Raw genomic sequence first — 57,671 nt, forward strand, 5'->3', positions numbered from 1 at the left:
GGCAGTGGCCTTCAATCGTGCAAGCGTTGCGCTGAAATATTCCTGCCGCTCGCGGTTGAAGCGCTCCTGATGGGCACGGAAACGGGCGACACGGGCGCGAATCTCCGCCTGCATGTCGCGCTGCAGATCAAGCTGCGATGCTATGCTGGTGAAGCGCCCGGGACCAGAACCGGTTTGGGCGGCTGGCGACTGCAGAGCAGGGGACTCCTGTCCCCGCACCTTGGCCAACTCATAGCTCTCTGCCGGCGCTGGATCCGCCACACCGTTCAAATCCCCGACCGGGAACTCTTGATCCCCAGGCTTTGCAGCCGTCGGTTGGGCCGCAATCGACGCCGCGCGGGAGGTCGGTGCCTGCTGGGAGGCGACGGGCGGCGCGACCGGAATGGCGGGGACTTCGAACTTGGAGAAGTCGGCCGGCTTGCCGGTGACCGATTGCACGAAGGCCATGGTCTGCGCGATCAGCGCATCACGCTCTTCCTTCCACGTCATGACGATGTCCCCCAGAAGGCCGCAATTGCAACAAATGGCTGTCGCTAAATCAAGTTGATGGACCAGTGACTTCTGGGGATAAGCGCGAGTCCTGGTTGAGATGTGGCAATATTGTTGCCACAGTTTGAACCCGTTTCGTCCCCGCCCGCCGAAGCCGGTAGCCTCAATGCGATTCCGTGCAGATGGTTCCTAGGAGTGAGCGTGGCTCGACAGCAGGCGTGAGAGACCGAGTCATCCGGCAGAACGCCAGCCGGTGCGGAGCGAGTCGTGGTTGTCACTGGTGCCGGCTGAGGGGATTGAACCCCCGACCTTCGGTTTACAAAACCGCTGCTCTACCGCTGAGCTAAGCCGGCGAATGCATGCTGACGCGGACGATGCAGAAATGATCGTAACCCGCTGATGTCAGATACCCGGTGCGGGCCGTTCCTAGCAGAGTTGGCGCGGCGAGGCTACACCCGCCGCGGCCGCAGGGAGCGGGACAATCGGAGGCTGGGCGAGCGAGGATGCTGGCGACTGCCTCCAAAAAGTAAAGGGGGCGGCCGTTTGGCCACCCCCGGACGATCAAGCAAGCGAGGCTTACTGGCAGATGTGCATCAGCCCGTCGCCGCCCTTGAACATCGTGCCCGGACGGCAGACCAGGCCGTTGCGCGTGGCGTAGCTGTCCCAATTTCCGTAGTAACCGTTCTGGCCGCGATCATAGGTCGGCTGGCCGAAGCGGTACGGGCCGGGATCATAGGCGTAGGCGTCGGCCGTGCGGAATGGGGCTGTGGCGATGGCGCCGGCCGTGCCGATGGCAGCTCCAGCCACCCCGGCGGCGGCGCCGACCGCGCCGGCAGCGATGTCGGCCGGCCAGAAGCCGGTGCCGCGGCGATTCCAATCGTTATTCCAACCATTATTATTCCAGCCATTGTTCCAGCCGCCGTCGGCGCGCTGCTGCTGCATCATCGCGGCGTCCTGGCGGGCCATGTGGTGGCGGTGGTGCATGTCGCGCGCCATGGCCGGTGCGGCCAGCGCCGTCGCGAGCACGGCAGCCCCGAGAATTGCAGATCTGATCATGGAATGACTCCGTCGTTGCGCCCCGACTGCTAAGTACAAGCGGGCTTTGCCGTTCCGCAGTGCTCACGATGTTTTTGCACGGCAACTGCGATGCGCTCGGAGAGATATTCGCGGGACGTGGCGCGCTCAGCTGATGAGCGGGCATTAACCTTGCCCAGTGAACCCGTCCGGCGCCTTAACCCGAACGAATCGCCCGCGCGTTAGCCTTACCGGCAGATTGATGCGCGCGCTTAACCCATGACGAGGCGCGTTGCGGTATTTGTAGCATGGCAACCGGGGCGTGAATTCATGCGTATTGCAACGGCTCTTGCGATCTTGATCGGGACGGCGTCCGCCTCGCTTGCGAGCGAGGGGTTCGAGATCGTGATTCCGCAACGGCCGGGCGTGCCGGTCGTGATCAACGGCATCGATGCGTCCTATGCCGTGGTCGAAGGTCAGTATGGGCTGGGCAGGGGCAACTACATGCAGCCGCAAATCTATGGCGGACGGCCGGTCGACCCCGAACCTTATGTCGGTCACTATTATCCGACGCTCGGCTCGAAGCCGGGCTACGGTCGAATGGAGATCGAGCCGCCGGCGAACCGCAAGCTGCCGAAGCCGGCCGAAAGCTATTCCCGCTCCTGGGGCGCGCAGTCGCAGATGCAGCCGGCCGAGCCGCCAGTGCCGATGTATCCACCCGCGGTGATCGTCGCGCCGGAAGGCGACCCGCGCGGCTACGACAATCTGCCCCGAGACTATCGTCGCTAAAATCGAACCATCGACAACGAGATCAAACAAAAATCAGATCATCAGGAGAGAGTCATGCGTCATACGATTTCAGGACTTGTTGCCATCGCCGGCCTCGCCCTTGCGGGAAGCGCGCCCGCCATGGCCTGCGGCTATTCGTCCTGCGCGCCGTGCGGCTATGCGAGCCCGTGCGCGCCGACCGTCACCTACCAGCCGACCGTGACGTACCAGCCGACGGTCACCTATCAGCCGACCTATACCTATCAGCCCGGCTACACCTATGGTGCGTATGGAGCGGCCGGCTGCGGCAGCTGCGGCGCCACCTATGAGCGCCTGCCGGAGCCGACCCGTCAGTATTATTATGTGAACCAGGGCCCGACCTATAGCGGTCCTGGCGCGTTCGCGCCGTATCCGGCCTATGAGGAGCGCGCGCTGCCGGTGTATCGCTATCATCACCGCCACCACGCCTATGAGGCGACCCGCGTCGCGCCCGAAGTGGTGTACGCCCAGCCGCATGCCGGCTATCGCTGGGGCGCCTCGTCTTACTATCACGGCCGTCGCGTGCTGCGCCGCTACTACTGATCTTCCAGGTCAATACTTGTCGCAAACGCCCGTGCGCAGCCTGCGCGCGGGCGTTTCGCTATTTGGCCATCAGTCCGAGCCGGCTTGCGCCGACATAGAGCGCGAGCACCGCGGCATTTGAGACGTTGAGGCTCTTGATCGCGCCGGGCATGTCGAGCCGCGCGACCACGCTGCAGGTCTCGCGCGTGAGCTGGCGCAGGCCCTTGCCCTCAGCACCGAGCACCAATGCCAGCGGCTGGCGCAGCGGCACCGCGGCGATGTCGGCATCGCCGGCGCTGTCGAGCCCGACGGTCTGAAAGCCCCGCTCATTGAGCCGGGTGAGGGCGCGGGCGAGGTTCTGCACCGTGATGATCGGCACCAGCTCGAGCGCGCCCGAGGCGGATTTGGCCAGCACGCCGGTTGCCTCCGGGCTATGCCGCGCGGTGGTCACGATGGCCTTGACGTCGAAGGCGGCCGCCGAGCGCAGAATGGCGCCGACGTTATGAGGATCGGTGATCTGGTCGAGCACCAGGATCAGGCCCTCGGGCGCCAGCGTGTCGATATCGGGCGAGGGCAGGGGATCGGCCTCGGCGAGCAGGCCCTGGTGCACCGCGTCGGGGCCGAGCCGCTGGTCGATCTGGCTGGGACGCACGATCTCGGGCGCGACCCGGGTCTCGATGCCTTCATCGGCGAGCCGGCGCGCGGCGTTCTCCGTCAGATAGAGCTTGCGGATGGTCCGGTTCGGATTGGCCAGCGCCAGGCTCACGGTGTGCCAGCCATAGAGAATGACGGGGCCGTCCGAGCCGGCCTCGCGCTCCCACCGGCCGTGCGGCCGCTCGAAGCCGCGGGGCTTGGCGGAGAATTTGCCGGGAGATTTGCCGCCTTGGCGGCGAAACGGGGGCTTGCGGTCGCGTTCGCTCATGGCGTGAGCTTCTGTCACGGCCGGCGGATTCTGGCAATTTGGCACCGGCGACTTGGAAAAAACCGGCTTGGGAAAATTCGTCGTCCCTTGGTTGACTTTGAGGGGCCGGTTCGATCATAAGGGCCCCGGTCGCGCGCGCCCCTTCATCCGGGCCCCCGCGGCCTTACCGTCTTCATGGCGCTGATGGTCACTCAACCGCTGTTTTCCGCGGCCGGCCTTCAACTGCCATCGATACGGGGGAGTGTCCCGAGTGGCAAAGGGAGCTGACTGTAAATCAGCCGCCTCATGGCTTCGCAGGTTCGAGTCCTGCCTCCCCCACCATTGATCCACGTTAGCCATTTCCCCCATTCTGAGGGCTTTGCGCAATTGCAGCTTCGTGATTCGATGATTTTATCGTGAGTCGGGGCGAAAATCATGGTCGAGCGCAATGTCGGACAGATGAGCCTGGCGGACAGCTTGGTTCGTAAGTCGCGAAGCAGCATCCTGGACGAAGTCGGCGCTGTGGTGGACTGGGCGCCGTTGCGGTCGCTGCTCGGCAAGCGAGGTGGCGACGGCGCTGGTAACAGCAGCTATCCGGCGGAGGTCCTGCTGCGGTGTTTGCTCGCCGGAATCTGGCACAATTTGTCCGATCCGGCGCTGGAAGCTGCCATTGCGGACCGTCTGTCGTTCCGTCGCTTTGTCGGCCTCAGCCTGCACGACCGCACGCCGGATCACACCACGCTGTGGAGGTTCAGGCAGGAACTTGCCAAGGATGGACTAATTGAGAAGATATTCGAGGAGATCAACCGTCAGTTCGAAGCCAAGCATCTGATCTTGAAGCAGGGCACCCTCGTGGATGCCTCATTGATTCCGGCTCGTGCGAGACCGCCTCGAAAGGCGTCCAAAGAGCGAGAGGAGACCCCGCCAAAGCCCTCTGTCGACCCCGATGCGAAGTGGGGAAAGAAAGGCAAAAAGAGCGTGTTCGGCTATAAGATCCACACCGGCGTGGATGCGGGTCACACGATCATTCGCCGCATTCATATGACGGATGCCTCGGTCACGGACACCAAGCCCGCGGATCGGCTCTTCTGCGGTGACGAGAAAGCGGTTTATGGCGATCAGGCTTACTACACCCATCGCCGGCATGCGCGCCTGAAGAAGGCTGGCATCAAGGACCGTTTGATGCACCGGGCGAACAAGCATCACGCACTTACAGCCCGGCAAAAGCAGCGCAATAAATTGATCGCAAAGGTGCGCGCAGAGGTTGAAAGACCCTATGCGGTTCTCAAGGAACAATATGGTCTGCGGCGCATGCGCTTCTTCGATTACACGCGCAACAAGGTGCATGTTGTTCTTGCATGCTGTGCCTACAACCTGCGTCGCGTCGCGGGTATCCTATCCTCACCACGGGAGAGGTATGCCTGCAGATGAAAAATCATGGGGATGGGCACGCAGAATGCCGCCATAGCAGCCGGTCTCGGCCAAACGACAGAGGCCGACCGCCTTCAAAAAAGCCCACGAGGCTAGATCAGCCTCAATCACCTCTTTGCGCAAAGCCCTCATTCTGACGTAGAGTCGCCAATCTGCAACATCCCGTCGCTTTTTCGTCGGAAGTGTGGCGCGGTTCCTTGCGGGTTGATCGCGGCTTTGTTACCGATCTCGTATGTTGAAGATCATACATTCACTCGGTTTCATATGTGTCGTGGGGATGGGCTTTAGCCCGGCATTTGGGGCAGAACCCTTCACGATTCAGGACGCCATCAATCAGGCGGTGAAGACAAACCCGGGCGTTGGCGAGGCGGCAGCAAACCGTCGCGCCACGGAATCGGAGCTTCGCCAACAGCAGGGAACCCTGCTCCCCCAGGTCCGGCTCGATGCGAGCGCCGGGCCTGAAATGCTCAAGCAATATGTCACGCCCGCGCCGAACAACAACGGTCGCTACCTGCGCGGCCGCGAGGCCAGCGTGGTCGTGCGCCAGCTGCTCTTCGATGGGTTTTCCTCCATCAACGAAGTGTGGCGACAGGCTGCGCGCGTGGACGCGGCTGCGTTCCGCGTGCTCGAGCGCACCGAGCTGATCGGGCTCGATGCCGCCGAGGCTTATGTGGACGTGGTGCGCTACACCACGCTGGTCGGCCTGGCCGAAAAGAATCTCAAGGTTCATCTCGAGCTGCGCAAGAACGTGCTGGCGCGCTTCCAGGGCGGCCGGGCAGGCGAGGGCGATACCCAGCAGGCCGAAGAGCGCGTCGCCGCAGCCCAGGCTGTGCTCGAGGAATTCCGTCTCAGCCTGGAAGTGGCGCGGGCGAAGTATCGCAAGGTCGTCGGTGTCGAGCCGTACAATCTGCGTTTCCCCGGCCGTCTGCCGGACCTCCCGCGGGACAAGGCTGAATCGCTCGACATCGCCTACAAGTTCAATCCGACGCTGCGCGCTGCCGCGGCGGACGTGACGGCCGCCAAGCGTGGCTTCGATGCCACCACCGGCACCTTCCTGCCGACGGTCTCGCTCGAAGGTCGTGCGACCACCGGCAAGGAGTCGGTCACCTACAACAACCGCTATGACGAGGTGAGCGGCAAGGTCGTGGCGTCCTGGGACATCTTTAACGGCGGCCAGAATTCGTGGCGCCGTGAGGAAGCTGCCCAGCGCATGATCCAGGAGCAGCAGAAGCACGCCCGTCTGCAGCGCGATGCGCTGGAGTCGATCGACAAGGCTTGGGCAGCGCGGATCATCACCGCTGATCGTGTCGGGGCCCTGGTTCGTGACGTCGAGGCTGCCCGCCGCACCTTCGTCGCCTACAACAAGGAATACGAGCTCGGCCAGCGTACGCTGATCGACCTCCTGAACTCGCAGAACCAGTATTTCAACGCCAACGTGTCGCTGGTGTCGGCGCGCGGAGTCGTCGTGTTCGCGGACTATCAGCTGCTCGCCGCGATGGGGCAGATGCTGGCCTATCTGAAGACCGGCCATCCGCCGGAGACCGAACCGCTCGACGCATCCGGTGGCTTCATCGGCTATCGCCTGCCGCCGGTGCGACTGAGCGCGCCGTCGCCGGGACCGGAGCCGCTGAACGCTGCAGGTCCGGTGCCGATGTACGGCCAGGACGGTTCGGCGAAACAGCCTACGCCGATCACCTTCGGCGATCGCTGGGCGTCGAGCGATCCTGCGGACTCGCCGCTGTTCGTGACGTCGGGCAAATACGGCGGCTACGGCGGCCCGCTACCGAAGTAGTTAGATCAACTCGAAAGGCTGGTGCAGACCGCGCCAGCCTTTCTCGCTTTCGTATTTACTGTGCTGCGACATACTCACCCCATTACCGGCGAAAACCCCGAAAAACCTGGGGCGTAGCCACAGAATTGGGCTAAACGACAATCATTAGCACAATGCGCTGGGCGCAGGCGCGCGTTGCCTGGCTGGCCCGCTGGATTTTTGAGGCGTCGTTGAATATTCGTCCGACCAGATTTGAGCTGGAAGAGGCGCCCGTGCTGCCGCTGCCCAGCGTATCCGCACCGGCTTCTGATCCTCTCAGTGACAGTCTGCTCTATCTCGCGGCCCATCACGGCCGTGCGCTGAGCCGCAGCGCGCTGCTGTCGGGTTTGCCGCTCGACACCGGCGTGCTCACCGTCGGCCTGTACGATCGTGCTGCGCGGCGCGCCGGACTCGAGGCGCAGCTCGTCGAACGGCCGCTCAGCGAAATTCCCGCTTTGGTGCTGCCGTGCGTGCTGATGTTCCACGACGGCACCACCCGTATCCTGCTGACCATCGATGAGGCGGCCGGCCGCGTCACCATCGTCGACCCCTCGCACAATGAAGCCCCTGCCATCGAGCGCTTCGAGGCGGTTGCGGCCCGCTATGTCGGCTTTGCCTATCTCGTGCGGCCTGCGGCGGTCGCCGATGCGCGCGTCGATGCCGCCGGCGAGGTGCCGAAGACGCATTGGTTCTGGTCCATCGTCAGCCGCTTCGGCGCGAATTACGGACACGTCGCGATCGCGGCCTTCATCGTCAACATCCTGGCGCTGGCCGCGCCGCTGTTCACGATGAGCGTCTACGATCGCGTGATCCCGAACGGCGCCATCCCGTCGCTGGTGGCGCTCGGCATCGGGCTGGCGCTCGCCATCGGCTTCGACTTCCTGCTCAAGGTGGTGCGCAGCCGCATCATCGACATGACCGGCAAGAAGATCGACGTGGTGCTGGCCGCCAACATCTTCGAGCACGTGATGGCGCTAAAGATGGACAAGCGGCCGCCGTCGGTCGGCATCCTCGCCAACCAGATGCGCGACTTCGACTCGGTCCGCGAATTCTTCACCTCCGGCACCGTGGTGTCGGCGACCGACATGCTGTTCGCGGTCGTATTCATCATCGTGCTGTTCGTCATCGCAGGCCCGATCGCCTGGATTCCGTTCTTGATGCTGCCGGTGATGATCGCGGTCGGCCTTCTGATCCAGCGGCCGCTCGACAAGGCGATGCGCAAGATGCAGGCGCAGTCGGCGGCGCGGCACGGCATCCTGGTGGAATCGCTGAACGGCATGGAGACCGTCCGCGCGGTGGCCGGCGAGAGCCGGGTGCAGACCGTCTGGGAGCGCTCGGTGGCGGCGCAGGCGCGCTCCAGCGAGGACGTGCAGTTCTGGGCCTCGATGGCGATGACGGCGGCGTCCGTCGCCAGTCAGCTCTGCAGCCTGCTGCTCGTGGTGGTCGGTGTGTTCCTGATCCTCGACGGCAAGCTCTCGGTCGGTGCGCTGGTCGCGGCCAACATGCTGTCCGGCCGCGTGCTCGGCCCGATCGCCGGCATCGCCGGCCTGATGACGCGCTTCACCCAGACCACGTCGGCGCTGCGCTCGATCGACCGGCTGATGTCGCTGGACCGCGAGCGCCCGCCGGAAAAGATCTACGTCGCGCGCGAGATCAAGCAGGGCCGCATCCAGTTCAAGAATGTCAGCTTCTCCTATCCGGGAAGCCAGGCCAAGGCGCTCGACAACGTCTCCTTCGACATCAAGCCCGGCGAGAAGATCGGCATCATCGGTCGCGTCGGCTCCGGCAAGACCACGGTTGGCCGTCTCGCCACCGCATTCTATCCGCCGACCGAAGGCTCGATCCTGATCGACGGCATCGACATCCAGCAATACGACCCGGCGGATCTGCGCGCCGGCATCGGTTTCGTCTTACAGGACACTGACCTGTTCTACGGCAAGCTGCGCGACAACATCACGCTCGGCCGTCCCGCGGCGACCGATGAGGAGGTGCTGGAGGCGGCGCGGCTCGCCGGCGTCGAGAGCTTCATCGCCGGCCATCCGCAGGGCTATGAGATGATGATCGCCGAGGGCGGTCGCAGCCTCTCGGGCGGGCAGAAGCAGGCCATCGGGCTCGCCCGCGTTCTCATCCGCAAGCCGCGCGTGCTGTTCCTCGACGAGCCGACTGCGCATTTCGACGTCCGCAGCGAGGGCGAATTCCTCGAGCGGCTGAGAGTTTTGGCCAAGGGCGACAAGGCCGGCGAGATGTCGATCATCGTCTCGACGCATCGGCCGTCGCTGCTGTCGCTGGTCGACCGCATCCTCGTGTTCGATTCCGGCAAGATCGTCGCCGATGGGCCGACCGCGCAGATCCTCACCATGCTGCGTCCGCAGCCGCCTGCGGCGGCGCAGAACGCGACGGCAGCGGTGAAGCCGGTGCAGGGCGCGAAGTAACATGTCGCACAGTGATTTCGCCTTCTCCAACGACATCCGCGCGGCGATCGAGCTGCGCACGCCGAAGACGGCGCGGATGCTGCTGTTCGCCTCGCTCGGCCTGTTCTTCACCTTTTTGATCTGGGCGCATTTCGCCGTGCTCGACGAGGTCAAGCGCGGCAACGGCAAGGTCGTGCCGTCGCGCCAGACCCAGGTGGTGCAGTCGCTGGAAGGCGGCATCATCGCCGACCTGCTGGTGCAGGAGGGCGCGATCGTCGAGAAGGACCAGCCGCTGGCGCGGATCGAGGACACCAATTTCGCCTCGCAGTTCGGCGAGATTCGCGAGCGCCGCGGCGCGATGGCGGCGCGCGTCATCCGGCTCGCGGCGGAGACCGAGGGCCGCAGCCCGGTCGTGTTTCCCGACGACCTCGTCGCCGACGCTCCGCGCGCGGTGCAGAGCGAGCGCGCCGTGTTCGACGCCCATGCCCGCAAGCTGGCGCAGGACATCGACGTCGTGCAGCAGCAGGAGCAGCAGAAGAGCAAGGAGATCGACGAGCTCCGGGCGACCGAGAAGCGCTTCTCGGAGACGCTCGCGCTGCTCAATCGCGAGCTCGGCCTGACCCGCAAGCTCTATGAGCAGAAGGTGGTGCCGGAGATCGAGATGCTGCGCGCCGACCGCCAGGCCACCGACATGCGCGGCCAGCTCGCGGTCGTCCAAGCCAGCATCGTCAAGACGGAAGCCGCCGTGCAGGAAGCGCGGGCCCGCCGGCTGAACATCGTCACCGCCTTCCGCGCCCAGGCCGAGGACGACCTCGCCAAGTCCCGCGGCGATCTCGCCGTGCTCGACGAGAACATCAAGTCGGCCCAGGACCGCGTGCGGCGGACCGAGCTGCGCTCGCCGGTGCGTGGCATCGTCAATCGCGTCAACGTCACCACCATCGGTGCGGTCGTCGCGCCCGGCGCCAGCCTGATGGAGATCACGCCGCTCGACGACACGCTGCTGGTGGAGGGCCGCATCCGGCCGCAGGACATCGCCTTCATCCGTCCCAACCATGAGGCGGTGGTCAAGCTCAGCGCCTATGATTCCTCGGTGTATGGCTCGCTGCACGGTCGCGTCGAGCGCATCAGCGCCGACACCATCACCGACGAGAAGGGCGACAAGAACGAGCGCGGCGAGACCTTCTATCGCGTGATGGTGCGCACGGAGAAGAACCATCTCGGCACCGCGGAGCAGCCGCTTCCGATCATTCCGGGCATGGTCGCGACTGTGGAGATCCTGACCGGCAAGAAGTCGGTGCTGGACTATCTGGTCAAGCCGGCCCGCATGCTGCGCGATGAGGCGCTGCGCGAGCGCTGAGCGTGTCGCGCAAGCCGGCTGTGGCGGCCGATGGCCGCCAGGGCGGTCGGCAAGCGGTATCTGAGGACTTACCGGCTGCGGCGGTTCTTTTGCATGTCGCTGCGCTCCCGTGGGGCAACGGCGTCCCGAAAATACCTACAATTTGATACGGTCTGGTGCGGCGCTGTTAGTCGCATCGGCAAACATGGCCGCCCCGATCAGCCCCGTTTAACCGGCCCGAAGCAGCGCCGGCTCTATCCCTGATCCCCATAACGACCGGGACAGGGACCGACACGAGATGTCGGCCGATGCCCCGGAGCATACGGGGCGTCAGTGATGTTGCGGATCGATCGGCCGCGGGGATTCCCGCGCGCGCTAGGGCTTGCGCTTGCCTTCTCGGTAGCGGCCGGCTGTGCCGGTGTCGCGTCCGCCGAGACGTCGGCTCGCAGAGACCAGCGGGGGATGGCCGAGCCAGCTCTGTCCGTGCCGCCGCCCGTCCGCTTCTTCACCATCAATTCCGTGCTCGCCAAGCATGACGGCCTGCGCCGCGCGGCCTCTGGACCGGTTGAAGTGGCGTCGACCGACGTGGCAACGCGCGCTGGGATCAGCAGCGACGCGCCGCAAGGACCCGCTCTGGCAGCGCCGAGCGACGAACCCTTCGGCTTGATGACCTTCCGCGCGCCCGAAGGCCTGTTGTGGATCAAATGGCGTGGTGTTCAGGGCGCGATGACCAGCGAGCGGCTCCCGGTCGAGCGGTGCAACGCCGATGACGCGCGCTGCTCGCCGTCGGAGCGCAGCTTCGTGGCGCTGAAGCGGCTGGCTGCTGCGGCCACCGACGCGCGCGTCCGCGCGGAGATCGTCAATCGCGGCGTCAATCAAGCCGTGCGTTATGTCAGCGACGATCAACAGCACGGCTTGCCCGACGTCTGGAGCTCACCGTTGCAGACCCTGCGCACCGGCCTCGGCGACTGCGAGGACTACGCCATCGCCAAATACGCCGTGCTGCTCGCAGCCGGAACGGCGGAAGCCGATCTCAAGCTGCTCCTGGTCCGCGACCTCGCCGTGCGCCAGGACCACGCGGTTCTCGCTGTGCGGATCGACGGCAAATGGCTGGTGCTCGACAATCGCCGTGCCGCCTTGATGGAAGGCCGCGATCTGCAGTCCTTCATGCCGCTGTTTGCGATCGATCATCGCGGCGTCAGCCTATTTGCTGCGCCCTATGCCGAGCGGCTGCACCACGAGAGCGAGAGCGATCTTGCGCCGGCTGCCGAGGCGGAGAGTGGTGGTAGTTGGGGGCAGGGTCCGCCGCTCTTGCTTTAAACTGCGCGGACATGGCGGCTTGTGGAAGAGGCGATTTGCGGTCTTAATGCGCGCGGGGAAGCTGGCGAGCAGAGGGATAGCAGTGAAGATCAAGCAACTCATGATTTCCGGGGCAGTGACCCTGTCGGCACTCGGTGGATTCGTCGGTAGCGCAAAGGCGCATGATCTCATGCTGCCTGGTGCGGCCTTCGCGATCTCCTGCGACAATGGCGGCTCCTACGTGCTGCGCTCTCGTCCCGTGCTCGCGCCGGGACAAATCGTCACAGGCGAGCTGCGCCTCAGTCCGCGTCACGCGATTCCGGTCCGCTTGATCCCGATGGGCGATGGTTACCGTTATGCCGGCCGCGGTGTGTGGCTCGACGGCATCAATGACCAGGCTTTGTTGTACCTGCACAAGTACCAGCCGATCCCCTGCGTCGTCAGCCGTATCTGACTCCGCGCGCATTTTCAGCATTTCAGAAGAATAACCTGCGCCTGCCGCAAATAATTTGCGGCGGGCGAGTTCCATTTGGTCGATTTTGAGGCGTTGCCGCCACATTCGCGCGATGCGCGTATTGCCGCGCTCAAGTATAGATCTTGCGAATACTGGTCGGGTTCGCCGCGTCTATACAGACTAGCGGCGATCTATTCTTGATGCCCGCGCCGCATCCCCCGCAGTCGTAAAGCATACTCGCTAACCGGTTTACCTTGGTAAACGCGGCTGCACTTGACTGCATTTACCCAAAGTCCCTAAAGTCGGGTTAAGAGACCTCGGTAATATTGACCCGAATTAAACTTTAATAATAGTTTAATCGCAGAAAATGGGAGCGCCACCAAAGGCGCCCCGCATTTGGAGATTGTGGCGCATGAATGCTCCTGTCCTGCTGGCCCAGTTGACCGGCACGTCCTCGCAGCCATCCAGCGTCTCAGCCAAGCATGTGAAGATCGAGAAGCCGCAGGGCAGCCAGGCTGTCACGGTTCATCTCGATGGTCAGAACCAGATCGACTTCAGCGGCATCGCCAGCGAGAAGCTGACCTTCGTCAAGATCGGCAATCGGCTGATCATCCTGTTCGACAATCAGTCGACGGTGTCGATCGACCCGGTGTTCGACAACAATGGTGCTCCGCTCAAGGACGTCAGCTTCGAAGTCGGTCCCGACCGCATCATCAATGGCGATCAGTTCGCCGAGCTGTTTCCTGTCACGACTGATCAGTCGGTGCTTCCGGCGGCCGGAACGCCGGGCGCGCCAGGCGTGCCTGCGGGCGCAAATTTCGGCGGCTTCACCATCGATCCGCTGAACGGCGGCACGCCGCTGGCGCTGCTGACGGGCGAATCGATCTCGGGCAATTTCGGCCAGACTCCGACCACGCCGAACTCCACGCCGATCCCCGGCGGCGTCCAGCCCGCGCTTCTCAATGAGGACGGCCTGTCAGAGGGACGGCCCGGCGGCCCCGGTGACGTCGGCGGTGTGGTGACGAGCTTCACCGGTTCGCTGAACGTCGATTTCGGCACCGACGTGATCGGCCGCGCCTTCGCGTTTGCGGCTTCGCAGCCCGGTCTCGCCGGGCTGACCTCGGGCGGCGAGGAGGTGCATTTCGCGATCACCACGATCAACGGCCAGCCCGAGCTGATCGGATACATCGGCACCGATCCGTCGATCTCCGCCAATCAGGTCTTCACCATCACGCTCGATGCGAATTCGACGATCGAGGGGACCTACACCGTCACTCTGCTGCGTCCGCTCGACCATCCCGTGTCCGGGACCGAGGACACGCTGAACCTCACCGTCAACGTCATCGCGATCGATGGCAGCGGCGACACTGCGCCGGTGACGATCACAATCGGCGTCAACGACGATTCGCCTGTGGCGGCGACCGTCGAGACGACCAGCCTTGCCGAGCAGACCAATGGCGAGGGCGGCTTCGTGCAGACCACCGAGACGGTGGATCTCGGCATCTCCTGGGGCGCCGACAACGGCAACAGCAAGATCAATGGCGGCTCGAACGGCACCGTGGTCGACGGCGACCGCTCGCTGGTGTTCGCGTCGTCCGAGATCGCGACGCTGCAGGCGCTCGGTCTGACCTCCAATGGCGAGACCATCTCGTACAGCCTCTCGGCCAGCGGCACCGAGATCATCGCCACGGCCGGCAGCGGCGACGGCGTGCGCACCATCTTTACGGTTACGCTGTCCGACACGGGATCCGGCAGCTACACTTTCACGCTGTCCGACAATATCGACCACAATGGCGTCCATGGCGCGTCGCAGCCGCTGACCTTCAACGTGGTGGCGACCGACGCCGACGGCGATCCGGTCAACACCGCCTTCACGGTCAATATCGGCGACGACGGTCCGAGCTTCGGCGAGCGGCCGAGCTATTCGGTGGTCGATGAGGACGGCCTCGGCAATGCCGGCGACAGCTACCATCCGGGCGGCGACGAGGGCGCTTCCGAGGGAGGGAGCGTCAAGCCTGTCGTCATGAAGGCCGGCAGCGACGCCGATGGCGAGGACCTCACGGTCACCGAGACGCTCGGCATCCGCTGGGGCTCCGACGACGCTAACATCAACGTCAATGGCGGCATCAACGGCGCGCCGATCAATGGCGACCGCGCCGTCACCTTCTCGGCCAACGTGGTGTCGACGCTCGAGGCGCAGAATCTCACCTCCGACGGCTTCGCGCTGCGCTACGAGCTGTCGTCCAACGGCACCGTGCTGACGGCCTATCGCTACGACGCCGAGCACGAAACCTATGTCGGCGCCGACGGCAAGCCGCTGAACGTCGAGGGCAGCGAAGGGCTTTCGGGCGCGGTGGTGTTCACCGTGTCGCTGTCCGACGTGGACCGCGGCTCCTACACCTTCACGCTGTCGGGCAATCTCGACCACCCGGTGCATGGCGCCGAGGACGACATCACTCTCAATCTTGGCTTCGTCGCGACCGATTCGGATGGCGACCAGATCACCGACACCTTCACCGTGAAGGTGAATGACGACGCGCCTGTCTTCGGCGAGAAGCCGAGCTATTCGGTGGTTGACGAGGACGGCCTCGGCAACGCTGGCGATAGCTACAAGGGCGGCAGCGACGCCTATGGCGAAGACCTCACGGTGACCGATACGCTCGGCATCCGCTGGGGCGCCGACAGCGCCAATAGCCACGTCGATGGCGGCATCACCGGCGCGCCGGTCAACGGCGACCGCGCCGTGACCTTCGCATCCAACGTCATTGCGACGCTCGAGGATCAGCATCTGACCTCCGACGGCTTCGCGCTGCGCTACGAATTGTCGGCCGACGGCACCACGCTGACAGCCTATCGCGCCGACGCGGTTGGCGAGGGCAGCGAAGGGGGCTCCGGCACGCTGGTGTTCACGGTGTCGCTGTCCGACGAGGGCTACGGCTCCTACACCTTCACGTTGTCGGCCAATCTCGATCACCCGGTGCATGGCGCCGAAGACAACATCACGCTCAATCTCGGCTTCGTTGCGACCGATTCCGACGGCGACGCGATCACCGACACCTTCACCGTCAAGGTCAACGACGATGCGCCCGTCATCGGCGCGGAGCAGAGCTCCGGCCAGGTCGACGAGGACGGCCTTGGCAATGTCGGCGACAGCTATGCGGAGGGCCACGACGCCGCCGGCGCCGATCTGACGGTGACGAAGACGCTCGGCATCCTCTGGGGCGCCGACAGCGCCAACAGCCATGTCGATGGCGGCATCGACGGCTCGCCTGTCAATGGCGACCGCGCCGTCACCTTCGATACCAATGCGATCCCCTCGCTCGCCGAGCTCGGGCTGACGTCGAACGGCGTTTCGCTGAACTATACGGTGAGCGAGAACGGCACGCTGCTGACCGCGTACCGATTCGACGGCGAGCACTTCATCGACGCCAATGGCCAGACGACCGAGGATCCGGCCAGCGCCGCGGTGTTCACCGTGTCGCTGTCGGACCAGAATGCCGGCTCCTACACGTTCACGCTGATCGGCAACCTCGATCATCCGGTTCACGGCAGCGAGGACAATCAGGCGCTGTACTTCAGCTACACCGCCACCGATTCCGATGGCGATGCGATCAACGGCAGCTTCGTCGTCGAGGTCAACGACGACGCGCCTGTGCTCGACGGCAAGCCGAGCCACGGGGTGGTCGACGAGGACGGCCTCGGCAATGCCGGCAACAGCTATGACGATCGTGGCGACGTCGCCGGCGCCGAGCTGACCGCGACCGGCACGCTCGGCATCCTCTGGGGCGCCGATAGCGCCAACAGCCATGTCGATGGCGGCATCAATGGCTCGCCGGTCAATGGCGACCGCGCGGTCACCTTTGCTGCGAACGTGGTGTCCTCGCTCGAGGCCCAGCATCTGACGTCGGACGGCTTCGCGCTGCATTACGAGGTGTCGTCCGATGGCACCGTGCTGACGGCTTATCGCTACGACGCTGCCAACGAATCCTTCATCGGCGCCGACGGCAAGCCGACCGAGCAGGCGGGCGCCGCGGTGTTCACCGTGTCGCTGTCCGATCAGGACGCCGGCTCCTACACCTTCGAGCTGACCGGCAATCTCGATCACCCGGTGCATGGCACCGAGGACAGCATCACGCTCGATATCGGCTTTGTCGCCACGGACTCCGACGGCGATGCCATCTCCGGCAGCTTCTCTGTCGACGTCAATGACGACGCCCCGACCTTCGGCGAGCGCGTCGCCTATTCGGTGGTCGACGAGGACGGGCTCGGCAATCCCGGCAATTCCTATGCGGACGGCAAGGATGCCGATGGCGTCAATCTGACGGTGACCGATTTCCTCGGCATCCGTTGGGGCGCCGACAGCGCCAACAGCCACGTCGAGGGCGGCATCAACGGTGCGCCGGTCAATGGCGACCGCGCCGTGACGTTCGCTTCGGACGTGGTCACCACGCTCGAGGCCAAGCATCTGACCTCGAACGGGATCGGGCTGACCTACGTCGTGTCCGAGAACGGAACGCTGCTGTCGGCCTATCGTTATGATGCCGCGCACGAGACCTATGTCGATGCAAACGGCAAGCTGACGGACGATCCGTCCGGCGCCGCGGTGTTCACGGTGTCGTTGTCCGACCAGGGGCAGGGCGCCTACACCTTCACGTTGATCGACAACATCGATCATCCCGTCCGCAACACCGAGGACGACGTCACGCTCACGCTCGGCTTCGTCGCCACCGATTCCGACGGAGACGCGCTCGCCAGCACCTTCACGGTGAAGGTCAATGACGACGCGCCGGTGCTGAACCGCGAGATCGCGACCGGCGTGGTCGACGAGGACGGCCTGCCGACCGGCATTGCCGGCGGCCCGAATGACGTCCCCGGTCAGAACACGGTCGCGACCGGCAATCTTGGCATTTCCTGGGGCGCCGATAGCGCCAACACTCTCGGCAACGTCGGCATCACCGGCGCCTCGCCGGTCACTGGCGACCGCGCGGTCACCTTCGCGTCCGACGCCACCAGCACGCTTGCAAGTCAGCATCTGACCTCGAACGGCGTGGCCCTGACCTACGCCGTCAGCGAGGGCGGCACCCTGATCACGGCCTATCGCTTCGACGGCCAGCACTACATCGACGGCAACGGCAACTCGACCAACAGCAAGGCCAATGCCGCGGTGTTCACGGTCAAGCTGTCCGACCTGGATTCCGGTTCCTACACCTTCACGCTGCTGGACAATCTCGATCACCCCGTTCCGAACAGCGAAGACAACATCGCGCTGACCCTGAAATACGTCGCGACCGATTCCGACGGCGACCAGGTCGGCGGCTCGTTCAAGGTCAACGTCAACGATGACAGCCCGGTCGCCCAGGCCGGGACGGCCAAGAGCATCAGCGAGGCCGATCTCAACGGCGGCGGCGATTGCGACTTCGGCGGCCGTGATGATGACGGATATGGCGGACATGGCGGCCATAGCGATCCGCAGGTCACTGGCGCGCTCAACATCAATTGGGGGGCCGACAACAACGACCGCGGCGCGGCCGACCGTTCGGTCCGCTTCACCAATGCGTCGAATGCGGCGGCCGATGTCCATGTGACCAACGGCAGCGATGCCGCGCTCAACGGCCTGACCTCCGACGGCCAGACCGTGAAATACGCCTTCGAGCATGGCGTGCTGGTCGGCTACACCGGCAGCAGCCTGGCCTACGGGCAGCGCGTGTTCGAGGTCTCGCTGGATGACGACGGCACCGGCACCTACACCTTCAAGCTGCTCGGCAATCTCGATCATCCGGCCGGGCAGGGCAGCAACGTCGTCAAGCTGACCTTCGACTACACCGCGACCGATTCCGACGGCGATTCGAGCAGCAACACTTTCACCGTCACCGTGGTCGACGATGTCCCGACCATCGGGCATGCCGAGAACGAGACGGTCCGGGAATCCAACCTGCCCACCGACATCGTCGATGTGGCGTTCCCCGACGCATCCTTCTCGACCGTGCAGACCGGGCGGCTCGCCATCTCCTGGGGCGCCGACGACAACGATTCCGGCGTGACCAACAACCGCTCGGTGTCGTTCTTCAACACGACCGCACCGGAAGGCCTGACCTCGAACGGCGAGGCGGTCAGCTATGTGATCTCGTCCGACGGCACCACGCTGTCCGCCGTCACCGCCGATCACCGCACCGTCTTCACCGTCACGCTGAGCGACGACGGCGACGGCAGCTACAAGTTCACGCTGCTCGACAACATCGACCATGGCGGCGCGGGCAACGACAGCCGGACGCTGAACTTCGGCTCTAAGGCGACCGATTCCGACGGCGACAGCGCCACCAGCAGCTTCACCGTTTCGATCGTCGACGATGTGCCGACGATCGGCTGCCCCGAGGACGAGACCGTCAGCGAAGCCAGCCTGCCGACGACCAGCTACGACACCAGCCATCCCGATGCGTCGAACTCGACGGTGCAGACCGGGAACCTGGACATCTCCTGGGGCGCCGACGACAACAACAGCGGCGTTGGTCACAACCGCTCGGTAGTATTCACCACCGCCGCCGGTGCCACGGGCCTCACCTCGGACGGCTCGGCGATCAGCTACACGGTCTCCAGCGACGGCACCTTGCTGACGGCCGTCAGCGCCGACAACCGCACCGTCTTCACCATCCAGCTGTCAGACAATGGCGACGGCAGCTACAAGTTCACGCTGTACGACAATCTCGACCATCCCTCGACGGGAGCCAACAAGGACAGCCTGCCGCTGACCTTCGGCTTCAAGGCGACCGATTCCGACGGCGACAGCGTCACCAGCACGTTCAAGGTGAACGTGATCGACACCGCGCCGGTCGCGGCGGCCGGTGACTCCCGGACGGTCGACGAGGACGATCTGTCGAACGGAACCGATTCCTCCAAGGAGTCGACGACCGTCAGCGGTGACCTCAACATCACCTGGGGCAGCGACGACAACAACAAGACCGCGGGCGGCGGCCTGGGCGACCGCTCGGTCTCGTTCCGCTATTCAAGCGCCAGCGCCAATGTCGACGCTGAGGACAGCTCGGGCCGCAACCTGAACCTGACGTCGGACGGCCAGACCGTCAAATACGCGTTCGAGAACGGCGTGCTGGTCGGCTACACCGGCACCGATCTCGCCCACGGCACCCGTGTGTTCGAAGTGTCGCTGAGCGACCAGAACGACGGCTCCTACAGCTTCAAGCTGCTCGGCAACATCGATCATCCCGCCGGTTCCGGCGAGAACGTCGTCAATCTCTCGTTCAGCTTCACGGCGACGGACGGTGACGGCGACACCTCGAGCAACAGCTTCACCGTCTCGGTGAAGGACGACGTGCCGGTGATCGGGACGTCCAACGGCGCGACCCTGACCGAGAACACCACGGGCGCCGCGGGCGCGGAGGTGTTCGAGATTCAGACCGCGTCGAACGTGGCGCTCAACATCAATTGGGGCGCAGACGACGGCAATTCGGGGACCGCCAATCGCAGCGTCGGGTTCGATGCATCGATCCACAGCGGCGATATCGTCAAGACTACCGGTTCCGGCAGTCCGGCGCTGACCTCCAATGGCGTGGCCGTGCAGTTCATCCGCGTCTCGGATACCGAGATCTGGGGCGTCGCCAACGACAATGGCGGCTCGCTGACGCTGAACGACCGCAAGGTCTTCCACGTCACGCTGTCCGACAACGGCTCCGGCAGCTACACCTTCGAGCTCCTCGACAATGTCGATCACTTCGGCTCCGGCCAGACCAATGCGCTCGCATTGAAGCTCGGCTTCGCCGCCACCGACGCGGACGGGGATTCTGCCACCGGCAACTTCACCGTCACCATCAATGACGACAACGGCCGGCCGGCGATCGGCACTCCCGTCGCGGGCACGGTCGACGAGGACGGCCTGTCCGGTGGCAATACGGCACCCGCGTCGGGCGACGCCCCTGGGGCCGACGTCACCGCAACGGGCTCGCTCGCGATCTCCTGGGGCGCCGACGACAACAACTCTGGCTCCGTCAATCGCGCGGTAGCCTTCTCCGGCTTCACCAACGGCGCGAACGTGTCCTCGGATGCAGGCCTGCTCAAGGTCGATGGCGCGCAGGTCAAGTACTGGGTGGTCGGCAATACCCTCTATGGCTACACCGGCTCCAATCCGGTCAATGCCAACACCGCGCCGGCAGCCTCGAACCAGGTGTTCAAGGTCAGCCTCGATGACTCCAGCGCCGGCAGCTACAGCTTCACGCTGCTGAAGCATGTCGACCATCCGGCGGGCCAGGGCGAGAACGACGTCAAGCTGACCTTCGGCTTCACCGCGACCGATGGAGATGGCGACAGCGCCAGCTCGTCCTTCGTTGTGACGATCAACGACGACAGCCCGGTGGCGACGGCGACGACGCTGGCGGCCACCGTCTACGAGACCGAGCTGCCGAATGGCATCTTCACCGTCAATAATGGCGGTGCGCATGGCAGCGACCTCAATGGCGACGGCAACAGCGACGACTCCTCCTTCACGGGCAATCTGACCTCGCTGGTGTCCTTCGGCGCCGACAAGCTCGGCACCTATACGGTCGAGAAGACCGATCTCGCGCCCGAGCTGCTCTCGCTCACCTCCGGCGGGGTGGCGCTGACCTACAGCATCGATACCGCGAACAACATGCTGGTCGGCAAGGCCGGCAACGTCACGATCTTCGAGTTCCAGGTCGACGCCAACACCGGCCAGTATTCGTTCCGCCTCAAGGGACCGCTCGACCACGTCGGTACCGGCCACGACAACACGCTGACCCTCGACCTGTCGACGGCCGTGACCGCGGTCGATTCCGACGGCGACAAGCTCGCACTGCACGACCAGATCACCATCACCGTCCGGGATGACCGTCCGTCGTCTCAGGATGTCGACACCGTCACGATCTCGGAGGCGGCGGGCAGTGTCTCGACCGGCGCCGTCAATCTGCAGGTCAAGTATGGCGCCGATGGCGACAGCGCCGGTCCGTCGCTGACCTTTGCGAATGCGACGCCGAAGGTCTTCGACGTCGACAATCACCAGATCTCCGGCCTCTCCTCGCTGGGGTTCGGCCTCACTTACGAACTGTCCGCCGACCAGACCACGTTGACCGCTTACCGCACGGCCTTCGGGATCTATATCGGCCAGGACGGCAAACAAACCACGAACCCCGCCGACGCGGCGGTGTTCACCGTGTCGCTGTCGGACGCGGGTTCCGGCTCTTACAACTTCACGCTGCTGCAGCCGCTCGATCATCCCGCGCCGTCGGGCAATGCGAACGCCGCCAGCCAGTATCTCGACCTCAATTTCAGCTTCACGGCAGAGGATCGCGATCACGACACCGCCACCAACAACTTCACGGTGCGGGTCGATGCCGCGGGCACGGCGACCACGGCGCGTTACGACGCGCCGAACTCGCCGGTCTTCGTCAATCTCAGCGACAGCAGCGTGACGCTGCTCAACGAGAGCGTCGACGCGCATCGCGTCACCGACCGCGCCGGCGTGACCGACAAGGTGGTCGGCATCGATAAGCTCGGCGCCATCACCGAGGCCCATGGCTCTGGCGGCGACGACATCCTCGTCGGCAGCAGCGGCGCGGACAAATTGTACGGCGGCGCCGGCAATGACGTCATCAAGGGCGGGGCGGGCGACGACCGCCTCTATGGCGGCGCCGGCAACGACACCTTCCTCTACACGGTCGGCGACGGCAACGACATCATCGATGGCGGCACGGAAACCGGCGCATCCTATCCGAACTACGACGTGCTGGAGATCACCGGCGACGCGACCGCCCGCAACTTCACCATCGGCAAGGCGGGTTCGGGCACCGACATCAATCCCGTCGCCAATGACGGCGGGGTCAACGCCGCCGACATCCTGGTGCGCTATGACGGTCCGAACGGCGCGACCATCCGCGCCGACGAGATCGAGCGCGTCACCATCACCGGCGGGACCGCCAGCGACACGGTGACGATCACCGACATCAGCGGCACCGCGATCGCGCCGTCGACCATCGTGTTCAACGGCGGCTCCGGCAACGACACGCTCGACCTGAGCCGGTTTGCCGGCAACACCAGCGTGGTCTCGGACGGTGGCGCTGACAGCGACACCGTGAAGTTCGGCTTCAAGCTCTCCGATGCGACCTACACCAAGGTGTTCGCGGAGGACGGCAAGACGCTGATCGGTCTGAACGTCACGCACGACGGTGTCACCAGCACCTTCACCAACTACGAGAGCTTCGCCTTCACCGACGGCACGCGCACGCTGACGGGCGTGTTCAATACCCCGCCGGTCGCGCATGACGACAAGGTGCAGACCTCGGAAGATTCCCCCCTGACGATCAATTCGCTGCTCAGCCTGCTGAACAACGACACGGACGTCGACAACAATACGCTGACCGTGACAGGCGTCGCCAACGCGACGCATGGCACCGTCTCGCTGAACAACGGCAACCCGCTGTTCACGCCGGACAAGAACTTCTCCGGCGTCGCCGGCTTCGACTACACGATCAGCGACGGTGATGGCGGCACCGCCACTGCGCACGTCACGGTCGATGTCGCGCCAAAGGCGGATGCACCGACCCTGGGCTTCTCCGGTACCACGCCGGCGACGGGCGCCGAAGACACGGCGATCGCCCTCAAGGTCATCACGGCCGCGGTCAGCGATCACGACGGCTCCGAAAGCCTGCGGATGCTGATTACGGGCTACCCGGACGGCGCGACCTTCTCGGTCGGCTATGCCGGCACCGGCGATGATGCGGGCAAGTGGGTGATCGACGACCAGGCCGCAATCGCCAACTTCAACAGCCAGCCGCTCAAGGTGACGCCGCCGCTGAACTACAATGGCTCGTTCACGCTTTCGGTGGATGTCGAGGTTACCGATCACGCCACGCTGTCGGATGGGAAGGATCACGCAGACGTCGCGACCACCCATGTGCAGAACATCGGCGTCGTCGTGGCCCCGGTCAATGACGCGCCCGAGATCCACGCCCCGACGCAGGTGACCACGAACGAGGACACGTCCTTCCAATTCACGGGCGCAAACGCGATTACATTCTCCGACGCGGACGGTGATGTCGCCGAGTTCGTGACGTTAAGTATCTCCGGCGGCACGTTCTCTCTCCCGTCGATCGGGGTCGACGCCGACCAATCGCTCCAGATTTCCGGGTTCAAGATCAGCGAACTGAACCAGCTCCTGACATCGGCCGTGTTCACGCCGAGCGCCGACAGGGACGTTCCGGGGTCGGTCACGTTCACTATCTACGACAACGGCAATACCGGCAGTGGCGGCGAGCTGAGTGCGACGAAGACAATCACGATCAACATCAACCCGATCGAGGATGCGCCCGTTGCAGCCGATGACACGGCGACCGCGACCGAGGACACGACGCTGACGGTGTCGGATCCGACGCAGGGTGTTCTGCACAACGACCGTGATCCGGACACCGGCGACAAGTTGAGCGTGGTGGCGGGCGACTTCACCACGGCGAACGGCGGCACGATCCACTTCAATGCCGACGGCACCTATGTCTACAAGCCGAAAGCGGACTTCTACGGCGCTGACACGGTCGACTACACGGTCCGGGACCTGGCTGGACGGACCGACATTGGCAAGCTGACGATCAACGTGGCGCCGGTCAACGATGCGCCGGAGATCCATGGGCCGACGCAGGTGACGGCCAATCAAGGTGTCGCCTTCGCTTTCACCGGTGCGAATGCGATCACGTTCTCCGACGCGGACGGCGATGTCGCCGAAAGCGTGACACTGAATGTCTCGGGCGGCACGTTCTCGATCCCGTCGATTGGCGTCGACGCCAGCCAGACGCTCCAGATCTACGGGTTCAAGATCAGCGAGTTGAATCAGCTCCTGACGACGGCGGTGTTCACGCCAAACAGCGAGCATCCGGGTTCGGTCACCATCACCATCGACGACAACGGCAATGTCGGCGGCGGCGACCTGAGCGCGACGCAGACGATCAGCATTCAGGTGGTCCCGGCCAACCACCCGCCGGTGGCGAATTCCGACACCAATACCGTGCTGGAAGATGGCACCGTCACGATCACGGCCGCCAATGGCGTGATCCGCGGCTCCACCGGGGGCTCGGTTGCCGACTCGGATGTCGACACGGGCGCCTCGTCGCTCGTGGTGTCCGGCGTCGTGGCCGGGAGCGGAACTGTCACGCAAGGCGCCGGCGTCGGCACCTCGATCGAGGGCGCCTATGGCCATCTGACGTTGAACGCGGACGGCTCCTACAGCTATGTCGCAGACAAGGCCGCCGCGCTGGCGGCGGGCGTGTCTGCCGTCGACACCTTCACCTACACCGACAAGGATCCGTCGGGCGCGGTGTCCAACACCGCGACCCTGAAGATCACGGTGGCCGGCGTCAACGACGCGGCGGTGATCACCGGCGATGCGACCGGCACGATTGCGGAAGAGGGCGGCATCGCCAATAGCCAGAGCAGCCCGCTCTACGCCATCGCCCGCGGCGACCTCAACTCGACGGACGTCGACGGCCACAATGACGTGTGGCAGGCGGCCGCTTCCAACACGGCCAATGGCTACGGCTGGTTCGACATCGGCAGCGACGGCAAGTGGACTTACGGGCTCTACAACAACAACCCGACGATCCAGGCGCTGAAGGAAAACCAGACCACGCTGACCGACAGCTTCACGGTCTACACCGAGGACGGCACCGCCAAGACGATCACGATCCAGATCCTCGGCAACAACGACGCGCCGACCCTTCAGAACGCGATCGTCGACCACAGCTCGGCCGAGGACCAGCCGTTCAGCTTCAGCATTCCGGCGAACACTTTCGCCGACGTCGACGGCCGCTTCGACGGCACCAACGGTCCGCTGACGCTGGAGGCCGTCCAGCAAGACGGCAGCGCGCTGCCGGCCTGGCTGCACTTCGATGCGGCGACCGGCACCTTCAGCGGCACGCCGCCGGCGAATTTCGCCGGTGCGGTCAATGTCACGGTGTATGCGGGCGACGGCGAATATGCCGCCTCGGACACGTTCACGCTGACCATCACGCCCGTCAATGACGGCCCGGCCACTGTGACGGTCTCGGGTAATGCGATCCAGGGACAGACGCTGACCGCGAATCTCGGCAGCGATCCCGATGGTGCTGCGTCCAACGTTGCCTATCACTGGCTGCGGGACGGCGCGGTCATCAACGGCGCGACCGGTTCGACCTACACGCTCGGTTCAAACGATGTCGGCCACAAGATCTCGGCCAATGTCACCTACACCGACGGCCAGGGCTTCGCCGAGAATGTGACCAGCGGCCAGACGGGCTCGGTCGCTTCACCGAACCACGCCCCGACGTTCGGATCGGGCACGATCACGGGAAGCGTGACCGAAGATGCGTCCTATGCGGCGCAGACCGGTAACCTGATCCAGAACGGCACGTTCAGCCTCTACAACGGGAGCTGGTACACGCTGAATGCGTGGACGGTCGGCGGCGCCCAGGCGGTCAAGGTGATGGGCGGCCACACCGACGGCGGCTCGGCTGATTTCTATGGATCATCGAGCTCGATCAGCCAGACGATCAGCACCGTCGTCGGCATGACCTATACCGTCGACTTCTACGTGATGGCCAACGGTACGCCCGTCACATCGACCGTGAACGGAACGACCTTACTGACGTCCAGCACCTGGAGTTCCGACTGGACGGAGCAGACCTACCAGTTCACCGCGACTTCGACATCGACCACGCTCAAGTTCGCAAGCGCCGGTGGTGCCCTCGTCGACGACATCACGGTGCAGGTCGCGGGCGTGACGCCGGGCATCGAGAAGGCATCCGGCGCGATTGCCTTCACCGATGTCGACGGTGACAGCCAGACGGTGAGCTACACCACGCCTGCCGGAAGCAACTACTACGGCTCGTTCAACACCACGGTCGACAACACCAATCACAAGGTGAACTGGACCTTCACCGTCAACGACTCCGACATCCAGTCGCTGCGCGCCAGCGACCACATCGATCAGACCTACACGGTGCAGATCGACGATGGTCATGGCGGCACGAGCACGCAGACCGTCACGGTCACCGTGAACGGCGCCAACGATGCGGCGTCGATCTCCGGCCCGGCGACGGGCACGGTGAAGGAGGATGGCACCCTGACCGCCGGCGGTACGCTGAAGGTCACCGATGTCGACACCGGGGAGGCCGTGTTCCAGACGCCGGCCTCGCTGGCCGGCACCTACGGCAACTTCACCTTCAACGCGGCAACCGGGGTCTGGGGCTACACCCTCAACAACTCGGCCGCCAACGTGCAGACGCTCAATGACGGCGAGGTCAAGCATGACACGCTGACCGTGAAGTCGCTCGACGGCACCGCCAGCCAGGTCATCGACGTCACGATCAACGGCACCAACGAGCCGGGCCCGCTGGCGGTCGTCGACACGACGAGCGTGGACGGACGCTACGCGCTGTCCCAGAACACCGACTCGCCGAACACGATCGGCCTGAATGCTGCCTCGCTGTTCTCCGGCGGCACCGGGACGGTCACCTACACCACTGCGCTCGTCTACGCCTCGACCGGCGACGACAGCTGGATTCACCGCAGCGGCAACCAGTTCACCGGCGACCCGAACAACAACGATGCGGGCCTGTACGTCTACAAGGTCACGGCAACCGACTCGGTCTCGTCGGTGTCGACCTATGTCGCCTTCAACGCGCTCGACAACCAGGCCATGAATCTGACGATCGACTCGACCTCCAGCGATCCGAGTGTGTCTGGCTCGGCGCCGTGGCTGGCGGGGGCGAGCGCCAACTACAGCGATGCCATCACCGCCATCGTCAACAACCTGTACGAGGCCAATGCCGGCGGCGGCTATGACGTCATGATCGGATCGAGCGGCACCAACGTCTTCAACGGCGGTGCCGATGACGACGCCATGTACGGCCTCGGCGGCAACGACACGCTGCTCGGTGGAGCCGGCAACGATTTCATTGATGGCGGGGCCGGCAACGACACCATCCGCGGCGGAGCCGGCAACGACATCATGCTCGGCGGTTCCGGCGACGACCGGTTCGACTGGGCAATCAATGATGGCGTGGACGTCGTCGATGGCGGCTCCGGCACCGACACGTTCTCGATCGAGGGCACGAACGGCCAGGACTTGCTGTATGTGACGCTTGCCAACGGCGTGATCACCGACGTCAACGGAACGAAGCTGAGCAATATCGAGTCTGTGATCGCTGATCTCGCCGGCAGCTTCAACGACACGCTGACCTACACCACGACGGAGTCGGTCAACGTCAACCTGGCGGCAGGCACCGCGACCGGCTTCACGTCGCTGCTGAATGTCGAGCGGGTGACCGGCGGCTCGGGCGACGACATCCTGGTCGGGAACAGCGTTGCCAACACGCTCAACGGCGGCAACGGCAACGACATCATCCGCGGTGGCGGCGGGGATGATAATATCGACGGCGGTGCCGGGATCGACTTGCTCGACTTCTCCGACGCCACCGCCGGCATCAGCTTCACGCTGGTGCAGGGTAGCAACCCGACCTATATCGGCGCCAACCTCTCGGGCGTCGGCCACGACACCTACAAGAACATGGAAGGCGTCATCGGGTCTGCCTACAACGATGCGCTTTACGGTTCATCGGGCAACGACGTCCTGATCGGCGGCCGCGGCAGCGATCAGCTCACCGGCAATGGCGGCTCGGATACGTTCAAGTGGCAGGCCGGCGATCTCACCGGCGGTGGCGTTGATGCGATCCTGGACTTCCAGACCGGAACGTCCGGCGACGTCATCGATCTCTCGGCGCTGCTGGCCAACGTCTCCGGCAATCACGCCGATGCGGTGCGGTTCGTCGACAGCTCTAACCCGAGCCACTCCAGCCTCGCCTCCGCCAACGGCGCCGGCGTGCTGAGCAACGGCGACCTGACGGTGCAGATCAACACCGGCTCGGGCTGGACCAGTGTCGCGACCATCAAGGACACCGGCACCAACCTCACCGGCGGTGACGACGTCATCAAGATGATCCTGGACAACAGCCAGACGCAGGTGCAGGTCCACGTCTGATCGGACCAGCCTCGGACACGCGAAGGGCCGCCCATGAGGCGGCCCTTTTCATGTCTGAAGCGATTGTCGCGCCGCTGAGCGGACGACGTCAGATCTTCTGGCCCGCGGGGCCTACGCCGACATTGATCGTGATCCGCTGCAGCTCGGTGCGGCCCTGCGGGAACTTGACCTCCAGCGTCACCGTATCGGTGCCGGCAAAATCGGCCTTGGACTGGTAGAAGGCGATGAAGCCCGGCACTTCCAGCGCCAGGCACTGCTTGTAGTTCGTCGCCGAGATCTTGCCGCGCTTGATCGAGACGGTGCCGTTGCCGGGCGGCGTGACCAGCCGGATCGAGGGCAGGGGACCCGATGAGCAGTCGGGCTGCACGTTGAGATAGACGCCGACCTGGATGGCCTTGCCGGCGACCCCTTTGGCGCTGCGCTCGACCGTGGTCTGAGCAGGAGCTGGAGCCGGGACAGGCGCAGGCGTCGCGGGTGCAACCGGCGCTTGTGCGAGAGCCGCCGGCGCTGCGACGAGCGCCGCGGCGACGACAAGCCCCTCGCGCAAGCTGAACCATCTCCGTCTCGATCGATTCGTCCTCAGCATCAGCCCCTCGCTCCCTGCGTCGCCACCAGATTGCCGCATTCGGCCCAATCGTTCAACGGATCGTCGTATCTGCGTGGACTACGAGCATGAGCTGTAGCGGTGAGCTGCGCTCGGTTCCTCAATCCTGACGTCACGGCTGCACCATGCGCCGTCGGCCGATCGTCATGACGTGGTCGTGACTGTTTCTGATTGTTGCCGCTCGTGTCTGTCCATATCGTGCGCCGCGAACAGGCGTAGGATGGACTGAGTTGGAAGCGCGTTATCGGGCGGATATCGATGGCCTCAGGGCGATCGCGGTCTGCATAGTGGTTTTGTTCCACTTGAAGGTTGCCGGCTTTGGTGGCGGTTTTGCCGGCGTCGACATCTTCTTCGTCATCTCCGGCTATCTGATCACCGGGCATATCCTGCGCGACATCGAGCTCGGCGTGTTTTCGTTCGCCGCGTTCTATGCGCGCCGTGCGCGGCGGATTTTGCCCGCGCTCATCGTCACCATCATGCTGACCTTCGCCGCCGGCTGGTTGTGGCTGCCGCCGGACGCGCTGCGTCAGCTCGCCAAGGAGGCGACGCACGGCCTGCTGTCGATCGCCAACATTCAATATTGGCGCGAGTCCAACCAATATTTCGCGCCGAGCTCCGATCAGCTCGGGCTGCTGCATCTGTGGTCGCTGTCGGCCGAGGAGCAGTTTTATCTCGTGACACCACTGATCCTGGTGCTGCTCAGCCGCGTGCGCCAGGTCGCGTCAGGCATTGCTCTGTCGGGCATGGTGTCGCTCGTGGCAGCCATCATCTGGTTGCGGCGAGATCCAGAGGCCGTGTTCTTCCTGACGCCGTTTCGCGTCTTCGAGTTCGCCCTCGGCGCCCTGGCGATCGCGCTGGAGCGGCGCTTCGCGGCGTGGCCAACGATCCGGACCGCGGCGACGTGGAGCGGCTATGTCGTGCTGTTTTCCAGCCTTCTGGTCATCCCGCGCTTCCAGCATGACGCCGGGCTCGGCGCGCTGCCGCCGAGCATTGCGACGGTTGCGATCATCGCAGCGAACAGGCCGATGCGCCTGTTCGCGAACCGCGCGGTTCTGGCCGTCGGCCGTTCGTCCTACTCGCTCTATCTCGTGCACTGGCCGGTGATCTACTTCGCGAGCTTCATCTTCGGCGAGCAGGCCTCCAGCACCACTGGAAAGATCGTGCAAGTGCTGGTGATGGCGGCGCTGACCGTGGCGATGTTCGTCCTGGTCGAGCAGCCCATTCGTCGCTTGCAGAGCGCGCCGTGGAAGCAGGGGGTCGCCTTTGCCGCGGTGATAGGCCTTTGTGTCGTCGCCACGCATGCGGCCTTCAAGGCGGACGGCGTGCCGTGGCGGCTTCCGGAGGATCAGCGCGCGCGGCTCGAGCTGCAGCGGTTCGGCATGAGCCCCTGTGGTCGCTCCGGCGAGGACTGCGCCTTCGGTGCGCTGGCCGGCTCCCATGGACTGGAGCTGCTCGGCGATTCCTACGTGCATCAGTATGTCGCCGCGTTGGACGACCGCCTGAAAGCGCGCGGCATTCATGGCAGAACATCGACGGTCGGCGGCTGTCCGATGCTGATAGGAATGGTTCCACTCCCGCCGCGAACGGCGGAGTGCATCACCCTACGCGATCGCGAGCTGGCGCGCGTCAAGGCCTCGCCGGCCGATCTCGTCGTGATAGGACAGGCTTGGCACCTGTATCTGGAGGGCCCCGGGCAGCCGGACGAGCGGAGGGCAAGCGAGATCCGCGACGGCCTGCAAGCTTTGCTGGCTCTGCTCGACCGCCCTGGCCGCCGTTTCCTGATCATCGGCGGGCAGGTGAGACCGGTGACGTGCAGCTTCGACCACATGCGGATGCAGCCAGGCCCGTTGTGGCACGCGCCACCGCCGCGATGTGCCCCGTTCGAAACCGCTCGGGCGCGCGCCGATGCGCGTGAGATCGATGGCCTGCTGGATCATGCCTTGACGGGGCGCGGCAATGCCGCGCTGTTGCGGCCGACCGAGCTGTATTGCGACAAGGACTGTCCGGTCGTCCGCGACGACGGCGTCTGGCTGTTTCTCGACCCCGGCCATTTCACGGTGGCAGGGGCGCGGCTGATGGGACAACGCGCCGACTCCGTGATCTCCCAATTCCTCTCCGAACAATCCAGGCCGTAACGCAGCGCCCGCGGTCGCCGTCGAACATGGGCCATTCCTGGGCGCTGCCTTGCCGCTGCCGGCCCGGCGTCATGGGATCGGTCCGATGACGTCATGACTGTTTCCCGCTGTTGCCATTCGTCTCTGCGCATGTCGTTCGCCTCGACCAATGCGCGGGGTGGACAACATTGGAACGCAGTCATCGCGCCGACATCGATGCGCTCCGGGCGATCGCCGTCGTCATCGTCGTCCTGTTCCATCTGAAGATCGCAGGCTTCGAAGCCGGCTTTGCCGGCGTCGACGTCTTCTTCGTGATCTCCGGCTATCTGATCACGGGCCAGATCCTGCGCGATGTCGGGGCAGGGCGGTTCTCGCTGTCGGAGTTCTATCTGCGGCGCGCGCGGCGCATCCTGCCGGCGCTGGTCACGACGATCGCGGGGACCTTCGCAGTGGGCTGGCTGTTCCTGTCGCCTGAGGCCCTGCGCCAGCTTGCCAAGGAGGCGACGCACGGGCTGCTCTCGATCTCCAACATCCAGTACTGGCGCGAGGCGAGCGCCTATTTCGCACCCACAGCCGACCAGCTGCCGCTGCTGCATCTCTGGTCGTTGTCGCTCGAAGTGCAGTTCTACACGCTTGCACCTTTGCTGCTGATGTGGGCGGGGCGCCGCGGCCAGTTCTTCAGGGCGATCGCGACGATCGGGCTATTGTCGCTGGCTGCGGCCGCGATCTGGTTGCCTTGGGATTCGGAGGCCGTGTTCTTCCTGACGCCGTTCCGCGTGTTCGAATTCGCGCTTGGTGCACTCGCCATTCCCTTGGAAGCGCGCCTTGCATCGCTGCCGCGCGCGCGGACCATCGCGGCGGCCTGCGGCGACATCATCCTGATCGGCAGCCTCGTGATCATCGGCCGCTACCAGGCCTATGCCGGTGTCGCGGCGCTCGTGCCCTGCGCGGCCGCCGCCCTCATCATCGCCGCCAACGCGCCGACCTCGCTGGTGATGGCAACTCCGGTGCGCGCCATCGGCACAGCCTCCTATTCGCTCTATCTTGTCCATTGGCCGGTCATCTTCTTCGCCGGCTTCATCTTCGGCGATGCGGCTCAGACACCCGTGGGCCTCGCGGCCCAGCTCGCGGTGATGGCCGCGCTGGCCGCGCTGATGTTCGTTGCGGTCGAGCAGCCGCTGCGGCGGCTGCCCTGGCCGCGCTGGGCCCAGGTGGCGAGCTTTGCGACCGTGCTGCTGGTCGGCGCGGGCCTGACCAATGTGACGTATCGCGCCAACGGCGTCGCATCGCGGTTGCCCGACGACCAGCTCGCGTTGTTCAAGCTGCAAGGCTTCGGCCTGAACAAATGCGGCAGCACCGTCGGGCGACTCTGCGTCTTCGGCGATCTCCAGGGCACGCGCGGTGTCGAGCTGCTCGGCGACTCCTATGTCCAGCAATATGTCGCGGCGCTCGATACGTCGTTGAAGACGCGCGGCATGATCGGACATGTGTCGACGATGAGCGGGTGCCCGACCCTGTCCGGCCTGACCGCGGAGGGTCCGCGTGCACGCGCCTGTGCGGAGCTGCGCGACAGTGAGCTGCCGCGCATCCAGCAATCGCCGGCCGATTTCGTCGTGATCGGGCAGGCATGGCAGAACTATCTGGATCTGCGCGAGGGACCGGCGGCGCAGGCGCGCAACGCCGAGGTCGCCCAGCGCCTGGTCGAGACCATTCGCCTGCTGGATCGGCCGGGCCGCCATTTCCTCGTGATCGGCGGCCAGGTGCGCCCCGTGAACTGCGCCTTCGATCCCCTGCGCATGCTGCCGGGCCCGCGCTGGCATGCGCCGGCGAGGCCTTGCGAGGCCGTGCCGAAGAGCGAGGCGCTCGCCGCCAATCACACCATCGATGTGGTCCTCGGCGAGGCGATCAGGCCGTTGGCCAAGGTGATGCTGCTGCGGCCATCGGAGGTGTATTGCGACCGGGATTGTCCTGTCGTCGAGGACGGCGTCTGGCTGTTCCAGGACGCCGGCCATTTCACGGTGGCGGGCGCGCAGCGCATGGGCGAGCGCGCCGCGCCGATCTTTGCGACTTTCCTGGCTGACGATTAGTCCGGGGCGCCGCTTGGGTGTTCACTCGCTCCGGGGCGTGATCGACGCAGCCAGCGCTGGCGAGGCCTTGACGATCTCGATCGCCGCCAGTGCCGAGCCTTGGGCGGTGAAATGGCCGTCATCCCAGGCGAGCGGCGCGTCGTCGGATGTCTGCAACACGCAGCGGCTCCTGGGGCAGAGCCGGTCGATCAGCGACACGTAATCGGTCTGCGGCAGGCCGTCCAACAGCTCGCGCAGGAACTCGTCGACTTCGCCGAGCAGATCCAGCGTGTGACCATCAGTGGCGACGCCGAAGCGCTGCGCCGCGATCAGCAGGTGCGGCAGGGGCCGGTCGAATTGCGGGCTCGGCCCCACCACGACGATCTCGGCGCCGGTGTCCGCGATTGTCTTGATCACGGCCTGCAGGCTTGCGCGCGCAGCCGGTGCCATCGCGGTGCGCGTCCAATTGCCTGAGAGAATGACAATGTCGGGTGCGAGATCGCGCACCAGGCCGGGCAGCCGGCGGTTGAACTCGGCGCAGGCCGAGGATTGGCCCGGTTCGTCGTAGGGAACGCATTGCGCCATCGTTGCGCGCGCCAGCGTGATCTGCGGCAGAGCGCGCTTCAGCCCGTCGACGAGATGCGCGGCATGGCTGTCGCCCCACAGCAGGACGCGGGGCCGGGCGCCCTTGGCGAGGCAGTCGGGCTGTAGCGCTGCGAAGGTCTGACCCGGGGTCAGGAAACAATGCCCTTCCTCATAAGCGCTCCGGTGGTCATAGCCGAGGAAAGCGGCCATGGCCTGCTGCTGCGGGGAGAAGCGGCCGGGAAAGCCTGATAGCATGATCATGGTGATGCTGGCCGCCACTGCGGTCGCGCCGGTCGCGGCAAGCGCCCGCGCCGTGATCTGCCAGTCGGCGCGACGTGCGGGTTGCTCGACGAGATAGAAGCTCGCCAGCGCCAGCATCGTGCAGGCGCCGAGCAGGGCGAGCTTGTCCGTGGCCGAGCTCGGCGGCCCCCACATGGCGGTGGCGAACGACGCGACCGGCCAGTGCCAGAGATACAGCGAATACGACCACAGTCCGATTGCGATCATCGGCGATGCCACTGTGAGAACCGTCCTGTTCAGGTCCGGCTTGCCCCAGATCACGGCGGCGGTGGCGAGGCAGGGCAGCAGCGCGGCGACGCCGGGGTAGGGTGTGCGCGGCGAGTAGATGTTGACGGAGATGCCGAGCGCGATCCACCCGAGCGTGGTCACCGCGATCCTGAGCGACTGAGAGCGCAGCGCCGGCAGCGCTTCCACCGCGAGCAACGCGCCAAGCGCCAGCTGCCAGGCGCGCGCCGGCAGCAGATAGAAGGCGGCGGCCGGGTGCGTCCGGGTCTGGATCACGCAGAGCAGCAACGAGGCTGCGCACACAGCGATGAGGCTCGCGAGCATCAGCGGGCGGCGCAGCCTGAACACGGCCAGCGCGAACACGGGAAACAGCAGATAGTACTGCTCCTCGACGCCGAGCGACCAGGTGTGCAGCAGCGGCTTGGTAATCCCCGCGGCATCGAAATAGCCCTGCTGCGACCAGAACAGGATGTTCGAGGAGAAGGTGAGCACGGCCAGAGCCTGCTGTGCGGCCGACACCGTGTCCTGCGGCAGCAGGATCACGCCGGCGCCGAGCAGGATGGCGAACAGCATGGCGAAGGCGGCGGGCAAGATGCGCCGGGCGCGGCGGCGGTAGAACGCCGCGAAGGAGAACGTGCCGGCGCGCGCTTCGTCACGGATGATCCGCGTGATCAGGAAGCCCGAGATCACGAAGAACACGTCCACGCCGACATAGCCGCTGCGGAACGGCGGGATGTCGTAATGGAACGCGATCACCGAGATCACGGCGAAGGCGCGCAGGCAGTCGATGTCGGGACGATAGTTGATTGAACTCAAGATAATGGTCCGGGCGCTCGCGGCCGGCGACCATCAATCCTTCCAGTCGCCGCGCATGGGCGACTGACTAAGCTCTGATTGCAACCGAGTTGCGGGCTTCCTGTGGCGAGCCGGTCGTGCAGATAGGACACAATGCCATTGAATTGACATCGCTCGGGCCTCACGCAACGCGCCTTCACAGACTTGCCTCAATGGCGTGTTCGCCTCGTACCAGTTTGTGCGTCGAGCGAGCGTGTCATGCGTACATTGGGGCGGAAGGCCGGCCAAGCCGGTTTGGTGTGTGGCGTTGTACTATTTCAGGTTGTGATCGGCGTCACCCTTGCGCGCAGCGCAGAGCAAGGTGCCGCCGAGACGGCCAAGGAGACGCTGAAGGAGAGCGGGCCATTCGGCGGCTGCGAGCCGATCGGGCTCACGGCATCGGGCGAGCTGGTGTTTCCGCTCGAATGCAAGAAGCTGATCAAGAAGCCTGCGGAGGCGCCGGTCGCCGAGGACAAGAGCGCGACCGAGGACAGGACTGCGTCGACAGACGCGGCGCCGTCGCGGCCAGTCCAGTCTGCCGTGGCCGACAAGCCGGCTCCGGACATCAAGCCGGCCGCCAGTGAGGCGGCCTCGGTCGCCCAGCCGACGCCCGCCGAGCCGAAGCAGGCGGCGGTGATCGACAAGCCCGAGAACAATCCTAAGACGCCGCAAAAGGCGTCCGGCCTCGATCCTGTGGCGGCCCCCAAGGCCGCGGCCGGTAAGCCCTCCATCAGCAAGCCTGGGATGAGCAAGCCGGTCGCCAGCAATCCGGCCACCAGCACGTCCGCCCCCGCAAAATCGCCTGGCAGCGCTGTCACAGCCAGCGCCGCGGCGGGCAACGCAGCGCCCGGCAAGGCCGGGACGTCGACGCCGCAGCCTGGAAAGTCGTCAGCCGGCAAGCCGGGTAAGCCCGTTGTGATTGCGGTCAAGGATCCCGCGGTGAGGAGCGCGCCGACGGAGGCTCCGGCCGCGGCAAGCAAGCCGACGGCGATGTCCGCGATCCGAAAGATGATCGTGATGGCCAAGCCGGCCAACACCGGGACGCCGGTCGCGGCCCGGCCGCAAGCGGAGGATGGGCCGCGGCTGCGCACCGCCGGCATGCCCGGCTGCATGCAATTCCGCAGCTATAATCCGAGCACGCGGAGCTATCGCGGCTTCGACGGCCATATCTATGCCTGCCGCTGAGCTCTCGCGGCTGAGACAATGACGAGGGACTGGACGGCGCATATCGCGCCGTCTTCGTGCGGGGCCACGCGACGGCGTGGCAGACCTGCTATAGGATCGGCAACGAATTGACCCCCGAATTGATAGCCATGCCTGCCGCCGATCTGAAATGACCGAGCCTCAACCCGACCTGTTCGAGATGCGCCGGCTGGAATCGCTCTCCAACACCATCTTCGGTGTGGCGATGACGCTTCTGGCCTACGACCTGCCGAAGCCGAATTTCGCCCACATGCCGGGCTGGGACGATCTGGCTCACACCTATTCCGGACGCCTCGCCGGGCTCGTGCTCAGCTTCATCATCGCCGGGGTGTTCTGGATCAGTCATCACCGCCGGCTGGCGCGGCAGCCGTTCGGCAGCCGCTTCGTCGTCATCCTCAACCTGTTTTTCCTGCTGTCGATCGTGCTGCTGCCGGTCACCAACGGCCTCTACAGCAGCTACCGGCTGTCGAGCGCGGTAGCCGTGCTCTACGGTCTGCATCTGACCATCATCGCCGCATTGAACGCCGCGCTCTGGTGGCTGGCTCTCTCGGGCGGCCGTCATTCCGAGATCGCCGGCGCCGTCTTTCCCGTCATCGTGTTCGTGCCGGGAATCGCGCTGGCCGCCTACGCGCCGGAATACGTGCAATATTTCTGGATGCTCGGCTTCGGCGGATTTCTGGCGCGCCGCTTCGTCGCCACCAAGCCGGCCCAACCGCCGGGCGAGGGCGGCTGAGCGATCAGACGCAGCCCATAAAAAACGCGGCGGGCCGTCTGACCCGCCGCGTCTCCGATCTTGAACTCGCTGGTCCAGGGCTGAGACCGCCCCGTTGCCGAGCCGTGATGGCGCTGATGCTGACGAATCACGCGCTCATCGAACGTCGCTCATGAAGAGCCGCTCAGCGGGCGATCCCAGCGAGGTGACAGCGCTTGGTGAAAGACACTGGATCACCTCCTTTCGTTGTTGATGGTCCAACCAATATAGGCTGACGATCGGGGGCGCGGTAGGGGGGCCGACTACGGAACTTGGGACATGCTGCAGTGCGGCCTCGGAGCGGAGGGCGCGACCGGATGGGCCGGTGTTCCCGACTGCTCAACCCGTTCCGATCCCCTCCGCCGACCTCGTCCGAAGAGGTTGAGACCCGCCACGGACCGTGTTAGGGAACGCGCCAGACGCGGGTGTAGCTCAATGGTAGAGCAGCAGCCTTCCAAGCTGAATACGAGGGTTCGATTCCCTTCACCCGCTCCAGCCCCATGGATCTGCAAGCGGACGCTGCCCCGGCCGGTCCCGGCGGGGCGCCGATCAATCGCAATAGATCTGGTTGCCGATTCGCCGGCAGGATCTGCCATCGCTGAAATAGGTGGTGTTGCCGATCGTCTGCGATGACGTGCCGTCGCTGTAATAGGTGTGAGGGCCGATCTGCTGCGAGCTGGTGCCGTCACTGTTGTAGGTGAAGCTTCCGAGCTGCTGCGACGAGGAGCCGTCGCTCCAATAGGTGTTGTTGCCGACCCGCTGGCCGGATAGGCCGTTGTCGCACATGATCTGGTTGCCGATCGTCTGGCAGTTTTCGGCGTGAGCCGCCGTGACCGCGAGCAGGCTGAAGGCGATCGTCAGAATCGAGCGCATGGCTGTTTTCCCGGGATTATCGCATTCAAGCGCAACCGGGGCGGGAGCACAACTCCCCCCATGTCATCCTACTTTTTTCGCGCGACCTTGAATGCTCGCATCTGGCCGCTGAGGAAGCGCAGCAGATGGCTGGCGGCGTGCGGCAGCTCGCGGCCGCGCCGGGTGATGACGCACGCTTCGCTCGAGGACAGCAGGCGGTTGTCGATTGGCACGGCGGCGAGCGAGCCATCGGCGAGATCGGCGGCGATCGAGAAGGCCGGCAGCAGAGTCAGGCCGAGGCCGCTCTTGACGAAATGGCGGAGCACGTTGATCGAGCTGGTCGTCAGCTTGGGTGACAATGCGATGCGCTCGGCGGTTTCGGCCATCGCCACGATCTGCCGCGTGCCGTAGCTCTGATGCATCAGGCCGAGCGGATGGTCGGCGAGCTCGCGCAGGCGCAAGGGGCGGCCGAGCCGCGCCAGCGCATGATCCGGCGGCACGATCGCGCACAGCGGCTGGCGGCTCGCGGTGGCGACGCGGATGCGCGGATCGGCTGACGGGTTGAACACCAGGCCGATGTGATAGCGGTCCTCGGCCACCGCATTGACGACCTCGTTGGTGCCGGCGAGATCGAACGACATCGTCAGCTCCGGATGACGCTGCCAGAAGCGACCGAGCGGGCCCGACATCAGGTCGCTGACGAAACCCTCGCCGAGCACGATGTCGACATGGCCGCGTTTGAGCCCTTGCAGCTCGCGCAGCTTGGCGACGGTGTCCGCCTGGTCGGCTTGCCACTGTCGGAAGCGCTCGACCAGCAGCGCGCCTGCCGCGGTGGCGCGGATGCCGCGGCTGAGCCGCTCCACCAGCGTCAGCCCGAGCTCCTTCTCCAACAGCGCGATCTGCCGGCTGATCACTGAGGCGTTGACGTCGAGCGCTTCAGCCGCTGCGCGCACGGAGCCGAGCCGAATGGTCTCATGGAGGTAATGCAGCCGGTGATGATCGAGCAGGGCGGACATGGGCGTCGGACGAGTGTTGACTTGAAGTCAACAGTAACGGCGGGAACCGCTGATGTCTGCTCTGAAATCGCATCGCTAGCTTTTCTGGGACGTTTTCGCAGGAGGCATCGTGACCGCGGTCGGCATCATCGGACTTGGCAACATGGGACGCGGCATGGCGCTGACGCTGAAAGGCGCGGGCTTTGCCGTCACCGGATACGACGCATCCGAGACGACATGCGCGGCGCTGGCGGCAGAGGGCCTCTCCATTGCGGACGGCATCGGCCCGCTGGTCGCCGCCGCCGACATGATCATCCTGTCGCTGCCGACGGCCGAGATCGTCGAGCGCGTCGTGGCGGATGGCATTCTCGCCCATGCGCGGCCCGGCGTCGTCATCGTCGATACATCGACCTCGCATCCCGAGACCTCGCGCCGTCTCGCTGCGCTGCTGAAGGCGCGCGGCATGGGCTTCGTCGATGCGCCGGTCAGCGGCGGCCCGAAGGGCGCCGCGGCGGGCAGCATGACTATGGTGATCGGCGCCGAAGATGATGACCTCGCGCGCGTGCTGCCGGTGCTGGAGAAGATGAGCGCCAAGCGCGTGCATGTCGGCGGCGTCGGCGCGGGCAACGTAGCCAAGATCGTCAACAACCTCTTGTGCGCCGCGCATCTGCTCACCGCTGCCGAGGCGCTGCGCATCGCCGGCGCAGCCGGCGTCGATGCTGAGCGGCTGCTCGACGGCCTCAATGCGGGCTCCGGCCGCTCCGGCGTGACACAGGTCAACGTGCCCAACTGGATTCTCAACGGCGCCTTCGATTCCGGCTTCACCATGCAGCTGATGCGCAAGGACGTGAGGCTCGCGGCGCAGTTCATCGGCGAGCTCGGCCTCGCTTTGCCGATGGCGGCGGACACCGCGCGCATCTGGGCGGACAGCGCCGGCAGCATCGCGGACCCTGAGGATTTCAACCGCATCGTCGAGCTGCAGCTCGGCCCGATCTCGAAGACATGAGAGACGCCATGACCCATTTCATCGATCCGCGCCTGGGCGAGGCGATCAGGCCGTTCTGGCCCGACTTCGCGAGCATCGGCTCGCATGTCGGCGGCCAGTGCGTCATCGGCGATGGCGCGACCGTCGCGGTGAATGATCCTGCAACGGGGCAGTTGCTGTTCAGTTATTCCGATGCGGGGGCCGATGTCGCGGCAAGAGCTGCCGCCGCAGCCGTTGCCGGGCAGGCGGCATGGACCCGCGTTACGGCCGCCGGCCGTGGTCGCCTAATGCAGGCGGTTGCCCGCGCGATCCTCGCTGCGGCCGAAGACTTGGCGAAGCTGGAATCGCTCTCCGCCGGCAAGCCGATCCGCGACACCAGAGGCGAGGTCGCCAAGGTCGCGGAGATGTTCGAATACTATGCGGGCTGGGCCGACAAATTCCACGGCGACGTCATTCCCGTGCCGACGAGCCATCTCAACTACACCCGGCGCGAGCCGATGGGAGTCGTGCTGCAGATCACGCCCTGGAATGCACCGGTCTTCACCGCCGGCTGGCAGATCGCGCCGGCGATCAGCATGGGCAATGCCGTACTGCTCAAGCCGTCCGAGCTGACGCCCTTGACCTCGCTGGCGCTCGCGGTCATCGCGGAAACCGCCGGCCTTCCGAAGGGCGTCGTCAACGTGCTCGCGGGCTTCGGCCACACCACCGGACAGGCGGCGCTCGCGCAAGCAGCGGTGAAGAAGGTCGTGTTCGTCGGCTCGGTGCCGACGGGACGGCTGATCGGCGAAGCTGCGGCGCGGCGGTTGGTGCCGTCCGTGCTCGAGCTCGGCGGCAAGTCCGCCAACATCGTGTTCGCCGATGCCGATCTCGAACGCGCCGCGATCGGCGCGCAGGCCGCGATCTTCGGCGGTGCGGGACAGAGCTGCGTCGCGGGCTCGCGGCTGCTGGTGCAGAGCGCAGTGTATGACCGCTTCGTCGATCTGGTCGCGCAAGGCGCAGCCAAGATCAGATGCGGCGATCCGCTGTCCGTGGACACCGAGATCGGCCCGATCAACAACGCCAGGCAATATGATCATGTGCTGTCACTGATCCGCGAGGGTGCGGAGGAGGGCGCGGAGATCGTCACCGGCAGTAAAGGTGAGCGCGCGGACGGCGGCTACTACGTCAAGCCCACGGTGCTGAAGAACGTCACCAACACCATGGGTATCGCGCGCAAGGAAGTGTTCGGGCCCGTCGTCGCCGCGATCCGCTTCGAGACGGAAGAGGAGGCGATCGCGATCGCCAATGACAGCGAGTTCGGCCTCGCCGGCGCCGTGTGGACAAAGGACGTCGCGCGCGCGCACCGCGTCGCAGCGAGCGTGAAGGCCGGCACGTTCTGGATCAACTCCTATAAGACGATCAACGTCGCCTCGCCCTTTGGTGGCTACAACAACAGCGGCCACGGCCGCTCCTCCGGCGTCGAGGCGCTGTACGAATATACGCAGGTGAAGAGCGTGTGGGTTGAGACCGCGGCCGAGCCGGCGGTCGCGTTCGGCTACGCACCCGGCTTGCGCGATTGAACCTGCATGGCATGATGAGTGCAGGAGCAGCGCAGCCCGCGAACGACACAGTTCCGGAATAAGGAACAGGAATCATGCCGCGCTTCGTCAATGTCGCCATCGGCCAGCTCGGCCCCATCGCCAAGAGTGAGCCGCGCAGCGCGGTGGTCGCGCGGCTGACCGCCTTGATGAGGCAGGCGCATGCCAATGGCTGCGATCTCATCGTCTATCCCGAGCTCGCGCTGACCACCTTCTTCCCGCGCTGGTACATGGCCGATCAGGACGAGGTCGACACCTATTTCGAGCGCGAGATGCCGGGGCCCGAGACGCAGCCGCTGTTCGCGCTCGCGAAGGAGCTGCGCGTCGGCTTCTGCTTGGGGTATGCTGAGCTCGCGATCGAGGACGGCGTCGTCCACCGCTACAACACCGCCATTCTCGTCGACAAGGACGCCCGCATCGTCTCGAAATACCGCAAGGTGCATCTGCCGGGGCATGCCGAGCACGAGCCGTGGCGCAAGTTCCAGCATCTGGAAAAACGCTATTTCGAGCCGGGCCGCAATTTCGGCGTCACGAACGCATTCGGCGGCGTGATCGGCATGGCGATCTGCAACGATCGCCGTTGGCCGGAGACCTATCGCGTCATGGGGCTGCAGGGCGTCGAGATGGTGCTGATCGGCTACAACACGCCGGTGCACAATCCGCCCGCGCCGGAGCATGACGACCTCTCGCTGTTCCACAACCGCCTCGTGATGCAGTCCGGTGCCTATCAGAACGGCACCTGGGTGATCGGCGTGGCGAAAGGCGGCATCGAGGAGGGCGTCGACGCCATCGCCGGCAGCTGCATCATCGCGCCCTCGGGCGAGATCGTGGCGGCCTGCGCCACCAAGGGCGACGAGATCGCGTTGGCCCGCTGCGATCTCGATCTGTGCAAGTCCTACAAGCAGACGATCTTCAATTTCGACGTCCATCGCCAGCCGCAGGCGTACGGCATGATCGTCGAACGCAAGGGCGAGCGGCTGATGGCCGACGGCTCGCCGGTGCAGAAGCCGTGACGCGTAGGGTGGGCAAAGGCGCGCCGTGCTGTTTCCAAACGCGAGATCGCAATGGCGCCGTGCCCACCGTCTCGCTGCAGACCATGCGGCGCGATGGTGGGCACGGCGCCATCGCGACCTTGCATGTGGACGGGACAGGGCCTCGCCTTTGCCCACCCTACGGCACCTTCATCCTTGCGCCCCATGCCTCATTTGCGTTCAAATGAATGCCCTCGACGTGCATGGCATGGGCCTTGCTTACAATTTCGGCAATTGAACTCGGTCACGTTGCATCAGGAGAGAACATGGATCGCAGAACGGTATTGAAGGGATTGGCGGGCGCGGGTGGTCTGGCGCTGACCGGCTTCGCAGCCCCCGCGATCGCGCAAGGCGCAAACGCACGCACCCTGCGCTTCGTCCCGCAGGCCAATCTCGCCAATTTCGATCCGATCTGGGGCACGCAATATGTCGTGCGCAACGCAGCGGCGATGGTGTGGGACACGCTGTACGGCATCGACGACAAGTTCGTGCCGCAGCGCCAGATGGTGGAGTCCGAAGAAGTTTCCTCCGATGGACTGACCTGGACCTTCAAGCTGCGTCCCGGCCTGAAATTCCATGACGGCTCGCCGGTGCTCGCCAAGGACGTCGTCGCCAGCCTGACGCGCTGGTCGGCGCGTGACCCGATGGGCCTGATGCTGAAGGCCATCCAGAACGAGCTCACCGCGGTCGATGACAAGACCTTCAAATGGGTGCTGAAGCAGCCTTATCCGAAGATGCTGTTCGCGCTCGGCAAGGGCAACGCGCCGTGCGCTTTCGTGATGCCCGAGCGCATCGCACAGACCGATCCGTTCAAGCAGATCTCCGAATATGTCGGCTCTGGCCCGTTCAAATTCGCGAAGGGCGAATGGGTGCCGGGCGCCAAGGCCGTGTTCGAGAAGTTCGCCGACTACGTGCCGCGCGACGAGAAGCCGGTGTGGCTGGCCGGCGGCAAGAAGGTGCTGGTCGATCGCGTCGAGTGGGTGATCATGCCGGATCCCGCGACTGCTGCGGCCGCCTTGCAGAACGGCGAGGTCGACTGGTGGGAGAACCCGATCACCGATCTCGTGCCGGTGCTGAAGGGCAACAAGAACATCGGTGTCGACATCGGCGACCCCCTCGGCAATGTCGGCTCGTTCCGCATGAACCATCTGCATGCGCCGTTCAACAATGCCAAGGCCCGCCAGGCCATCCTGATGGCGATGAGCCAGGAAGACTACATGCGCTCGCTGGTCGGCGACGACAACGCGCTGTGGAAGCCGCTGCCCGGCTTCTTCACCCCGGACACGCCGCTCTACACCGAAGCCGGCGGCGAGATCCTGAAGGGCAAGCGCGACTTCACCGCTGCCAAGAAGCTGCTCGAGGAAGCCGGCTACAAGGGCGAGCCGATCACCTGCGTGGTCGCGCAGGACCAGCCGATCACCAAGGCGTTCGGCGACGTCACCGCGGATCTTCTGAAGAAGCTCGGCATGAATGTCGACTTCGTCGCGACCGATTGGGGCACCGTCGGCGCCCGCCGCGCGCAGAAGACGCCGCCGTCGCAGGGTGGCTGGCACATGTTCCACACCTGGCACGCGGGCGCGGACTGCATCAACCCGGCGGCCTACACCGCGCTGCGCGCCAATGGCGACAAGGCCTGGTTCGGCTGGCCGACCAGCGAGAAGGTGGAGACCGAGATCACCAACTGGTTCAACGCCAAGTCGCTCGACGAGGAGAAGACCGTCGCGGCGCGCATCAACAAGGCGGCGCTCGACGACGTGGTGTTCGCACCCACCGGCTTCTTCCTCGGCTACACCGCCTGGCGCAAGAACGTCTCCGGCGTGACCAAGGGGCCGATCCCGCTGTTCTGGGGCGTGTCGAAGACCGCATAAGGCGCTGACCACAGATGCTCGCTTATGCGCTCCGACGCGTGCTGTCGACCTTGCCCGTGATGGCGATCGTCGCGCTGTTCGTCTTCAGCCTGCTGTACATCGCGCCGGGTGATCCCGCCGCGGTGATTGCCGGCGACCAGGCGAGCCCGGCCGACGTCGAGCGCATCCGCGCCAATCTCGGACTGGACCAGCCTTTCCTGGTCCAGTTCGGCAGCTGGGTGTGGCGCCTGCTGCACTTTGATCTCGGTACATCGATCTTCACCAATCTGCCGGTGGCGTCGATGATCGCCCAGCGCATTGAACCTACTCTGTCGCTGATGATGGTCACCTTGGTCCTGACCATCATCATCGCGGTGCCGCTCGGCGTCCTCGCGGCGTGGAAGGCGGGCACCTGGATCGACCGCGTGATCATGGCCTTCGCCGTGTTCGGCTTCTCGGTGCCGGTGTTCGTGGTCGGCTACATCCTCGCTTATGTCTTCGCCTTGAAGTTCGACCTGCTGCCGGTGCAGGGCTATACGCCGTTGTCGCAAGGCTTCTGGCCGTGGCTGCAGAACCTGATCCTGCCGGCGGTCGCGCTCGGCTGCGTCTACATCGCGCTGATCGCGCGCATCACCCGCGCCGCCATGCTCGAGGTGCTGCAGCAGGACTACATCCGCACCGCGCGCGCCAAGGGCCTGGGGCAGGGCGGCATCCTGTTCATCCACGCGCTGAAGAACGCGGCGGTGCCGATCGTCACCGTGGTCGGCATCGGCATCGCGCTGCTGATCGGCGGCGCCGTCGTCACGGAGAGCGTGTTCGCGATTCCCGGTTTGGGACGGCTCACCATCGATGCCATCCTGCGCCGTGACTATCCCGTCATCCAGGGCATCGTGCTGCTGTTCAGCTTCGTCTATGTGCTCGTCAATCTCCTGATCGACATCACCTACACCCTGGTCGACCCGAGGATCCGCTATTGACCGTCACTACAACCTCTCCGCCGCCAGGCCTCGTCGTCGCGCCTGTTCTGCCGGACCTGATGGCGGCGCCGAAGATCCGCCGCGGAGCCATCGGCTTTCTGCGCAACCATCCGACGGTCGCGATCGGCGGCGCGCTGCTTCTCGTGCTCGTGATTATCGGTGTGTTCGCGCCGTTCCTCTTCACCGTCGATCCCACCGCGATCGCGCCGGCCAAGCGTACGCGCTTGCCGTCGGCGGATTTCTGGTTCGGCACCGACGCGTTGGGACGCGACATCTATTCGCGCGTGCTCTACGGCACCCGCGTCTCGCTCACGGTGGGCCTGGCCGTTGCGCTCGGCGCGTCCTTGATCGGCCTCACCATCGGCCTCGTCGCCGGCTTCGTGCGCTGGGCCGACGGCGTCCTGATGCGCTGCATGGACGGGCTGATGTCGATCCCGCCGATCCTGCTCGCGGTCGCGCTGATGGCGCTGACGCGCGGCAGCGTCGGGAACGTCATCCTCGCCATCACCATCGCCGAGATCCCGCGCGTCGCGCGCCTCGTCCGAGGCGTCGTGCTGAGTTTGCGCGAGCAGCCATATGTCGACGGCGCGGTCGCCTCGGGCACGCGCACGCCGATGGTGATCCTGCGCCACATCCTGCCGAACACGACGGCGCCGATGCTGGTGCAGGCGACCTATATCTGCGCCAGCGCCATGATCACTGAGGCGATCCTCTCCTTCATCGGCGCCGGCACACCGCCGACCATTCCGTCCTGGGGCAACATCATGGCCGAGGGCCGCGCGCTGTGGCAGGTCAAGCCCTATATCGTGTTCTTCCCGGCAGCGTTCCTGTCGGTGACCGTGCTCGCCGTGAACCTCGTCGGCGACGGCCTCCGCGACGCCCTCGACCCGCGTATGGCGAAGTCACCATGAGCGGAGTCCTCTCAAACCGTGCGGCCCGAGTGGGGGCCTCGCCCTTCGAGACGCCCGCCGCTGGCGGGCTCCTCAGGGTGAGGGGTGGGAGCGTGCGCTGTGGGGACCCTGATCATGGCGGCGCCGCAACGCCGATCTCGGACCCCAACCCTCATGGTGAGGAGCGCCGCGCCGAGTTGCCCGTGATCGCGGGCAGTTGCAATGCGCGGCGCGTCTCGAACCATGAGGCCCCGATGACACCGCACGAGGCTCCAACCGCTCGCCGGGAGCTGAACTGATGCCGCTGCTCGAGGTCGAGAATCTCCAAGTGCATTTTCGCACCCCCACCGGCATCAACCGCGCCGTCGACGGCGTGTCGTTCCACGTCAACCCCGGCGAGACGCTCGCCATCGTCGGCGAATCCGGCTGCGGCAAGTCGGTCACCTCGATGTCGATGATGCGGCTGATTCCTGAGCCGCCCGGCAAGATCGCGGGCTCGATCAAGCTCGAGGGCAGGGACATCCTGACGCTCAGCGATCGCGAGATGCGCGCGCTTCGCGGCAACGACATTTCGATGATCTTCCAGGAGCCGATGACCAGTCTCAATCCCGTGCTGACCGTCGGCCGCCAGATCGGCGAGACCTTGCGGCTGCATCAGGGACTTGATCAGGCGCAGGCCGAGGCGCGCGCGGTCGAGATGCTGACCCTCGTCGGCATCCCCGAGCCGGCACGACGCGTGCGCGAATATCCGCACCAGCTTTCGGGGGGCATGCGCCAGCGCGTGATGATCGCGATGGCGCTGGCGTGCAATCCAAAACTCCTGATCGCGGACGAGCCGACCACCGCGCTCGACGTCACCATCCAGGCGCAGATCCTCAAGCTGATGCTCGAACTGAAGCAGCGCGTCGGCGCCGCGATCATCCTGATCACGCACGATCTCGGCGTCGTCGCCGAGGTCGCCGAGCGCGTGATGGTGATGTATGCGGGACGCAAGGTCGAGGAAGCGCCGGTCAAGGAGCTGTTCCGCTCGCCGCGTCATCCCTATACGCAGGGCCTGCTCGGCGCGCTGCCCAAGCTTGGCTCGTCGCTGTCGGGCGAGACCAAGCGCCTTGCGGAAATTCCCGGCCAGGTGCCGGACCTCAAGCAGCGCATCGAGGGCTGCGTGTTCGCCGGCCGCTGTGCGCTCGCCACGGACGTCTGCCGCCAATACGCGCCGGGCCTGGAGCAGAAAGCCGCGCATCACATCGCCGCCTGTCATTTCGCCTTGAAGGAGCAGGCCGCCGCATGACGATGCCGCTGCTCCAGGTCAACGATCTCAAGAAGCATTTCCCGATCTCGGGCGGCCTGTTCGGCCGCACCAAGAGCAAGGTGCACGCCGTCGACGGCGTGTCGTTCGAGATCGCGCGCGGCGAAACCTTGTCGCTGGTCGGCGAGTCCGGCTGCGGCAAGTCGACCGTCGGCCGCGCCATTCTCAGGCTGTTCGACATCACCGGCGGGCAGATCGTGCTCGACGGCCAGCGTATCGACGATCTCGGCCCGCACCGCCTGCGCGAGATGCGCCGCCGCGTCCAGGTCGTGTTCCAGGACCCGTTCTCCAGCCTCAACCCGCGCATGCGGATCCGCGACATCCTCGCCGAGCCGATCAACAATTTCGGTCTCGCCAAGAGCGCAGCCGAACGCGATGCGCGCATCGCTGAGCTCATGGAGATCGTCCGCCTGCCGCGCGACGCCGTGAACCGCCGCCCGCACGAATTCTCCGGCGGCCAGCGCCAGCGCATCGGCATTGCCCGCGCGCTCGCCGCCAAGCCCGAGCTGATCGTCTGCGACGAGGCGGTGTCCGCGCTCGACGTCTCCGTCAAGGCCCAGATCGTCAACCTGCTGCAGGATCTGCAGCGCGAGTTCGGCCTCGCGCTCCTGTTCATCAGCCACGACCTCGCCATCGTCGAGCACATGACCCACCGCGTCGCCGTGATGTATCTCGGCAAGATCGTCGAGATCGCGCCGCGGCGGCAGATCTTTGCCAGCCCCGGCCATCCCTACACCAAGGCGTTGCTATCAGCCGTGCCCGTCCCGGAGCCCGGCGCCGAGCGCACCCCGATCATCCTGAAGGGTGACGTCCCGAGCCCGGTCAATCCGCCGAAAGGATGCCGCTTCCACACGAGATGCCCGCTCGCCTTCGACCGCTGCCGCAGCGAAGTGCCGGAGCTGCGGCTGAAGGGCGAGGAGCAATGGGTGGCGTGTCATCTGGAGAATGCGTGACGCGACCGTAGCCCGGATGAGCGCAGCGACATCCGGGTTCTCATGAGCCGCGCGTTGAACCCGGATCTCGCTACGCTCATCCGGGCTGCACGTGACACACGCTCTCACCGCGTCATTGCGAGCGGAGCGAAGCAATCCAGGGGCGTGGGCGGGACCCTGGATTGCTTCGTCGCTGCGCTCCTCGCAATGACGGATGAGAGAGCGTGCATGGTCTCGACGAGCATGACTCGGGTGCATGTGCGGAGCGCGGTCCGACGGACCTCCGCTTTTGGGCCATCCTCCGCCCTCGTCCCGGGCAAGCCTGCCGACGCGCAGCGGCGGCGGGCGCTGACCCGGGACCCATACTCCGTGACGGTCGTTGGCTTGCGCAAGTCGGGCCATCTCGTGTCACGGCATCGTCCTGTGGTTATGGATCCCGGCGTGCGCCGGGATGACGGCGGAGGTGGTGCAGGCAGCAGGTTTCTGTCGGCAGAGCTGCAGTGCTTGCCTTGCCGTCTGCGGCCCATCCGCCACACCGGCCTTGCCAATCCCCAGCGACAGCCTGCCATCCCCAAGGCGGTGCATTGTCACCGCCCGACCCGGCGACTAGAAATTGATCCGGTTGAGGAATCTCCAATTCGCCGGGCTGGGACATCGACCCGCCGGCCTGTCCCGCGTTCGAAGAGGCCGCCATGCATCTCGCCCATGATCCGACAGCACCGGCAGCGGCCCAGATCAGCTTCGACCAGTTTCTCGCCGTCGACATCCGCGTCGGCACCATCGTCGCCGCCGAGCCGTATCCGGAGGCGCGCAAGCCGTCGCTGAAGCTGACGATCGATTTCGGCGAGGGCATCGGCACCAAGCGCTCGAGCGCGCAGATCGCCTCGCTCTATGATCCGGCCACCCTGGTCGGTCGCCAGGTCGCCGCTGTCGTCAACTTCCCGCCGCGGCAGATCGGCAAGTTCATGTCCGAGGTGCTGACGCTCGGCTTTCCCGATGACCAGGGCAATGTCGTGCTGTTCAAGCCCGACAAGGCCGTGCCCAACGGCGCGCGGTTGTTCTGAGCGGGGGGCGAGACCGTGGATATGCTGCTGGAACCTGTTACGCTGCCGCCATTTCCGGAAGGCATCCGAATTTCGTTGAGGCAGATGCATCTTCTCCAGGCTCCCATGGGCGGCACCCTGGTGACCGGGGGCGCCACCTTCCGCGTGTTCGCGCCGCATGCCAAGGCGGTCTACGTGTCCGGCCCGTTCAACGACTGGGCGCAGGATGCGAGCTGCCGTCTCGCGCCGATCGGCAACGGCCATTGGGCGATCTTCATCCCCGGCCTCAAGGACGGCGACGCCTACATGTACTTCGTCGAAGGCGAGGGCAATTCGGGCTACAAGCGCGATCCGCATGCGAGACTGCTGACGGTCGATCCGCCGTTTCCGCAGGCGCATTCGGTGCTGCGCAATCCGCAAGCCTTTCCCTGGCACGACACCGATTTCACGCCGCCGCCCAGCAATGAGCTCGTGATCTATCAGCTTCATGTCGGCACGTTCGACATGAAGGCCGGCAACCCCGACGGCTGCTTCTTCGACGTCATCGAGCGCGTGCCGCATCTGAAGAAGCTCGGCGTCAACGCGATCGAGCTGTTGCCCGTGCAAGAATTCCCGTCGATGTTCAGCATGGGCTACAACGGCACCGACCTGTTCAGCCCGGAAACCGACTACGGCGAGCACGAGGATACGAATCTCGCGGCCTACTTCGCGCGCACCAACGAGATCCTGACGGCCGCGGGTGCCGCGCCTTACGCCGACATCGGCGTCGTCAGGCATTGCGACGACCAGCTGCGCGCGCTGATCGACGTCTGCCATGTTTATGGCATCGCCGTGCTGTTCGACGTCGTCTACAACCATGCCGGCGGCGGTTTCGACGAGGCCAGCATCTGGTTCTTCGACCGCCAGCCTTACGGCGATCCCAACCGGAGCCTGTATTTCACCGACCAGGGCTGGGCCGGCGGCCAGGTGTTTGCCTATTGGAACGCCGACGTGCGGCAGTACCTCGTCGACAACGCCATCATGTTCTATCGCGAATATCACGCCGACGGCCTGCGCTTCGACGAGGTCAGCGTGATGGACCGCTTCGGCGGCTGGGCAACCTGTCAGCAGCTGACCGAGGCGTTGCGCGCGGAGAAGCCGGACGCGATCCAGATCGCCGAGTTCTGGCCGGTCAATCCATGGGTGGTAAAGGACATTGCGCAAGGCGGTGCTGGTTTCGACGCAACCTGGAGCGATGGCCTGCGGCTCGCCGTGCGCGGCGCCATTGCCAGTGCGGCCGGCGGAGCAGGGGCTCATGTCGCCATGCAGCCGATCGCCACTGCCATCGCCGATCTCGGCCTCGGCAACCGCTGGCGCGCGGTCAATTCGATCGAGAACCACGACATCGTCTATGCCGGCCGCGAGCCGCGCATCTCGCGTCTCGCCGATCCCATCGACAGCCGCTGCTGGTACGCCCGCAGCCGCTGTCGCGTCGCCACTGGTCTGTTGCTGACTGCGCCGGGCATCCCGATGCTGTTCATGGGCCAGGAGATGTTCGAGGACCGGCCGTGGAGCGACACGCCGAGCCTGGACACCACGATTCAGTGGGCGCTGCTCGACGGCGAGGACAAGATCACCGCGGACGCGATGCGCTTCACATCGGAGCTGATTGCCATCCGCCGCACCCATCCGGCGCTGGCGGCCGAGGGCTGCGCCATCGTCCACGTCCACGACGCCAACCGCGTGCTCGCCTTCCACCGCTGGGACGGGCAGGGCGACGACGTCATCGTGATCGTCAGCCTGAGCGAAACGCCGTGGCGCGACTACGCGATCGGCTTTCCGGCGGCAGGGACGTGGCACGAGGTGTTCAACAGCGACGTCTACGACAATTGGGTCAATCCGGGCGTGGTAGGCAACAACGGCGCGGTGAATGCGAACGGCCCCGCGCTGCACGGCCAGCCCAGCTCGGCCATGGTGACGATCCCGGCGAATGGCGTGCTGGTGTTCGCGCGGAAATGACTGCGTAGCCCGGATGAGCGCAGCGACATCCGGGTTCATCTCAACAGCGCGTGAGACCCCAGATATCGCTGCGCTCATCCGGGCTACGGCTGTTTGCGAGAGCATGAGGGCTGTAGGGTGGGCAAAGGCGCTGCACTGCTCTCCTCACGAATGAGATCGCAGAGGCGCCGTGCCCACCATTCTGCCGACGTGCTCGCGGATGCGCGGTGGGCACGCTGCCGCCTTTGGCGGCCGCTTTGCCCACCCTACGGGTCCGAGCCGCACGGCGATGTGTGAGAGATGGACGCCTGTCTCTCCACCGTCATTGCGAGCGTAGCGAAGCAATCCAGGATGATGGGCGGGACTCTGGATTGCTTCGCTGCGCTCGCAATGACGTGGTGAGAGCGGCGCGCCCCATCGGCGAAGCAATTTGTAGAGGCAGACTACACAATCAATCGCCCCTGTCGTTCCGCAATTCCGATCACCGCCTCCGTCCCCGCATTGAAATCGAGATGATCCGCCTCGATGCCATCGGAGAAGATCACGCCGTTCTCGGGCATCAGCGAGCGCAGCCGCAAGGTCTCGGCACCATCGAGTCCGCCGCACACCAGTGAGGTCTGCGACGTCTTGCTCGGGAACGGCTCGCGGACGGCGAAACGGAGCGCGCGGGCGTCCCAGGGCAGGGCGGTGTAGTCGCCATCGCCATGGCTGCCATAGCTGTCGGCAATGGCCAGCGCGCCGGTGACGATGCTCTTGAACCAGGCGGTCGAGCCGAGGCCGGTTGCCACGATCAGGCCGCTGGACGACTGCCGCTCCTGGGCGTCGCGCGTGGCGATCTCGTAGCGCGCCGAGACATGCGTGCGCGCGCCGATGAAGAGGTCGTTGACGGCGTACAGAACCTGGCCGTCGGCAAGGCTGGCGCGCGCCATGGTCACCGCCTTGGCCGCGCGCTTGTCGGCGGCGACCTCCGGCAGAAGGCTGGCGAGATCATCCGGCGCGAACGGCAGCAGCACGCCGTCATGGAGCTGCTTGTCCGGGTTGAGGCCGAGCAGCGGCTGGCCGTCGAGATATTTCATGGTATTGGCGACCAGCCCGTCGGGGCCGAGGGCCGCGACGATATCGGCGGGGCCGAAGATGAAGTTCGGCAGGAAGCCGCGGTCGATGATCTGGTAGCGCCCCCAGCGCTCCAAGGTCTGCGTCGCCGTGGCGCGCGCGGCCTGGTAGGCCGCGTGCTCGCGTTCGTAGTCGGAGAAGTCGGCGCCGAGATGCTCGACATAGAAGCGGGCCTGATCCGCGGTGAGGAACTTTGCGATCAGCTCCTCCAGCCGCGTTCTCCTGGTGACCAGCACCACCTTACGGTCACTGCCGGACACGGGGCGCCTCCGCGGGCTTCTGCATCAGGCTGTTCAGCAGCTCCGGCGAGACGTTGAGCTGGCCGATCTTCTCGGCCTTTTCGGCCAATCCAGAGAACGCCTGCGCGATCAGCTGGCCCGGCTGCATGCCGGTCGCCGCCAGCGCCTGGATCACGCGGGTGTCGACGCCCTCGAAGATCTTCATCAGCGCGCCGACGCGATAGGCTTCTGCATCCGCCAAGGTGCGGGTGTTCGCCGCGTTCAAGGAGACGAAGTCCTTGCGCTTGGCCTCCAGCCCGATGTCGGCGACCATGCCGGCCTCGCGCAGCTCATTCTTCTTCGCCGCGACGCTGGCCTCCGCGTCCATCTGCGTCTCGCGGATCGACCGCTTCTTCTGCTCGACCGCGATCTCGGTATCGAGCTCGCTCTCGCGGATGGCGCGCTCACGTTCGACCGCGAAATTGCGCCGGGCGAAGATGGCCTCGTCGGCGGTCTTCAGGATCGCCTCGCGGGCTTCCGCTTCCAGCGCCTTGGCGGTCTCCGGCGTCGGCTTCACCGCGCGCACGGCGACGCCGAGGATCTCCAGACCCAGCGCATCGATATCGGCGCGTTGCTTCAACCCGGTCGCGATCGCCTCGGCAATGCGGTCGGAGGCGCGCAGCGCTTCCTTCAAGGTCATGTCCTTGACCGCCTGCTGCGCCAGCACCTCGACCGCGCCCAGCACGCGCTGCGGCAGCTCCTCGGGGTCATCGGATTCGTACGACTTGCCGTCGCGCTTCAGCGTGAAGTTCAGCATCGCCGCTGCCTTCTTCGGCTCACCGATGCGGTAGGTGACCTGGCCCTGGATCGTCAGCGTCTGAAAGTCGCGGGCGATCTGCTGGAAGATGAACGCGGCATCGCGGCTGCCGATCGGGATCGCGACCAGCGAGGTGGCGGGTCCGTAATAGAAGGTGGAGAGCCCGGCGCCTTCCTCGACGATCGCGCCGGCGCGGTACTTGAGCAGGTAGGTGGTGGGCTGGGCCTTGATGAAACGCAAGCCGAACATGGCGGCCTCCTGTGGTTCGATGGCGTAAGTGTGTCACGCCAACTAAGTAAGTTGGACAGTACAACTAAGCATGCTAGTGTCAAGGGGCAAAATCGAGGGGATGGTGGTATGGCAGGACGGCAGGGGCAGGGCGGTGGATCAGGGGATCAGGCGGGTGGCAAGAGGGCCGGGCTGGATTTCCCGCGGCCCCTGACCACCGTCGACATCGTCATCTTCACGATCCGGCTGGAGGCGCTGCACGTCCTGCTGGTGCGTCGCGGCCATGCCGACGGGGAGCCGTTTCCGGACGCCTTCGCGCTGCCCGGCGGCTTCGTCGACGTGACCAGGGATGCCGACCTCGCCGCCTGCGCCGGGCGCAAGCTCGCCGAGAAGACCGGCGTCGTCAGCCCCTATCTGGAGCAACTCGGCAGCTGGGGCAGCGCCACGCGCGACCCCCGCGGCTGGTCGGCGACCCATGCCTATTTCGCGCTGATCCCCGCCTCAGCAGCGGAAAAGACCCTGGCGGCCGATGCGCAATGGTTTCCGCTTGAGGGCAGCACCGTGAAGCCGAAGCTCGCCTTCGATCATGCCGAGATCCTGCATGCCGCCGTGCAGCGGCTGCGTAATAAGGTCGAGTATACCTCGCTCCCGGCCTATCTGATGCCGGAGGAGTTCACTCTGCCCGAGCTGCAGCGGACCTATGAGATCGTGCTCGATCGTCCGCTGGAGAAGAGCGCGTTCCGCACCCGCATGCTCTCGGCCGACCTGATCGAGCCGATCGACAAGATGCGCAAGGGCCCGAACCGGCCGGCGCAGCTCTACCGGCTGAAGAAGGCCGCCGCGCCGGTGTATTTCGCGCGAACGTTCAACGCGCCGGAGTGACGTTCCCATAGCCCGCATGAGCGCAGCGACATGCGGGATTCTACGCGCCGTGAGGGGGCGGCCCGTCTGCCTCGCCACCGTCATTGCGAGCGCAGCGACCTGCGCTGCGCTCATCGGTCGGTCAGGCCGAGAAATCCACCACCAGCGACTTGCTTGTCGAACTCGACGAGGTACTTCCGTTGGCGCTGTAGGACGACGTCTTGCTGCTGTTCGAGCTCTGTAGCGCCTCGAGCAGCTTCTTCAGAAGCTCTTCGACCTGAGACGAGGAGTCCGAGGACGTCGATGACGAGGTGCTCGACGTCGTGTCGGTGCCGGAATCATCGCTCGGCGGCGGACCGCCGGCGCCACCAGGACCGCCGGAGAAGGCATTGGCGAACACGTTTTTCAGCTCGCTCGCCTGGTCGGAGGTGAGCTTGCCGCTGTCGACCTCGCTCTGGATGAGATCGTCGATCTTCGACTGCATCTCCTTGGGCGACGGCGGCGTGGAGCTCGTCGATGAGGAGGACGAGCTACTGCTGCCGCTCTGTAGAGCGGAATCGATATCGTCGAGCGCCGAGGACAGCGCGGTCTGGTCCGTCGAGCTGACCTTGCCGGCGGAGACTTCCTTGGTGAGCTCCTGCTTGAGCAAATCGAGCGGCGAGTAGCCACTCATGGAGGAGGCAGAGATCGACGTCATGACGTGCTCCGATGGTTGTGACATCAAACCTGCATCCAGCTGTTGATCGGAGCGCTTAACAGCTTCTTGTGCTGTATGTCCCGATGTGTCCGGAGCCAGGCTGCACACAAAACGAAGCAAGAAAGTAGGCCGACCCCGTGTTTTTGCGGGGCGTTCGCAAGTGTGGCTACGAAGGGCGCCAGACGAATTATTAAGGACGAGCGGTGAAAGTAGCTCCGGAGAATTTCGGGGTGGAATTGATCAGATGCGATTGCTCGACGGCCTGACCATACGAACCGTTCTCGGCTTGATCATCGGCGCGCTGGCGCTGCTGTTGATCGGCAGTCTCGCCACCGGCCTGGTGGATGCGCTCGGCCGCTATCAGTCGGCGCAGCGGATCGCGCGGCTCGCAGGCGCCGACCAGCAGCTGTTCAACACGCTGATCGGCTTCCGGCTCGAGCGCGGCACCTTCCTGGCCACGCTGGCCGCGGACGGGACCGCCGACCAGGCCGCCGACACCCGCATCTCGACCAATCGCCAGATTTCCGAGACGGCCTACAAGCAGGTGCAGGACGCGCTGTCCGGCGTTGCCGACGCCAAGATCGTGAGCCGGCTGAGCACGCTCGTCGCGACACACGACCGCCTGGCCGCGTTGCGCGGCGATGCCGAGCGCGCCATCCACCAGCCCAAGGCGTCGCGCGACATGCAGGTCGTGGACTCCTTCCGCAAGGCCGCGCAGGACTATCTCGATGCGCTGCTCGTCATCGCCGCCGACCTCGAGGAGACGATGAAGCTCGCCGACCCCGCCGTCGATCAGATGGTCAACGTCAAGCAGTCGGCCTGGGCGGCACGCAATTTCGGCGGCCAGTTCGCGATCAAGATCGAGAACGCCGCGGCTTCGGGTAAGCCGTGGAGCGTCGCCGAGATCGTCGCGGGCGCCGAGGATTCCGGACGGCAGGCGCAGGCGTGGAGCCAGGTGCTGACGGCCGCAGCGCGGCCCGATGCGCCTGCTGCGCTGGTCGATGCCGTCAACCGCTCCAAGCAGGCGGACGCGACCGCGATGGCCGAGCAGCAGGGCGGACTCGTCAAGGCGCTGCGCAACAACCAGAGCATCGACTTCAAGTTCGCCGAACTGTCGAAGCTCAACACCGCGCTGCTGTCCTACAGCGTCGATGCCGCGAATGCGGCGCTGGCCGAGATGGTCGCGGTCGCCGGCCGCCGGATCAGCGAGGCGCGCGAGAGCCTCGTCATCAATGCCGTGATGATGGGCATCGCGCTCGCCGTGGCGCTGGTCGGCATGATCGTGGTGCAGAGCCGCATCTCGGCGGCGATCCGCTCTTTGGCCGCGGCGATGCAGCGCCTGGCCGCTCGCGACTATACGATCGAGCTCACCGGGCTCGACCGTCGCGACGAGATCGGTGAGATGTCGCGCACGGTCGCCGTATTCAAGGACAGCATGATCACCGGCGACCAGCTCGCGAGCGAGAAGGATGCCGCGCAGGCGCGGCGCGAGCAGCGCCAGGCCGCCGTCGACGCGCTGATCCGGGAGTTCGAGGCGACCGTCACCGCCTCGCTGCAGACGCTGACCTCGGCCTCCACTGAGTTGAACGCCACGGCGCAATCGATGTCGACGACCGCCGACCAGGGCCGCCAGAAGGCCTCGTCGGTCGCCGACGTGTCGCAGCGCGCCTCGGGCAACGTCCAGATGGTGGCGGCGGCGACCGAGGAATTGTCGGCCTCGATCAGCGAGATCAGCCGCCAGGTGACCGAGTCGACCTCGATCGCGAGCGCGGCCGCCACGCAGGCCGAGAAGACCAATGACGAGGTGCGGGCGCTGTCGGATGCGGCGCAGCGGATCGGCGACGTCGTCGCGCTGATCAGCGGCATTGCCGAGCAGACCAACCTTTTGGCGCTGAACGCGACCATCGAGGCGGCGCGCGCCGGCGAGGCCGGCAAGGGCTTTGCCGTGGTCGCCGCCGAGGTCAAGACGCTCGCCAACCAGACCGCCAAGGCGACCGAGGAGATCACCTCGCAGGTCGCCGGCATTCAGAGCGCGACCAAGGCCTCGGTCGACGCCATCCAGGCGATCTCCTCGACCATCCACCGCGTCAACCAGATTGCGGCGGCCATCGCGGCGGCAGTGGAGCAGCAGGGCGCTGCGACCCG

Annotated in this window: 35 protein-coding genes and 3 tRNA genes (2 of these 38 running past the window's edge); 27 read left to right on the forward strand and 11 right to left on the reverse strand. The window is 65.4% G+C overall.

Annotated features, from left to right (window positions below; genetic code table 11):
* The 3 genes from BRAD285_RS12045 to BRAD285_RS12055 form a co-directional block, all read right to left on the reverse strand.
* Window positions 1–489 carry the 5' portion of a hypothetical protein gene (locus BRAD285_RS12045; protein WP_006612909.1) on the reverse strand. The gene continues 27 nt to the left of window position 1, outside the view, so the window shows 489 of its 516 coding nt (coding positions 1–489); it begins with the start codon at window positions 487–489; the stop codon falls past the left edge of the window.
* 278 nt (window positions 490–767) lie between these two features.
* Window positions 768–842 (reverse strand) — tRNA-Thr (locus BRAD285_RS12050).
* Window positions 843–1,065: 223 nt separating this feature from the next.
* Window positions 1,066–1,545 (reverse strand): hypothetical protein, encoded by a 480-nt coding sequence (locus tag BRAD285_RS12055; protein ID WP_006612908.1) that lies wholly within the window; start codon window positions 1,543–1,545, stop codon window positions 1,066–1,068.
* 288 nt (window positions 1,546–1,833) lie between these two features.
* On the opposite strand from BRAD285_RS12055, the gene BRAD285_RS12060 reads away from it, so the two are divergent.
* Together BRAD285_RS12060 and BRAD285_RS12065 are read left to right on the forward strand one after the other, a co-directional pair.
* Window positions 1,834–2,292 carry a hypothetical protein gene (locus BRAD285_RS12060; protein ID WP_006612907.1) on the forward strand — a complete coding sequence of 153 codons (459 nt, stop codon included), beginning with the start codon at window positions 1,834–1,836 and terminating at the stop codon, window positions 2,290–2,292.
* Window positions 2,293–2,346: 54 nt separating this feature from the next.
* Complete coding sequence (locus BRAD285_RS12065) at window positions 2,347–2,853, forward strand: hypothetical protein (RefSeq protein ID WP_006612906.1); 507 nt, start codon at window positions 2,347–2,349, stop codon at window positions 2,851–2,853.
* Between the two features lie 58 nt (window positions 2,854–2,911).
* Here the strand turns inward: BRAD285_RS12065 and rlmB are convergent, their stop codons facing one another.
* Window positions 2,912–3,754, reverse strand: a complete 843-nt coding sequence (gene rlmB / locus BRAD285_RS12070; protein WP_035647060.1) for a 23S rRNA (guanosine(2251)-2'-O)-methyltransferase RlmB — start codon at window positions 3,752–3,754, stop codon at window positions 2,912–2,914.
* A gap of 235 nt (window positions 3,755–3,989) precedes the next feature.
* Here rlmB and BRAD285_RS12075 point away from each other — a divergent pair.
* The 8 genes from BRAD285_RS12075 (at window position 3,990) to BRAD285_RS12110 (ending at window position 28,498) form a co-directional block, all read left to right on the forward strand.
* Window positions 3,990–4,075, forward strand: a tRNA-Tyr gene (locus BRAD285_RS12075).
* A gap of 93 nt (window positions 4,076–4,168) precedes the next feature.
* A complete protein-coding gene (locus BRAD285_RS12080) occupies window positions 4,169–5,164 on the forward strand; it encodes an IS5 family transposase (protein WP_087877644.1) in 996 nt (331 codons plus the stop codon).
* Between the two features lie 232 nt (window positions 5,165–5,396).
* Complete coding sequence (locus BRAD285_RS12085; RefSeq protein ID WP_006615686.1) at window positions 5,397–6,956, forward strand: TolC family outer membrane protein; 1,560 nt, start codon at window positions 5,397–5,399, stop codon at window positions 6,954–6,956.
* A 152-nt stretch (window positions 6,957–7,108) separates the two neighbouring features.
* Window positions 7,109–9,406, forward strand: coding sequence for a type I secretion system permease/ATPase (locus BRAD285_RS12090; protein ID WP_139020743.1), 2,298 nt, complete (start codon window positions 7,109–7,111; stop codon window positions 9,404–9,406).
* A gap of 1 nt (window position 9,407) precedes the next feature.
* Window positions 9,408–10,742 carry an HlyD family type I secretion periplasmic adaptor subunit gene (locus BRAD285_RS12095; protein ID WP_006615684.1) on the forward strand — a complete coding sequence of 445 codons (1,335 nt, stop codon included), beginning with the start codon at window positions 9,408–9,410 and terminating at the stop codon, window positions 10,740–10,742.
* 441 nt (window positions 10,743–11,183) lie between these two features.
* Window positions 11,184–12,041: a transglutaminase-like cysteine peptidase gene (locus BRAD285_RS12100; protein WP_244422413.1), complete on the forward strand. Its 858-nt coding sequence runs from the start codon at window positions 11,184–11,186 to the stop codon at window positions 12,039–12,041.
* An 82-nt stretch (window positions 12,042–12,123) separates the two neighbouring features.
* A complete protein-coding gene (locus tag BRAD285_RS12105) occupies window positions 12,124–12,474 on the forward strand; it encodes a hypothetical protein (protein ID WP_035648999.1) in 351 nt (116 codons plus the stop codon).
* A gap of 412 nt (window positions 12,475–12,886) precedes the next feature.
* The gene (locus BRAD285_RS12110; RefSeq protein ID WP_172889763.1) at window positions 12,887–28,498 is read left to right on the forward strand and encodes a VCBS domain-containing protein; all 15,612 of its coding nucleotides are present in this window, start codon (window positions 12,887–12,889) and stop codon (window positions 28,496–28,498) included.
* An 88-nt stretch (window positions 28,499–28,586) separates the two neighbouring features.
* Here BRAD285_RS12110 and BRAD285_RS12115 read toward each other — a convergent pair whose 3' ends face one another.
* On the reverse strand, window positions 28,587–29,084 hold the full coding sequence (locus BRAD285_RS12115) for a hypothetical protein (RefSeq protein WP_050887014.1): 498 nt from the start codon (window positions 29,082–29,084) through the stop codon (window positions 28,587–28,589).
* A gap of 248 nt (window positions 29,085–29,332) precedes the next feature.
* On the opposite strand from BRAD285_RS12115, the gene BRAD285_RS12120 reads away from it, so the two are divergent.
* A complete protein-coding gene (locus BRAD285_RS12120) occupies window positions 29,333–31,237 on the forward strand; it encodes an acyltransferase family protein (protein ID WP_006615679.1) in 1,905 nt (634 codons plus the stop codon).
* A gap of 167 nt (window positions 31,238–31,404) precedes the next feature.
* Window positions 31,405–33,303 carry an acyltransferase family protein gene (locus BRAD285_RS12125; protein ID WP_006615678.1) on the forward strand — a complete coding sequence of 633 codons (1,899 nt, stop codon included), beginning with the start codon at window positions 31,405–31,407 and terminating at the stop codon, window positions 33,301–33,303.
* A gap of 21 nt (window positions 33,304–33,324) precedes the next feature.
* Here BRAD285_RS12125 and BRAD285_RS12130 read toward each other — a convergent pair whose 3' ends face one another.
* On the reverse strand, window positions 33,325–35,208 hold the full coding sequence (locus BRAD285_RS12130; protein ID WP_006615677.1) for an acyltransferase family protein: 1,884 nt from the start codon (window positions 35,206–35,208) through the stop codon (window positions 33,325–33,327).
* A gap of 237 nt (window positions 35,209–35,445) precedes the next feature.
* Between BRAD285_RS12130 and BRAD285_RS12135 the strand changes: the two genes are divergently transcribed.
* The 3 genes from BRAD285_RS12135 to BRAD285_RS12145 all read left to right on the forward strand — a co-directional run bounded on the left by BRAD285_RS12135 (window position 35,446) and on the right by BRAD285_RS12145 (window position 37,675).
* Window positions 35,446–36,411, forward strand: a complete 966-nt coding sequence (locus tag BRAD285_RS12135) for a hypothetical protein (protein ID WP_244422412.1) — start codon at window positions 35,446–35,448, stop codon at window positions 36,409–36,411.
* 148 nt (window positions 36,412–36,559) lie between these two features.
* The gene (locus BRAD285_RS12140) at window positions 36,560–37,162 is read left to right on the forward strand and encodes a TMEM175 family protein (RefSeq protein WP_006615675.1); all 603 of its coding nucleotides are present in this window, start codon (window positions 36,560–36,562) and stop codon (window positions 37,160–37,162) included.
* 439 nt (window positions 37,163–37,601) lie between these two features.
* A tRNA-Gly gene (locus tag BRAD285_RS12145) sits at window positions 37,602–37,675 on the forward strand.
* 54 nt (window positions 37,676–37,729) lie between these two features.
* On the opposite strand, the gene BRAD285_RS12150 is transcribed toward BRAD285_RS12145, so the two are convergent.
* Entirely contained in the window at window positions 37,730–38,053 is a 324-nt protein-coding gene (locus BRAD285_RS12150; RefSeq protein ID WP_006615674.1) for a hypothetical protein, read from the reverse strand.
* A 68-nt stretch (window positions 38,054–38,121) separates the two neighbouring features.
* Window positions 38,122–39,048, reverse strand: coding sequence for a LysR family transcriptional regulator (locus BRAD285_RS12155; protein WP_006615673.1), 927 nt, complete (start codon window positions 39,046–39,048; stop codon window positions 38,122–38,124).
* A 109-nt stretch (window positions 39,049–39,157) separates the two neighbouring features.
* Here BRAD285_RS12155 and BRAD285_RS12160 point away from each other — a divergent pair, with 109 nt between their 5' ends.
* From BRAD285_RS12160 to BRAD285_RS12205, 10 genes are all read left to right on the forward strand, one after another.
* Window positions 39,158–40,033, forward strand: a complete 876-nt coding sequence (locus BRAD285_RS12160) for an NAD(P)-dependent oxidoreductase (protein ID WP_006615672.1) — start codon at window positions 39,158–39,160, stop codon at window positions 40,031–40,033.
* An 8-nt stretch (window positions 40,034–40,041) separates the two neighbouring features.
* Window positions 40,042–41,571: an aldehyde dehydrogenase family protein gene (locus BRAD285_RS12165; RefSeq protein ID WP_035648995.1), complete on the forward strand. Its 1,530-nt coding sequence runs from the start codon at window positions 40,042–40,044 to the stop codon at window positions 41,569–41,571.
* 74 nt (window positions 41,572–41,645) lie between these two features.
* The gene (locus BRAD285_RS12170) at window positions 41,646–42,602 is read left to right on the forward strand and encodes an N-carbamoyl-D-amino-acid hydrolase (protein WP_006615670.1); all 957 of its coding nucleotides are present in this window, start codon (window positions 41,646–41,648) and stop codon (window positions 42,600–42,602) included.
* Window positions 42,603–42,886: 284 nt separating this feature from the next.
* Window positions 42,887–44,488, forward strand: coding sequence for an ABC transporter substrate-binding protein (locus BRAD285_RS12175; RefSeq protein WP_006615669.1), 1,602 nt, complete (start codon window positions 42,887–42,889; stop codon window positions 44,486–44,488).
* Window positions 44,489–44,502: 14 nt separating this feature from the next.
* Window positions 44,503–45,444 carry an ABC transporter permease gene (locus BRAD285_RS12180; RefSeq protein ID WP_006615668.1) on the forward strand — a complete coding sequence of 314 codons (942 nt, stop codon included), beginning with the start codon at window positions 44,503–44,505 and terminating at the stop codon, window positions 45,442–45,444.
* Window positions 45,441–46,355, forward strand: coding sequence for an ABC transporter permease (locus tag BRAD285_RS12185; protein WP_006615667.1), 915 nt, complete (start codon window positions 45,441–45,443; stop codon window positions 46,353–46,355). Before BRAD285_RS12180 ends, BRAD285_RS12185 begins: the two co-directional genes overlap by 4 nt.
* A 277-nt stretch (window positions 46,356–46,632) precedes the next feature.
* On the forward strand, window positions 46,633–47,622 hold the full coding sequence (locus BRAD285_RS12190) for an ABC transporter ATP-binding protein (protein ID WP_006615666.1): 990 nt from the start codon (window positions 46,633–46,635) through the stop codon (window positions 47,620–47,622).
* Window positions 47,619–48,593, forward strand: coding sequence for an ABC transporter ATP-binding protein (locus BRAD285_RS12195; protein WP_006615665.1), 975 nt, complete (start codon window positions 47,619–47,621; stop codon window positions 48,591–48,593). The genes BRAD285_RS12190 and BRAD285_RS12195 overlap by 4 nt, the downstream gene beginning before the upstream one ends.
* Before the next feature lie 671 nt (window positions 48,594–49,264).
* Complete coding sequence (locus BRAD285_RS12200) at window positions 49,265–49,636, forward strand: tRNA-binding protein (protein ID WP_006615664.1); 372 nt, start codon at window positions 49,265–49,267, stop codon at window positions 49,634–49,636.
* A gap of 21 nt (window positions 49,637–49,657) precedes the next feature.
* On the forward strand, window positions 49,658–51,613 hold the full coding sequence (locus tag BRAD285_RS12205; RefSeq protein WP_172889875.1) for an alpha amylase C-terminal domain-containing protein: 1,956 nt from the start codon (window positions 49,658–49,660) through the stop codon (window positions 51,611–51,613).
* A gap of 422 nt (window positions 51,614–52,035) precedes the next feature.
* Here BRAD285_RS12205 and BRAD285_RS12210 read toward each other — a convergent pair whose 3' ends face one another.
* Window positions 52,036–52,965, reverse strand: a complete 930-nt coding sequence (locus BRAD285_RS12210; RefSeq protein ID WP_006615662.1) for a hypothetical protein — start codon at window positions 52,963–52,965, stop codon at window positions 52,036–52,038.
* Window positions 52,952–53,989, reverse strand: coding sequence for an SPFH domain-containing protein (locus BRAD285_RS12215; protein ID WP_006615661.1), 1,038 nt, complete (start codon window positions 53,987–53,989; stop codon window positions 52,952–52,954). The genes BRAD285_RS12210 and BRAD285_RS12215 overlap by 14 nt, the downstream gene beginning before the upstream one ends.
* A 108-nt stretch (window positions 53,990–54,097) precedes the next feature.
* On the opposite strand from BRAD285_RS12215, the gene BRAD285_RS12220 reads away from it, so the two are divergent.
* Window positions 54,098–54,850 carry an NUDIX domain-containing protein gene (locus tag BRAD285_RS12220; protein ID WP_006615660.1) on the forward strand — a complete coding sequence of 251 codons (753 nt, stop codon included), beginning with the start codon at window positions 54,098–54,100 and terminating at the stop codon, window positions 54,848–54,850.
* Window positions 54,851–54,971: 121 nt separating this feature from the next.
* On the opposite strand, the gene BRAD285_RS12225 is transcribed toward BRAD285_RS12220, so the two are convergent.
* Window positions 54,972–55,526, reverse strand: coding sequence for a hypothetical protein (locus tag BRAD285_RS12225; protein ID WP_006615659.1), 555 nt, complete (start codon window positions 55,524–55,526; stop codon window positions 54,972–54,974).
* 244 nt (window positions 55,527–55,770) lie between these two features.
* On the opposite strand from BRAD285_RS12225, the gene BRAD285_RS12230 reads away from it, so the two are divergent.
* Window positions 55,771–57,671, forward strand: partial view of a methyl-accepting chemotaxis protein gene (locus BRAD285_RS12230; RefSeq protein WP_006615658.1) — the 5' portion only. The gene runs 199 nt beyond the window's last position; only the first 1,901 of its 2,100 coding nucleotides appear in the window; its start codon is at window positions 55,771–55,773; the stop codon falls past the right edge of the window.

This window comes from Bradyrhizobium sp. ORS 285, assembly GCF_900176205.1.
In the GTDB taxonomy this organism is placed as follows: Bacteria; Pseudomonadota; Alphaproteobacteria; order Rhizobiales; family Xanthobacteraceae; genus Bradyrhizobium.

Excerpts from the sequence above, each read along its gene's own strand:
- BRAD285_RS12055 (WP_006612908.1), bottom strand. The coding sequence starts at position 1,545 with ATGATCAGATCTGCAATTCTCGGGGCTGCCGTGCTCGCGACGGCGCTG.
- BRAD285_RS12060 (WP_006612907.1), top strand. The coding sequence starts at position 1,834 with ATGCGTATTGCAACGGCTCTTGCGATCTTGATCGGGACGGCGTCCGCC.
- BRAD285_RS12065 (WP_006612906.1), top strand. The coding sequence starts at position 2,347 with ATGCGTCATACGATTTCAGGACTTGTTGCCATCGCCGGCCTCGCCCTT.
- rlmB (WP_035647060.1), bottom strand. The coding sequence starts at position 3,754 with ATGAGCGAACGCGACCGCAAGCCCCCGTTTCGCCGCCAAGGCGGCAAA.
- BRAD285_RS12080 (WP_087877644.1), top strand. The coding sequence starts at position 4,169 with ATGGTCGAGCGCAATGTCGGACAGATGAGCCTGGCGGACAGCTTGGTT.
- BRAD285_RS12085 (WP_006615686.1), top strand. The coding sequence starts at position 5,397 with ATGTTGAAGATCATACATTCACTCGGTTTCATATGTGTCGTGGGGATG.
- BRAD285_RS12090 (WP_139020743.1), top strand. The coding sequence starts at position 7,109 with ATGCGCTGGGCGCAGGCGCGCGTTGCCTGGCTGGCCCGCTGGATTTTT.
- BRAD285_RS12095 (WP_006615684.1), top strand. The coding sequence starts at position 9,408 with ATGTCGCACAGTGATTTCGCCTTCTCCAACGACATCCGCGCGGCGATC.
- BRAD285_RS12100 (WP_244422413.1), top strand. The coding sequence starts at position 11,184 with ATGGCCGAGCCAGCTCTGTCCGTGCCGCCGCCCGTCCGCTTCTTCACC.
- BRAD285_RS12110 (WP_172889763.1), top strand. The coding sequence starts at position 12,887 with ATGAATGCTCCTGTCCTGCTGGCCCAGTTGACCGGCACGTCCTCGCAG.
- BRAD285_RS12115 (WP_050887014.1), bottom strand. The coding sequence starts at position 29,084 with ATGCTGAGGACGAATCGATCGAGACGGAGATGGTTCAGCTTGCGCGAG.
- BRAD285_RS12135 (WP_244422412.1), top strand. The coding sequence starts at position 35,446 with ATGCGTACATTGGGGCGGAAGGCCGGCCAAGCCGGTTTGGTGTGTGGC.
- BRAD285_RS12140 (WP_006615675.1), top strand. The coding sequence starts at position 36,560 with ATGACCGAGCCTCAACCCGACCTGTTCGAGATGCGCCGGCTGGAATCG.
- BRAD285_RS12150 (WP_006615674.1), bottom strand. The coding sequence starts at position 38,053 with ATGCGCTCGATTCTGACGATCGCCTTCAGCCTGCTCGCGGTCACGGCG.
- BRAD285_RS12155 (WP_006615673.1), bottom strand. The coding sequence starts at position 39,048 with ATGTCCGCCCTGCTCGATCATCACCGGCTGCATTACCTCCATGAGACC.
- BRAD285_RS12165 (WP_035648995.1), top strand. The coding sequence starts at position 40,042 with ATGACCCATTTCATCGATCCGCGCCTGGGCGAGGCGATCAGGCCGTTC.
- BRAD285_RS12170 (WP_006615670.1), top strand. The coding sequence starts at position 41,646 with ATGCCGCGCTTCGTCAATGTCGCCATCGGCCAGCTCGGCCCCATCGCC.
- BRAD285_RS12175 (WP_006615669.1), top strand. The coding sequence starts at position 42,887 with ATGGATCGCAGAACGGTATTGAAGGGATTGGCGGGCGCGGGTGGTCTG.
- BRAD285_RS12180 (WP_006615668.1), top strand. The coding sequence starts at position 44,503 with ATGCTCGCTTATGCGCTCCGACGCGTGCTGTCGACCTTGCCCGTGATG.
- BRAD285_RS12190 (WP_006615666.1), top strand. The coding sequence starts at position 46,633 with ATGCCGCTGCTCGAGGTCGAGAATCTCCAAGTGCATTTTCGCACCCCC.
- BRAD285_RS12195 (WP_006615665.1), top strand. The coding sequence starts at position 47,619 with ATGACGATGCCGCTGCTCCAGGTCAACGATCTCAAGAAGCATTTCCCG.
- BRAD285_RS12200 (WP_006615664.1), top strand. The coding sequence starts at position 49,265 with ATGCATCTCGCCCATGATCCGACAGCACCGGCAGCGGCCCAGATCAGC.
- BRAD285_RS12205 (WP_172889875.1), top strand. The coding sequence starts at position 49,658 with ATGCTGCTGGAACCTGTTACGCTGCCGCCATTTCCGGAAGGCATCCGA.
- BRAD285_RS12215 (WP_006615661.1), bottom strand. The coding sequence starts at position 53,989 with ATGTTCGGCTTGCGTTTCATCAAGGCCCAGCCCACCACCTACCTGCTC.
- BRAD285_RS12220 (WP_006615660.1), top strand. The coding sequence starts at position 54,098 with ATGGCAGGACGGCAGGGGCAGGGCGGTGGATCAGGGGATCAGGCGGGT.
- BRAD285_RS12225 (WP_006615659.1), bottom strand. The coding sequence starts at position 55,526 with ATGACGTCGATCTCTGCCTCCTCCATGAGTGGCTACTCGCCGCTCGAT.